We start from the raw sequence: 57,671 nt of genomic DNA, 5'->3' as shown, positions 1-57,671 counted from the left end.
CCGGCGGCGCCGCGCCCGCGCCGTCCATCAACCAGCTCTTCCCGGTGGCCCGGTAGGGCACCTCCCGGGCGCCCCGGTTGCCGCGCCGCACCGGCTCGGCGCTGAGGAAGCCGGTGTCGACCAGGGTGCGCACGTGGTGCAGCACGCTGGCCGGGTTGCGGTCCAGGCGGGCGGCGATCTCCTTGTTGGTCAGCGCCTCGTGCAGGCACAGCCGCAGGATCCGCAGCCGGACGGCGGAGGCCAGCGCCCGCGCCTCGGCATCGGTGGCCGGACGGCGCTCACCGGAGATCCGCGCCGACTGCTCCCGCTCGCTCATCCGGGCCAGCGTAGGACGTCGACCACAGTGATTGACATCTCCCGATCACTCACCCAGGCTCGCCCGGTGACCAGTGACCGCAGCCTGCTGAGGCACCCCGACTTCCGCAGGTTGTGGGCCGCGGAGACCGTCAGCCAGGTCGGCACCCAGGTCACCCTCCTCGCCCTGCCGGTGCTGGCGGTCTCGCTGCTGGACGCGACGCCGCTGCAGATGGGGTTCCTCACCGCGCTGGAGACCGCGGCCTTCCTGCTCATCGGCCTCCCTGCCGGCGCCTGGGTGGACCGCTGGCGGCGCAGGCGGGTGCTGGTGACCGCCGACCTGGTGCGGGCGGGAGTGCTGGGCACGCTGCCGCTGGCGTACCTGCTCGACGTGCTCTCCCTGGGCCAGCTGTTCGTCGTCGCCGCCCTCACCGGCACCGCCACGGTCTTCTTCGACGTCGCCTACCAGAGCTACCTGCCCGCGCTCGTCGACCGCGACCAGCTCGTCGACGGCAACGGCAAGCTGGAGGCCAGCCGCGCGGTGGCCCAGGTCGCCGGGCCGGGAGTGACCGGCGTGCTGCTGCGGGTGATGGGCGCCCCGCTGCTGATCGCCCTGGACGCGGCGTCGTTCCTGGTCTCGGCGCTCTTCCTGAGCCGCATCCGCCGGCCCGACCTGGTGCCCGATCGGGCCGGCCGCCGGTCGCTGCGCGCCGAGATCGGCGAGGGGCTGCGCTTCGTCGTCCGGCAGCCACTGCTGCGCCGGATCGTGGCCTGCACGGCGACGTCGAACCTCTTCTCCTCGATCACGACGACGCTGCTGGTGCTCTACGCGCTGCGCGAGCTCGACCTGTCGGAGAGCACCCTGGGCCTGGTCTTCTCCGCCGGTGCGGTGGGCGGCCTGGTCGGCGCGGCGACCGCGGCGCGCTTCGCCCGGTGGGTGGGCGAGGGCCGGGCCATCCCCGTGTCGGTCCTGGCGATGCTGCCGTTCACCGCGCTCACCCCGCTGGCCGCCCTCGGCGCACCCCTGGTGCTGCTGACGCTCGGCCAGCTGGGCTTCAGCTGGGCGGTCGTCGTCTACAACGTGACCCAGGTGAGCTTCCGGCAGCGACTCTGCCCGCCGGCGCTGCTCGGCCGGATGAACGCCTCCGTGCGGTTCATCGTGTTCGGCACCATGCCGCTGGGCGGCCTGCTCGGTGGCACGCTCGGGACCTGGCTGGGGGTGCTGCCGACGCTGTGGATCGCCGCGGCCGGGCAGGTGCTCGCCGCCGGCTGGGTGGTGGCCAGCCCGCTGCTGCACCTGCGGGACCTCCCCGACGGGCACGACCTCACCGCCACCGGGTCCGTCGACGCCACCGCTCTCCCCGAGGCCCGGACGCCGACCGCGGGCGCCGACCCCGGACGGGCCGGCTGAGCAGCCGGCTGGTTGGCCGGGCGGACGCCGGGTAGCCCGCCGGGGACCGCATCCGCATCTGGAGGGACGACGATGACCAGCCCGAACGAGGAACTCGACGACCCCGGCCGCGACCCCGTGGGCCTCAACCCGCCGCGCAACCCGTTGGGCGGCGCGGACCAGGACACCGGTCGCGGCGCGCCACGCGGCGTCGGCAACGTCGGGCCGGGCGACAAGCCCGAGGCGCCGACCGACGACCCGGAGACCCGGGCCGACGAGCCGGACCGGCCCTGACGCTCAGCCGGCCAGCCACTCCGGGGTGAGCACCCCGGTGGCGACCACGACGGCGGGGCCGGCGAGCACCGTCGTCGTCCCGTCGAACCGCACCGACAGCCGGCCGCCCGGGACGTCCACCGTGACCGTCCCGGCGGTCCGGCCACCGGCCTCCAGGGCCGCGTAGGCAGCGGCGCAGGCGCCGGTGCCGCACGAGCGGGTCTCCCCCACCCCGCGCTCGTGCACCCGCAGCCGGACGTGCGCACTCGCCCCGCCGGGGGCGTCCCCGGCGGCCAGCACGTTGACCAGCTCGACGTTGACCCCGTCGGGGAAGAAGCCGGCGTCCACGCCCGGCAGGGCCGTGAGGTCGAGGGTGCCGACCGGGACGTCGGTCAGCGCGGCCAGGTGCGGGTTGCCCATGGAGACCCCCAGCCCGGGGAACTCCTGCCCGGAGATCCGGGCGACGCTGCGGCCGAGCACCCGGGCCGGGCCCATGTCCACCCAGTAGCCCCCGCCGTCCGGCAACGCGCCCACCCGGCGCGGCCCGCCGCGGGTGCCGACCAGCACGCCGGCCTCGGCCACCGCCCGGTCCAGCAGGCCCTCGGTCAGCAGCACGTGCAGGAACAGCCGGATGCCGTTGCCGCACATCTCCGCGTGCGACCCGTCGGCGTTGCGGTGGTCCATGAACCACTCGCACTCATCCAGCGCGTCGCCCAGCACGGCGGCCGCGTCGGGCACGTGCCGGCTGGGCACGACCCGCAGCACGCCGTCGCCGCCCAGGCCCGCGCGCCGGTCGCAGAGCCGGCGGACCAGCCCGGCATCCAGCCGGCGCTCCGGCCACACCGAGCCGTCGGGGTCGGGCAGGACGACGAAGTCGTTCTCCGTGCCGTGGCCGAGGAGGACCCGGGGACCAGCGCTGTCGATCACCGGCCGATCGTACGGTCGGTGATCGCCGTGGCCACCGCGTCGGCCAGGTCCGGCCGGGCGGCGTCGAACCAGGCCGTGCCCGGGTCACGACGGAACCAGGAGCGCTGGCGGCGGACGAACCGCCGGGTGGTGGTGACCGTGCGCTCCCGCGCATCGGCGGGGGTGAGCGCCCCGTCGAGCTGCTGGAGCACCTGCGCGTAGCCCAGCGCCCGGGAGGCGGTGGGCCCCTCGCGCAGCCCGTCGGCCGCCAGGGCCTCGACCTCCGCGACGAAGCCGGCCGCCCACATGGCGTCCACCCGGCGGGCCACCCGGTCGTCGAGCTCCTCGGGGGCCCGGTCCAGGCCGATGGTCACCGACGGGTAGACGGGGCGGGGGTCGGGCAGCCGGGCGGTGAACGGCTGCCCGGTGAGCTCGATGACCTCCAGCGCGCGCACCACCCGGCGGGTGTTGCTGGGCAGGATGGCCGCGGCGGCCGCGGGGTCGAGCGCCGCAAGCCGGTCGTGCAGGGCCTGCGCCCCCTCGGCGGCCAGCTCGCCGTCCAGGCGCGACCGCACCCCGGCGTCGGTGCCCGGGAAGTCCAGCTCGTCCAGGACGGCGCGGACGTACAGGCCCGACCCGCCCACCAGCAGCGGGACGACGCCGGCGGCGCGCAGCCGGTCGATCTCGGCGCGCGCCCGCTGCCGGTACTCGGCCACCGACGCCGGCTCGCGCACGTGCCAGAGGTCCATCAGGTGGTGCGGCACCCCGCCCCGCTCGGCGGCGGTGGGCTTGGCGGTGCCGATGTCCATGCCACGGTAGAGCTGCATCGAGTCGGCGTTGACCACCTCCCCACCGAGCCGGTGGGCCAGCGCGACGGCGAGGGCGGTCTTGCCCGTCGCCGTCGGGCCGACGACGGCGACCACCGGCGGCGGGGCCGCGGACGGCCCGGTCACCGCGCCGTCCAGGAGGCGACGAGGTAGCCCACGCCGAAGGGCGCAGCGTCGTGACGGAGCTGCGCGGCGACCGGCCTGCCCCGGAGCGCGGCGCCCACGGCCCGCCAGACCGGCACCCCGGCGGCGAGCAACCGGGCGCCCTCGGCGGCGTCCAGGCCGGCCAGCGTCCCGGTGTCCCCGGCGGCCAGCGCCGCGGCGACGGCGGCGTCGAACGGCGCAGCCGCCGGGTCGAGGGCCCCGGGCGCCTTCTCGGTGCGCCGCGCCGACCCGTCGCCCATGGCCAGCACGCCGACCGGGCCGGGCAGGTCGGCCAGCGCGCACGCCAGGTCGTCGGGGCCCACCCCCAGACGGGAGCCGGTGTGGCCGGCGTGGTCGAGCAGCTGGGCGCCGACCAGGTGTGGCAGCGGCAGCTGCCGGCCCCCCGGCCGCACCCGGCCGGCGAAGGGCACCTCCCGGTCGACGCCGAGTCCGCGCAGGTCACCGCCGTCCCCGGGGCCGAACCGGACCCCGTCGGCGCCGTCGCCGACGACGACCACGACCTCGGGTTCTGCGTCCAGCACGGTCTGCACCGCGGCCGACACCGCGGCCCGCAGCACCGACAGGGCGTAGCTGGCCGCACCGGCGACGACGGGCAGCAGCACCGGCGCCTGAGGGCAGAACGCCACCGTGACCGGAGAGGGAGGACTCACGCCAGGCAGTGTCGCGGATGCATCGTGGGAGACTGCTGGCGTGTCGAGCACGGAGAACACCGGAGACCGGACGCAGCAGGCCACCCCCGGCGCCGAGGAGGCCCCCGAGACGGCGGCGACCGCGGTCGCGCCGGTCGACGAGGGGCCCCTGGCCGCGACGCCGGACGCCGCCGTCCCCACCGACGCCGCCGAGGAGGGCGGCCCCGGGCAGGGCAGTGCCGTCCCGGAGGCCCCGGCAGCAGCAGAGGGCGCCGCAGCCGCGCCGGCCGAGCCCTCGGCCGAGGTGGCACCGGTCGACGAGGGGCCGTTGGCGGCGACCCCCGACGCCGCCGTCCCCACCGGCACCGAGGCCCCCGCCCAGGCGGTGACCGACGCGGCCGGCACCCCCGCCGGCGAGTCCCCGGCCGCCACCGACACCTCCGCCGGGTCCGCCACCGACACGTCCGCCGGGCCCTCCGCCGAGCCGGCCGCCGAGTCGTCGCCGGAGCCCGCCGCCGACGCCCCGGCGCCGAAGCCGGGCCGGAACCGCGGCCGTGGCCGCGGTCGCGGGGCCGGCACCCCGGCCGCCGAGCCGCTGGTCGTCCCCGCCGTCACCCCCTCCGACCCGACCGAGTGGGGCCGGGTCGACGAGGAGGGCACCGTCTACGTGCGCACCACCACCGGTGAGCGCGCCGTCGGCTCCTGGCAGGCCGGTGCCCCCGACGAGGGGCTGGCCCACTTCGGCCGGCGCTACGACGACCTGGCCACCGAGGTCGCCCTGCTGGAGGCGCGGCTGGCCGCGCACACCGGCAACCCCAACGAGATCAAGACCAAGGCCGAGGAGCTCGCCGAGCAGATCCTCACCTCCGCCGCCGTCGGCGACCTCGACCACCTGGCCCTGCGCGCCCGGGCGATCAGCAGCATGGCCGAGACCGCCGTCGCCGCGAACCGCCGCGAGCGGGCCGCCCAGCGGGCCGTGCAGATCGAGCGCAAGGAGGCCCTGGCCGCCGAGGCCGAGCAGATCGCGGCGGAGTCCACGCAGTGGAAGGCCGCCGGCGACCGGCTCAAGGCGATCGTCGAGGAGTGGAAGACGATCAAGGGGATCGACCGCAAGACCGACGAGGCGCTGTGGCAGCGCTTCGCGGCGGCGCGGGACGCCTTCGGCCGCCGCCGGGGCGCGCACTTCGCCGAGCTGGACAAGCAGCGGGGCGAGTCCCGCGCGGCCAAGCAGGAGCTCATCGCCGAGGCCGAGCGGCTGTCCACCTCCACCGAGTGGGGGCCGACGAGTGCCGCGATGCGCACGCTGATGGACCGCTGGAAGGCCGTGCCCCGGGTCGGCCGGGACACCGACGACGACCTGTGGAAGAAGTTCCGCGCCGCGCAGGACGTCTTCTTCGCCGCCCGCACCGCCAACGACCAGGCGCGCAGCAGCGACGAGCTGGCCAACCAGAAGGCCAAGGAGGAGCTGCTCGCCGAGGCCGAGAAGCTCGACCCGGCCAACCGGGGCAACCAGAACGCGCTGCGCAGGATCCAGGAGCGCTACGACGCCATCGGGCACGTGCCCCGCGGCGTGATGCGTCAGCTCGAGGACCGCATGCGGGCCGTGGAGGAGAAGTTCCGCGGCGTCGCCGACGCCTCCCGCCCGCGGGTGCAGCCGGAGAACCCGCTGCTCACCTCGATGCGCGCGGCGGTCACCAAGGCCGAGGACCAGCTGGCCAAGGCACAGGCCGCCGGCAACGCCAAGCGGATCAGCGAGGCGGAGGCCAACCTGGCCAGCCGCCGCGAGTGGCTCGCCGAGGCTGAGAAGGCCGCCGGCCGCCGCTGAAGGAGGACCCCGTCCTCCTCACCCCTCGCAAGCTCGGGGTGAGCCTCGGGACGGGGCCTGACCGCTCCATCCAGTCACCAGGGCCCGTCCGTTCGCCGGACGGGCCCTCGGTGTTCTCCGGAACGGTCGTGTAGCCCCCGGGACGACGGGTAGGCCGTGGACAACGGAATGCGCCGCGCCGCATGCGTGCGCGGCCGACACCGATCCGGAAGGAGCCCTCGTGGCCCTGTCCTACCCCACCCAGCCCGGCGACATCGACCACCTGATAGCCGACGACCACGCGATCGTCGACCGGCAGTTCCAGCACCTCGAGGCCGGCCGCGGCAACCGCCGGGTGCTGGTCGACCAGGTCTCCTTCGAGCTCGCGGCGCACGCCTTCGCCGAAGAGGTGGTGCTCTACCCGATCTGGCCGGAGATCGGGATGACCGACGAGCACGACGACGCCGAGCACGAGCACCAGCAGATCAAGGAGCTGCTGGTGACCCTCGGCCGCACCGAGCCCGGCGAGCCGGAGTTCGAGGAGGCGGTCACCCAGCTCATCTCGACCACCCGGCACCACGTCGACGACGAGGAGAACGACGAACTGCCGCAGTTCCGGGCCAAGGCCGGTCCGGAGCGGATGGCCGACCTGGGTGAGAAGTTCCTGACCAACAAGCGGATGGCCCCGACCCGGCCGCACCCGCACGCCCCGGACGAGGGGATCGCGGAGAAGATCGCCGGGATGCTGGCCAAGCCGCTGGACCACGTCCGCGACATGCTGTCGGGCCGGCAGAAGGAGCTCGCCACCGACGCCAGCGGCCTGCTCAACCCGCAGGCCCAGGCGATCGTCGACGCCCACTCCTCGCTCGGACCGCTGCCCTTCGAGATCCTCACCCCGACCGAGGCCCGCACGCAGCCCGGCCCGGACGACGCGGTGAAGAAGGTCATGGCCGACCGCGGCATCGAAGGCCCCGAGCCGGTCGGCTCGGTGCAGGACCTGAAGATCCCCGACGGCGCCGGCGGCGAGCAGACCCTGCGCGTCTACACGCCGAGCAACCCCGGCGTCGGCCCCGTGCCGATCGTGATGTGGGTGCACGGCGGCGGCTGGGTGCTGTTCGACATCGACACCTACGACGCGTCCTGCCGCGGGTTGTGCAACAAGACCAACGCGATCGTCGTCTCCCCGGACTACCGGCGGGCGCCCGAGGCGGTCTTCCCCGCCTCGCACGACGACGTCCTGACGGCCTGGACCTGGGTTCGGGAGAACGCCCGGCAGCTCGGCGGGGACCCCAACCGGATGGCCATTGGCGGGGAGTCCGTCGGCGGGACCATGGCCGCGGCCACCTCACTGCAACTGGCCGCCAACGGCCAGCCGACCCCGGTGGCGCAGGTCTGCGTCTACCCGCTGACCACCGGCGAGCAGTTCGGCGAGTCGATGGAGGACGCCGCCGACGGCCGCCCGCTGAACCGGGCGCTGCTGTCCTGGATGGCGATGCACGCCTTCCAGGGCAAGCCCGAGGCGGCCACCGACCCGCGGGTCGCGCTGCTGGACTGGACGCCCGAGCAGCGGGCGAGCATGCCGCCCACGCTCGTCATCACCGACGAGCGCGACGTGCTGCGCAGCCAGGGCCAGCAGTTCGCCCGCGACCTCGAGACCGCCGGGGTGCCGACCACGCACCGCTACTTCGCCGGCGTCATGCACGAGTTCTTCGGCGCCGCCGCCGTCCTGGACGAGGCCGAGCAGGCCCAGCAGGACGCAGCCGCACACCTCACCCGCGCGTTCAGCAGCCGCTGAGCGTCTCCCCCACCGGAAGGAGCACGCGCACATGAAGGCCGTCATCTACCGAGGCCCCAAGAACGTCACCGTCGAGGAGGTGCCGGACGCCACGATCCAGGCGCCGACCGACGCGGTCATCCGGATCACCACCACCAACATCTGCGGGTCGGACCTGCACATGTACGAGGGCCGCACCTCCGTGGAGGAGGGCAAGGTCCTCGGTCACGAGAACATGGGCGTCGTCGAGGCCGTCGGCGACGGCGTCGACCGGATCAAGGTCGGCGACCGGGTGTCGGTCCCGTTCAACATCGCCTGCGGCACCTGCCGCAACTGCACCGAGGGCTGGACGTCGTTCTGCCTGCGCGCCAACCCCACCGAGGGGATGGACGGCGCGGCCTACGGCTACGCCAACATGGGCCCCTACGACGGTGGCCAGGCCGAGTACCTGCGGGTGCCGTGGGCGGACTTCAACCTGCTGCACCTGCCCGAGGGCACCGAGCACGAGAACGACTTCACGATGCTCTCGGACATCTTCCCCACCGGCTGGCATGGCGTGGAGCTGTCCGGCTTCCAGGTCGGTGACCGGGTGGCCGTGCTGGGCGGTGGCCCGGTCGGGCTGATGGCCGCGCACAGCGCGATGATCCGCGGCGCGTCCGAGGTCTTCGTCGTGGAGAAGGAGCCCGACCGGCTGGCGCTGGCGGAGAAGTACGGCGCCACCCCGATCGACTTCAGCGCCGGCGACCCGGTCGAGCAGGTCATGGAGCGCACCGGCGGACGCGGCGTGGACCGCGGCGTCGATGCGGTCGGCTACCAGGCGCACGACTCCGGCGGCGAGGAGCACCCGGAGCTGGTGCTGGACAACCTGGTCCAGATGGTCCGCTCGACCGGTGGCCTCGGCGTCGTCGGCGTCTACGTGCCGCAGGACCCGGGTGCCACCAGCGACCTGGCCAAGGAGGGGCGGATCCCCTGGCAGTTCGGCACCTTCTTCACCAAGGGCCAGTCGATGGGCACCGGGCAGGCGCCGGTCAAGCGCTACAACCGGCAGCTGCGTGACCTGATCATCGACGGCAAGGCCAACCCCGGCATGATCACCAGCCACGAGCTGGGCCTGGACCAGGCCGTCGAGGGTTACCAGCACTTCGACGACCGGGACAAGGGCTGGACCAAGGTCCTGCTCAAGCCCGGCCAGTAACAGCCACACCGCCGTTGTGCGCTGATCGTCGATCTCCGCGAGGACGATCCGACGGTCAGCGCACAACGGCGCGGCCCGGCGTCAGCCGCAGGCGGGCACTGCGGCCGGCAGCGGCGCGGGGACGCCGACGGCCGGCATGCCGAGCAGCACGCCGGGCGTCGTCGGCCGGGTGCCGGCCTCGGCCGCGTCACCGGCGCGGGTGCGCCGGTGCGAGAGCAGCCCGCCGTCGGCGACCAGGAAGTGCGGCTTGCCCGCGGTCACCACGGTCTCGACGACGTCGCCCGGGCGGACGCCGTCGGCGGCGGTGAAGTGCACCAGCCGGCCGTCCCGGGCCCGCCCGGACAGCCGGCCGCGGTCGGCGTCCTTGCTCCCCTCCCCCGCCGCGACGAGCAGCTCGACCCGGCGGCCGACCAGGGCGCGATTCTCCGCCCAGCTGATCTCGTCCTGCAGCGCGGTGAGTCGCAGGTAGCGCTCCTGCACGACCTCCTTGGGCAGCTGGTCGGCCATCTCGGCGGCCGGGGTGCCCGGGCGCTTGGAGTACTGGAAGGTGAAGGCGCTGGCGAACCGGGCCTGCCGGACGACGTCGAGGGTCTGCTGGAAGTCGGCCTCGGTCTCGCCCGGGAAGCCCACGATGATGTCGGTGGTGATCGCGGCGTCGGGCATCGCGGCCCGCACCCGGTCGATGATCCCCAGGTAGCGGTCCTGCCGGTAGCCACGGCGCATCCGGCGCAGCACCTCGTCGGAGCCGGACTGCAGCGGCATGTGCAGCTGGTGGCAGACCGCCGGCGTCTCGGCCATCGCCGCGATGACGTCGTCGGTGAACTCACGCGGGTGCGGGCTGGTGAAGCGCACCCGCTCCAGGCCCTCGATCGCGCCCGTGGCGCGCAGCAGGTCGGCGAAGGCGCCGCGGTCGCGGAACTCGACGCCGTAGGCGTTCACGTTCTGCCCGAGCAGGGTCACCTCGAGCACGCCCTGGTCGACCAGCGCCTGCACCTCGGCGAGGATGTCGCCGGGGCGGCGGTCCTTCTCCTTGCCGCGCAGCGCCGGGACGATGCAGAACGTGCAGGTGTTGTTGCACCCGACGCTGATCGACACCCACCCGGAGTGGGCGGAGTCCCGCTTGGCCGGCAGCGTGGAGGGGAAGACCTCGAGCGCCTCGGCGATCTCGACCTGGGCCTCCTCGTTGTGCCGGGCCCGCTCCAGCAGCGCCGGCAGCGACCCGACGTTGTGGGTGCCGAAGACGACGTCGACCCAGGGGGCCCGCCGGACGATCTCGCCGCGGTCCTTCTGCGCCAGGCAGCCGCCGACGGCGATCTGCATGCCCGGGTGGGCGTCCTTGACCGGGCGCAGGTGGCCGAGGTTGCCGTAGAGCCGGTTGTCCGCGTTCTCCCGGACGGCACAGGTGTTGAGCACGACGACGTCGGCGTCGGTGCCCTCCGGGGCAGCCGTGTAGCCGGCCGACTCCAGCAGCCCGGAGAGGCGCTCGGAGTCGTGCACGTTCATCTGGCAGCCGTACGTGCGCACGAGGTAGGTCTTGCCGTTCACCACCGCATCGTACGGACCTGCCGGGCCCGTACGGTCGCGCCTCAGCGGCGGGCGACCAGGAACCGGTCGTGGACGAGCGCGGTGGCCTGCAGCGCGACGTACTTGTCCACGACGTCGACCACCCAGTCCTGCCGGCTCCACCGGCTCGGGGAGTAGACGCCCAGCAGCTTCCCGGCCAGCACGTCGGCGGGATAGCCGAGCGCGAAGACGACGTGCACGGCTCGCTGCCCGCGGAGCCCGGCCCGGGTGGCGAGCGCGTGGCCGACGCCCCAGACGGTGCCGAAGCCGAAGTGCGCCACCCAGTTGAGCCGGGTCCGGCCCGCCGGGGTCGAGGGGCGAACCGGCAGCAGCGCCTCGGCGATCTCCGCCGGCGCGTAGCTGTCCGGGCGGCCGATGAGCGGCTGCTCGACCAGCCGCTGGAAGGCGGTCATCACCGCCGTGCCGGCGAGTGCGGCGCCCGTCCCACGGGCGAGCGAGCTGAGCAGACCGGGCTTCGACATGCCCCGCCGGTACCCGGGAGCGCCGTCGGCACGCACGGATCGTGACCGCCGCTACACCCATGACCGGGGGCGAGGCCCGGGGAACGCCTTCGTTACGGCATCGTGATGGCCCGGCGACCTCCAGGCGTCTGGGAGCCACCTAGGGTCACCGCCTGTGACCGAACGTCCGACCGGAGAGCCTCTCGTCCGCCTGTCCGGCGTCAACAAGTGGTTCGGCGAACTGCACGTCCTGCAGGACATCGACCTGACCGTCGACCGCGGCGAGGTCGTCGTCGTCATCGGCCCGTCCGGGTCGGGGAAGTCGACGCTCTGCCGCACGATCAACCGGCTGGAGTCGATCGAGCAGGGCGAGATCACCATCGACGGCCAGCGCCTGCCCGAGGAGGGCAAGGAGCTGGCCCGGTTGCGCGCCGACGTCGGCATGGTCTTCCAGAGCTTCAACCTCTTCGCGCACAAGACCGTGCTGGAGAACGTGACCCTCGGGCCGGTCAAGGTGCGCCGGCAGTCGAAGGCCGACGCCGAGAAGCGGGCCCGTGAGCTGCTCGACCGGGTGGGCGTGGGCGCCCAGGCCGACAAGGTGCCCGCCCAGCTGTCCGGCGGCCAGCAGCAGCGGGTGGCCATCGCCCGCGCGCTGGCGATGGACCCGAAGGTGATGCTCTTCGACGAGCCGACCTCCGCGCTGGACCCGGAGATGATCAACGAGGTCCTCGACGTGATGACCGGCCTGGCGCGCGACGGCATGACGATGGTCGTGGTGACCCACGAGATGGGCTTCGCCCGCCGGGCGGCCAACCGGGTGGTCTTCATGGACGGCGGCCGGATCGTCGAGTCCGCCACCCCGGAGGAGTTCTTCACCAACCCGTCCTCCGACCGGGCCAAGGACTTCCTCTCCAAGATCCTCAACCACTGATCCGCCGCACCACCGACGAGAGGACCTCTCATGCGCATCACCCGTTACGCCGCCGGCCTCGCGGCCCTGGGCATCGTGCTGACCGGCTGCTCCAGCGAGGCCGGCAACCAGAACGAGGAGGCGGCCGGCGGCAGCGCCGAGGTGGCCGACGACGTCTCGTTCGACGAGGGCACGACCATGGCCGAGCTCGCCGACGCCGGCACGATCACCGTCGGCACGAAGTTCGACCAGCCCGGCTTCGGCCTGGCCGGCCCGGACGGAGTGCCCGAGGGCTTCGACGTCGAGATCGCCGAGCTGATCGCCGCCGAACTCGGCATCCCCGCGTCGGGCATCGAGTGGGTGGAGACGGTGTCGGCCAACCGTGAGTCGTTCATCCAGAACGGCGACGTCGACATCGTCGTGGCCACCTACACGATCAATGACACGCGCAAGGAGCTGATCGACTTCGCCGGCCCGTACTACGAGGCCGGGCAGGACATCATGGTCGCCGAGGGCAACCCGCTGGACATCCAGGGCCCCGAGGACCTGGCCGGCCGGAACGTCTGCTCGGTCGAGGGCTCGACGCCGGCGGAGGAGATCCGCACCAACTACCCCGAGGCGCAGCTGACGCTGTTCGACGTGTACTCCAAGTGCGCCGACGCGCTGCGCAACGGCCAGGTCGACGCGGTCACCACTGACAACGTCATCCTCACCGGCCTGGTCGCCGGCGCGCCCGACGAGTTCGAGCTGGTGGGCAACCCGTTCACCGAGGAGCCCTACGGCATCGGGCTGACGAAGGGCGACGACGAGTTCCGCAGCTTCATCAACGACGTCCTGGAAGCCTCCTACGAGGACGGCGCCTGGGCCGAGGCCTGGGACCGCACCGCCGGCGCCATCACCGGCACGGACGCACCCGAGCCGCCGGCTGTCATCCGCTACTGATCCCCTGCTGATCCCGGCGAGGCGCCGGCGGCGGGCCCACCCCCGTCCGCCGGCGCCTCGCCGCCGCTCGCCCTCAGAGGAGGCGTGGTGCAGTTCCTGATCGACAACTTCGACCTCTTCTGGGACGCCTTCCTCACGACCCTGAGCCTGTCGGTGCTGGCCGGCCTGGTGGCCCTGGTCCTCGGCACGCTCCTGGCGGCGCTGCGGGTCAGCCCGATCGCACCGCTGCGCGGGCTGGCCACGTTCTACGTCGAGATGTTCCGCAACACCCCGCTCACGGTCGTGCTGTTCTTCATGATCTTCGGGCTGCCGCAGATCGACTTCGCCATCGACTTCTTCCCCGGCGCGGTGCTCTCGATCGGCCTGTACACCGCCGCCTTCGTCTGCGAGGCGCTGCGCTCGGGCATCAACTCGGTGAACCCCGGCCAGGCCGAGGCGGCGCGCGCCCTGGGGCTGACCTTCGGCCAGTCGCTGAGCCAGGTTGTGCTCCCCCAGGCGTTCCGGACGGTCGTCCCGCCGCTGGGCAACGTGCTGATCGCGATGGTGAAGAACACCTCGATCGCGGCCGGCTTCTCGGTCAGCGAGCTCAGCTCGCTGCTGCCCCGGCTGGTCAACGCCAGCGCTCCTGACCTCACCGCCATCCTGATCGGGGTCGTCGTGGGCTACATGGTCATCACGCTGCCGTCGGCCCTGGCGGTGCACCGCATCGAGCGACGGGTGGCGATCCTGCGATGACCACGCCGGTGCTCTTCGACGTCCAGGGCCCGCGGGCCCGGGCGCGCAGCCGGATCGGCACGGTCGTCGGCGCCGCCCTGATCCTGGCGATCATCGCCTTCGTGCTCGTCCGGCTGGCCGGCAACGGGCAGCTGGAGGCCGACCGCTGGGCGATCCTCTTCGACCCGAGCAGCGGAGTGCCCCAGGCGTTGGGCCGGGCGCTGCTGCGCACGTTGCAGGTCGCGGCCGTCGCCATGGTCTTCGCGACGGTGATGGGACTGCTCCTGGCGGTCGGGCGCCTCTCCGAGCACCGATGGATCCGGATCCCGGTCGCGGCGCTCATCGAGTTCTTCCGGGCGATCCCGCTGCTGGTCGTCATCTTCGCGCTCTACTTCGTGCTGCCGAAGTACGGAATCCGGTTGAGCGCCTTCACCGCCCTCACCGGCGGCCTGGTGCTCTACAACATGGCGGTGCTCGCGGAGATCTTCCGCGCCGGGATCCTGTCGATCGACCGCGGCCAGCGCGAGGCGGCCCTCGGGCTCGGCCTGCGCAAGACCCAGGTGATGACCCTCGTGCTGCTGCCCCAGGCGACCCGGCGGATGCTGCCGGTCCTGGTGGCGCAGCTGGTGGTCCTGCTCAAGGACACCTCACTGGGTTTCATCATCAGCTACCTCGAACTGCTGCGGCAGGCCCGTCAGCTCGTCGAGTTCTTCACTTTCGAGTTCGGCAACCGGTACAGCTTCCAGCTCTACGTGGCGGCCGGACTCATCTACATCGTGATCAACGTGCTGCTGTCCATGCTGGCCAAGTACCTGGAGCGGCGGACCAACAGCAACCGCAAGGGGCGCGGCAAGGCCGTGGAAGCCGAACCGGCGGATCAGATGGGCGCCGGCGCAGGCGCTCCCTGAGCCCACGATCCCCGAGCCCCCACCGCGGACCGGATAGTCCACCGAGGGCCCGCATGCCACCTGGCGTGCGGGCCCTCGGCGTCGTGGAGCCACCGGGACGACGGGCCGACCGGAACGGCTCGGTCCGGAAGGTCACACAGCGCCGTACTGGCGGGCGCGGCTTGGCAACTCCCGCCGGTGGGACCGGGGTCTCCCGCTGCCGAGAACTGGGGTGTGACCGCCTCCCCCCTCGCCGCGAGGTTCGACATGGACTACGACCTGGACCACACCTCGCAGCTGTTCGTGAACCGGCTCCGGACGTCCGCCGCGAACTTCGCCGCCGCCGCCGGCGCCGAGGAGGCGATCGTCCGCGAGGCGGTGCCTCCGGCCCGCCACCGCCGCTCCCGCTGCCGGGTGGTGCTGCGCTATCCCGGCGGCGTGGAGAACGACGTGACCTTCCTGGGACCGGTCGTCTCCCCGGACCTGGGCAAGTACCTGTCGATGTCGGAGTTCGACGCCTCCATCGAGCGGTGGCTGGGCGCGGGCCAGCAGCGCAGCCGTCGCTGGCTGGTGCCGGACGACGAGGCCGCCGACGGCGTCGCGGTCGACGTGACGGCCTGGCTGGACCGCGCCCCCGGCGCGTTCGTGCCGCGCCCGCGCTGACCCGTCGTGTCCGGCTCCGTGAGGGGGCGGATCCGGGCACCACGCACGCACGCGAGCGCCTGACGACACGGGGCCGGTGCGACGTCCTGGACGTCGCACCGGCCCCGCCGGCGTTCGCGGCACCGCTCACCCGCCGGAGCCGCCCCCGCCGAGCATCCAGCTGCTCTTGTTGACCGCCCCGCGGGTGTCGGGCGCCTGGTTCTCCGCGCCCGCGCCGCGACCCGGCGGGTCGTTGCTCGGATGTTCCGGCTCGGACATCCGCTCCCAGCGACGCCGTCGGCTCCCCACGTAGACGACCGATGCGACCACCACCGCGACGGCGAGCAGCACGAGGACCCACTCCACAGACGACCTCCGTTCGACAGCCCACCGGCGGGGCCCCCGTCGAACATGCCCCGAGACGTCGACGGGAACCGCCCGCGGTCGTCAGGGGAGGTACGCGATCGTCAGGGAAGGTGGTCCTCCCAGACGTCGCCCGGCCGGGCCGCACGACGCCCGAGCGCCCGTACCTGCCCCTCCCCCACCTCGGGGCCGGCGGACGGGCCCCCGTCGTCCGCATCGGCCGTGAGGTCGTCGAGCCGTTCGTCCTCGGCCAGCAGCTCGGCGGCGAGCGTGTCCAGCGCTTCCCGGACCACGTAGCCGGCCAGTCCACCGCCGTAGCCCTTCCGGGCCAGCATGCCGACCAGCCGGCGCTCGGCGGTCACCCGGTCCAACCGGCGCATCGACGGCAGCTTCCGCTCGACCAGCATGCGCGCGGCGTCCCACTCGTCCTGCGGGTCGACCTCGGCGACCGCCGCAGCGGCCACCTCGTCGTCCACGCCCTTGGCCCGCAGCTCCGCGGCGAGCGCTCGGCGGGCCAGCCCTCGGCCCGACTGCCGTGAGCTCACCCAGGCGGCGGCGAACGCCGCGTCGTCGATCAGCCCGACCTCGGTGAACCGGTCGAGCACCGCCGCGGCCGCCTCGTCGGGGATCTCGCGCTTGGCCAGCAGGTCGGCGAGCTGCTTGCGGGTCTTCGACGCCCCCGTGAGGGCACGCAGGCAGATCGCGCGGGCAGCCTGCTCCGGGTCGCCCGGATCGTCCTGCGCGCGCCCCGGAGCCTCGTCACCCCCCGAGCGACGACGCTCGGCTCGAGGGCGCCGCGCCCTCTGGTCATCTCCACCCGACCAGCCGCCGGTCGACCGTCCGGAACGACGACGGCCGGCGCGGCGGGTCTCCCCGCCGGCCGGCCGTGCGTGCTCCTCGGCCGGCCCGTCGCTGGTGAACAGCGATTCGGACACGGCGGGGATCAGAAGTCGGCCGGTACGGCGTTCTCGACCGGGGCGTCGAGCGGCGCACCGATGCCGAGCTTCTCCTTGATCTTCTTCTCGATCTCGTCGGCGAGGTCGGGGTTGTCACGCAGGAAGTTGCGGGCGTTCTCCTTACCCTGGCCCAGCTGGTCGCCCTCGTAGGTGTACCAAGCACCGGACTTGCGGACGAAGCCCTGCTCCACGCCCATGTCGATGAGGCCACCCTCACGGCTGAAGCCGTGACCCCAGAGCAGGTCGAGCTCGGCCTGCTTGAACGGGGCGGCGACCTTGTTCTTGACGATCTTCACCCGGACCCGGCTGCCGACCGCCTCGGTGCCCTGCTTGAGGGTCTCGATGCGGCGGACGTCGAGACGGACCGAGGCGTAGAACTTCAGCGCCCGGCCACCAGTGGTGACCTCCGGCGAGCCGTAGACCACGCCGACCTTCTCGCGCAGCTGGTTGATGAAGATCGCGGTGGTGCCGGAGTTGTTCAGCGCACCGGTGATCTTCCGCAGCGCCTGGCTCATCAGCCGGGCCTGCAGACCGACGTGGCTGTCACCCATCTCGCCCTCGATCTCGGCGCGGGGCACGAGCGCCGCGACCGAGTCGATGACGATGATGTCGAGCGCACCGGAGCGGATCAGCATGTCGGCGATCTCGAGCGCCTGCTCACCGGTGTCGGGCTGGCTGACCAGCAGCGCGTCGGTGTCGACACCGATCGCCCGGGCGTACTCGGGGTCGAGCGCGTGCTCGGCGTCGATGAAGGCCGCGATGCCACCGGCGGCCTGGGCGTTGGCCACCGCGTGCAGGGCGACCGTGGTCTTGCCGGAGGCCTCGGGGCCGTAGACCTCGACGACGCGGCCGCGGGGCAGGCCGCCGATGCCGAGGGCGATGTCGAGCGCGACGGAACCGGTCGGGATGACCTTCATGGCGATCTCGGGCGAGTCGCCGAGGCGCATGACCGAGCCCTTGCCGAACTGCTTGTCGATCTGGGCGAGGGCCATGTCGAGGGCCTTGTCGCGGTCCAGGGTTGCTGCCATGGTGGCCACCTTCGGGTGTCGCTGTGCGCTGTCTGCGGGTCGTCGCCGACGTTAGGTCGGGGGTCTGACAGTTTCGCCGGGCCGACGTCATCTGTGGACGAGCACCGGACCTGTGGACACCGTAGGCCGAACACTTGTTCGAAGCCAGCGACACGCCGCACGACCGTCCCACGCGCCCCACGGGCCGGGGGCCGGCACCCCTCAGCGGGCGGAGCGCGCCTCGTCCGCCGCGTCCCGGGCGGCGTGCACGGCCGGCATCCGGCCCTCGACGAACTCGATGAGCGCCAGCAGGTGCGGCACCAGCTCGATCCCCGCGGCGGTGAGCCGGTACTCCACGTGCGGGGGGATCGACGAGCGCACCTCGCGGTGCACCCAGCCGTCGCGCTCCAGCGTCTGCAGGCTCTGGGCCAGCATCTTCTCGCTGACCCCCTCGATCCGCCGGCGCAGCTCGCCGAACCGGTGCGGGGACTCGGCGAGCGCCGAGAGCGCCAGCAGCGACCACTTCCCGGTGACGTGCTCGAGGGCCTCGCGCGAGGTGCAGGCACGCCGGAAGACGTCCGCGACCAACTGCTCGACCGTCTGCTCCACGGAACCCTCCCCCTCCAGCGCCTCCTCCGAGTGTACGGTGCGATCGACCTGCACTAACGATTGGTTAGCGCCCGCAACGCAGCACCCACCCATCGGAGGGTCCCTTGATCACCGTCACCGGAGCCAGTGGCCACCTCGGCCGGCTCGTCGTCCTCGGCCTCCTCGACGCGGGCGTGCCCGCCACCGAGGTGGTCGCCGTCGTGCGCACGCCCGCCAAGGCCGCCGACCTCACCGACCGCGGCGTACAGGTCCGCCAGGCCGACTACGCCGACCCCGCCGCCCTGGAGGTGGCCCTGCAGGGCACCGACCGGCTGCTGCTGGTCTCCGGCAGCGAGGTGGGGCAGCGCGTCGCCCAGCACGGCAACGTGCTGCAGGCGGCGAAGGCGGCCGGCGCGCAGCTGGTCGTCTACACCAGCGCGACGCGGGCCGACGACACCCCGCTGCCGCTGGCCCCCGAGCACATCGCCACCGAGCGGCTCATCGCCGAGGCCGGCATCCCCGCCGTCGTGCTCCGGAACAACTGGTACCTGGAGAACTACGACCAGCAGATCCAGCAGGCGGCCAGCACCGGGGAGCTGACCGGCAGCTCCGGCAGCGGGCGCATCGCCGCCGCCACCCGGGCGGACTACGCGGCCGGCGCGGTCGCCGTCCTCACCGCCGACCAGCCGGAGACCGGCGCACTGGAGCTCGGCGGGGACGAGGCGTTCAGCCTCGCCGACCTCGCCGCGGTCGTCGCGGCGCAGACCGGCCGCGACGTCGTCTACCGGGACCTCAGCCCCGAGGAGCACCTGCGCACGCTGACCGAGGCGGGGCTGCCCGAGGCCACCGCCGGGTTCGTCGTGGCGCTGGACCAGGCGATCGCCCAGGGGGCGCTGGACACCGGCAGCACCGACCTGCACCGGCTGATCGGCCGGGCTCCGACGACCCTGGAGCAGTACGCCCGCACGGTCCTGGGCAGCTGACCCGACGGCGTCCCGCCGGTGGTCCTCAGCGGTCCTTCGGCGGGACGTCGTACGCCTTGCAGATCTCCAGCCAGACGGTGCGCACCGGCACCCCGGCCTCGATCGCCTCGATCGCCGTCCGGCCACCGAGTGGGCCGAACGAGTGGTCGCGGGCGACGCTCTGCGACCGCATCGAGCCGAACTGCTGCTCCATCCGGGACCAGAACTCCTGCAGGCGCACAGCGAGCACGGTACCCACCGCCACCGTCCGGCCTACCCTCGGCGCATGGTCCCGAGCACCGGTTCCCCGACCTGGGACACGATCCTGGAGGTCGCGATCGTGTGCGCACTCGTCGCCTGGCTGGTCCTGATGTGGCGGAGCTACCGCAACCGGCGCTGAGCCGCCCACACCACCACCAGCGGGACGACGAGCGCCGCGCTCACCGCCGCCACCAGCCCGAAGCCCCCGCCGGCCAGCAGCGGCCCGCCGACCGCCCCGGCCAGCGCAGCCCCGAGCCCCATCAGCAGGTCGGTGGCCCCCTGCGCGGTCGGGCGCAGCTCGTCGGAGACCGACTCCGTCACCAGCGTCGAGCCGGCCACCAGCCCGCACGACCAGCCCACCCCCAGCAGGAACAGCCCGACGCCCAGCTGCCAGGCCGCCCCCGGCGGGGCGGTGCCGGCGACCAGCGCCGCGAGCAGCAGCAGGGCGCCACCCAGCGCCACGGTCGCTGAACGGCCGAACCGGTCGGCCAGCCAGCCGACCACCGGGGAGAACAGGTACATCCCGGCCACGTGCACGCTGATCACCAGGCCGATCACCCGGAGCGTGGAGCCGTCGGCGTGCTCGCCGCCCGCGCCCATGTGCACCGGCGTCATGACCATCAGCCCGACCATCACCGAGTGCGCGACGACGACGGCGGTGACCCCGAGCCGGCCGTCCGGCGTGGCCCAGACGGTGCGCAGGGCACCGATCGCGCCGGCACGGGGCGCGGGCCCGACGGCGGGGGCGGTCGCGGCGAGGCGCCGGGCCAGCAGCAGCGGGTCGGGCCGCAGCAGGGCCAGGACCCCCAGGACGACGGCGACGAACACGACGACCGGCAGCACGAACGCACCGCCGAGCGCCGGCAGGCCCAGGGCCCGGCCGAGGTGGTCCCCGGGACCGGCCAGGTTCGGCCCGAGCACCGAGCCGATGGTGGTCGCCCAGACGACCAGCGACAGCGCGCGGCCGCGGTGCTCGGGCTCGGCCAGGTCCGCGGCGGCGTACCGCGCCTGCAGCCCGCTGGTCGTGGCGGCCCCGAAGAGGAACAGCCCGGTCAGGAGCAGGGCCAGCGACGAGAGCGCGGCCGCCGCGACGACGACCAGGCCGCCGAGCACGGCGACCCCGTAGCCGAGGGCGAGACCGGCCCGCCGGCCGGCGCGGTCGCTGACCCGGGCCAGTGGCACGGCGATCAGCGCCGCGCCCAGCACGCTCGCGGTCTGCCCCAGCCCGGCCGCGGCGTCGCTGCCGGCGACCTCCCGGGCGAGGAGGCCACCGACGGTGATGCCGACGGTCACCCCGAGTCCACCCAGCGCCACCGCACCGGAGAGGACGGCGACCGTGCGGCGCTGCGCGGCCGCCCGGTCCGGGATCGTCGTCGGCACGGTCACGGCGATGAGTCTGCCGCAGCCGTCGCGCGGTTCCGGTCAGGCCGCAGGTCGGACCACGCGGCAGCGGTAGCGCGGTTTGACCTCCCCGTTGACGTACCGCCCGATGCTGGCCGACTCCAGCATCGCGAGCGCCTCCTCCGGCGGGACGTCGAGGTAGTCGTAGACCCCGCCGCCAGCGAACTCGATCTCCAGCACCTGGTGGTCGAGGTCGTAGCCCACCGACCGGACGCTGGACGACTGCACGTGTGCCCGTCTCATCGGTCCCCCAGAACCACATCGGCGTAGTTCCACCAGTGTGATCTCGTGCGGACGCCGTCGACAAACCCACTTGTCGACTCGTCGACCGTCCGTGCAGCCTCGTTCGGTGCGCTCGTTCGAGGACCTGGTCGCCGAGGCCGAGGCCGCCCCGGTCGACGGATGGGACTTCACCGGGTTCGCCGGGCGGGCGACCGAGGAGCGCCCGGGCTGGGGCTACGCCCGGCTGCTGACCGCGCGCCTGGCCCGCGCGGCCACCGCGCTGGACCGGGAGGGCGGCTTCGTCTGCCACTCCCGCCGGCAGCTGATCGAGGCCCGGCGACCCGGCTGAACGCTGTTCGCGCAGGGAGGACGGCGAACTGTCGTACCCCCGGGGAGACTGGGGCCGTGTCCGCCCTCGAGCGCTTCTCCACGCCCACCCAGGCGTGGTTCACCGGCGCGTTCGCCGGCCCCACACCGGCCCAGGAGGGCGCCTGGTCGGCGATCAGCAGCGGCGAGCACGCGCTGGTCGTCGCCCCCACCGGTTCGGGCAAGACGCTCGCGGCGTTCCTCTGGTCGCTGGACCGGCTGGCCGCGACCCCGCCGCCCGAGGACCCGCTGGCCCGTTGCCGGGTGCTGTACGTGTCGCCGCTCAAGGCGCTCGCGGTCGACGTCGAGCGCAACCTGCGCGCACCGCTGACCGGCATCGGGCAGGCGGCCGCGCGGCTGGGACTGCCACGGCCGGAGATCAGCGTCGGCGTCCGCTCCGGCGACACCCCGGCCGACGAGCGGCGCACCTTCGCCCGCCGGCCGCCGGACATCCTGATCACCACCCCCGAGTCGCTGTTCCTGCTGCTGACCAGCCAGGCGCGCGAGGCGCTGCGCGGGGTGGAGACGGTCGTCCTCGACGAGGTGCACGCCGTCTGCGGCACCAAGCGCGGCGCGCACCTCGCGGTCTCCCTCGACCGGCTCGACGAGCTGCTCGAGCGCCCGGCACAGCGGATCGGGCTGTCGGCCACCGTGCGCCCGATCGAGGAGGTCTCCACCTTCCTGGCCGGCGGCCGCCCGGTGCAGGTGGTCGCGCCGCCGGCCAGCAAGCAGTGGGACCTGTCGGTCGTCGTCCCGGTCGAGGACATGTCGCAGCTGGGGCAGCCGACCGGTGAGCTGGAGGGCTCGGCGGCGGGCAACCAGCCGCGGACGTCGATCTGGCCGGCCGTCGAGGAACGGGTGCTCGACCTCATCGAGGCCCACCGCAGCACCATCGTCTTCGCCAACTCCCGTCGGCTGGCCGAGCGGCTCACCAGCCGGCTCAACGAGCTGCACCACGAGCGGACGACGGGCGAGCCGTTGCCGCACGGAGCGAACCCCGCCCAGCTGATGGCGCAAGCCGGTGCCGGTGGCGGGCTCCCGCCCGAGGTCCGCCCGATCGCCGCTGCGCACCACGGCTCGGTCTCCCGCGAGCAGCGGGCGGTCACCGAGGAGGCGCTGAAGTCCGGCCGGCTCCCGGCCGTCGTCGCCACCTCGTCCCTGGAGCTGGGCATCGACATGGGAGCCGTCGACCTGGTGGTGCAGGTCGAGTCCCCGCCCACGGTGGCGTCCGGGCTGCAGCGGGTGGGCCGCGCCGGGCACCAGGTGGGCGCGGTCAGCGAGGGCGTCATCTTCCCCAAGTTCCGCGGTGACCTGGTGCAGAGCGCCGTCGTCGCCGAGCGGATGCGGGCCGGGGCCATCGAGTCGACCCGCTACCTGCGCAACCCGCTGGACGTGCTGGCCCAGCAGGTCGTGGCGATGGTGTCCGAGCGGCCGCGCACGGTCGACGAGGTGGCCGGGGTGCTGCGCCGGTCGGCGGCGTTCGCCTCGCTGCCCGACTCCGCGCTGCACGCGGTGCTGGACATGCTCGCCGGCCGCTACCCCTCCGACGCCTTCGCCGAGCTCCGGCCGCGGCTGATCTGGGACCGGGTCACCGACACCCTCACCGCCCGGGCCGGCGCGCAGCGGCTGGCGGTCACCAGCGGCGGCACCATCCCCGACCGCGGGCTGTTCGGGGTCTTCCTCGTCTCCGGCGCCGGCGAGACCGGGGGCAAGCGGGTGGGCGAGCTCGACGAGGAGATGGTCTACGAGTCGCGGGTGGGCGACGTCTTCCTGCTGGGCTCCTCCTCCTGGCGGATCGAGGAGATCACCCACGACCGGGTGCTCGTCAGCCCCGCTCCGGGGCTGCCCGGGAAGATGCCGTTCTGGCACGGTGACACGCTCGGCCGACCGCTGGAGCTCGGCCGCGCGCTGGGTGCCTTCCTGCGCGAGGTCGGCTCCGCGGCCCCCGAGGCCGGCGCGGAGCGCGCCCGGGCCGCGGGCCTCGACGAGTGGGGCGCGGCCAACCTGCTCGCGTACCTGGCCGAGCAGAAGCAGGCGACCGGGCACCTGCCCGACGACCGCACGATGCTGGTCGAACGGTTCCGCGACGAGCTCGGCGACTGGCGGCTGGTCGTCCACTCCCCGTTCGGCGCGCAGGTCAACGCCCCCTGGGCGCTGGTGCTCGCCGCCCGGCTGCGCGAGCGCTACGGGGTCGACGTCGCCTCGATGCACTCCGACGACGGCATCGTGCTGCGGCTGCCCGACACCACCGGCGAGGCACCCGAGGCCGACCTGGCGATCCTCGACCCGGACGACGTGGAGCGGGAGGTCACCGCCGAGGTCGGCAACTCGGCGCTGTTCGCCAGCCGGTTCCGCGAGTGCGCCGCGCGGGCCCTGCTGCTCCCCCGCCGCGACCCGCGCCGCCGCACACCGCTGTGGCAGCAGCGTCAGCGGGCGGCCCAGCTGCTCTCGGTGGCCAGCGAGTTCTCCTCGTTCCCGATCACCCTCGAGGCGGTCCGCGAGGTGCTGCAGGACGTCTACGACGTGCCCGGCCTGGTCGAGCTGATGCGCGACGTCCGGTCCCGCCGGGTGCGGGTCGTCGACGTGCAGACGCAGACCGCCTCGCCCTTCGCCCAGTCCCTGCTGTTCGGCTACGTCGGGCAGTTCATCTACGAGGGCGACGCACCGCTGGCCGAGCGCCGCGCGCAGGCCCTCGCGCTGGACACCGGCCTGCTCGCCGAGCTGCTGGGCCGCTCCGAGCTGCGCGAGCTGCTGGACGCCGACGCGATGGCCGAGGTGGAGGCCGAGCTGCAGCGCCTGCCGGCAGAGCGGCACCCCCGCGACGTCGACGGCGCCAGCGACCTGCTCCGCGGCCTCGGTGACCTCACCGTCGCCGAGGCCGCACCCCGGGGAGTGCCGGCCGAGTGGCTGGCCGAGCTGGTCGCCTCCCGGCGGGCCATCGTCGTGCGCATCGCCGGCGAGGAGCGGCACGTCGCCATCGAGGACGCCGGCCGGCTGCGCGACTCACTGGGCACCGCGCTGCCGGTCGGGGTGCCCGAGGCGTTCACCGAGCCGGTGGCCGACCCGCTCGGCGACCTCGTCGGCCGCTACGCCCGCACGCACGGGCCGTTCGTGCCGGCCGACGTCGCCACCCGACTGGGGCTGGGCGTCGCCGTCGTGACCGCCACGCTGCAGCGCCTGGTCGGCACCGGGCGGCTGGTGACCGGCGAGTTCCGGCCCGGCGGCGTCGGCCAGGAGTGGTGCGACGCGGAGGTGCTGCGGTCGATCCGGCGGCGGTCGCTGGCCAAGCTGCGCCAGGAGGTCGAGCCGGTGCCGGTCGACACCCTGGCCCGGTTCACCCCGTCCTGGCAGTCGGTGGGCGGCCGGACGCGTGGGGTCGACGGCGTCCTCGCCGTCGTCGAGCAGCTGGCCGGGGCGCTCGTGCCGGCCTCGGCGCTGGAGTCGCTGGTGCTGCCCTCACGGGTGCGCGACTACTCCCCCGCGATGCTCGACGAGCTGACCAGCGCCGGCGAGGTGCTCTGGGCCGGCGCCGGCGGGCTCTCCGGCGGCGACGGGTGGGTCACCCTGGTGCCGGCCGACCTGGCACCACTGCTGCTGCCCGAGCCGCCAGGCGGCGCACAGCTCGAAGGCGGGGTCGCCCAGCAGGTGCTCGACGAGCTCGCCGGCGGGCAGGCGCTGTTCTTCCGGTCGCTGTCGGACCGAGTCGGCGCCACCGACGACCAGGCGCTGTCGGATGTGGTCTGGGACCTGGTGTGGAGCGGAGCGCTGACCAACGACACCCTCGCCCCGCTGCGCGCCCGGCTGGCCGGCGGCGGGGCCCACCGCAGAGCGCCGACCGCACCCCGCGCCCGGCTCGACCGCACCCGCTACGGGCGCACCCGGCTGGGCCGCCCGGCCATGCCCAGCCGCACCGGTCCGCCGGCGATGGCCGGGCGGTGGTCGGCGCTGCCGGAGCTGGAGACCAACACGACCAAGCGGACCACCGCGCGCGCCGAGGCGCTGCTCGAGCGGCACGGGGTGCTCACCCGCGGCGCGGTGCAGGCAGAGCAGGTGGTCGGGGGGTTCTCCGCGGTCTACCCGGTGCTGCGCGCCTTCGAGGAGAACGGCCGGGCCCGGCGGGGGTACTTCGTGGAGACCCTCGGCGCCGCGCAGTTCGGCACGTCGGGCTCGGTCGACCGGCTGCGCAGCTTCGCCAGCCCGGACCGCGCACCGGCCGGGCCGGTGGTGCTCGCCGCGACCGACCCGGCCAACGTCTACGGCGCGGCCCTTCCCTGGCCCGAGCGGCCCACCGGCGACCAGGACGCCGTCGACCTCGGCGAGGGCACGGGGTCCCGCCGCACCGGCCACCGGGCCGGCCGCAAGGCGGGCGCGCTGGTGGTGCTGGTCGACGGCGAGCTGGTGCTCTACGTCGAGCGCGGCGGCAAGACGCTGCTGTCCTGGACCGAGGACGAGACGGTGCTCAAGGAGGCGGCCACCGCACTGTCCGGCGCCGTCGCCTCCGGCGCACTCGGCCGGATGACGGTGCAGAAGGCCGACGGCGCCTCGGTGCACGAGGCGAGCGCGCTGTCCGCCGCCCTGCAGGCGGCCGGCTTCGCCGCCACCCCGCGCGGTCTGCGGCTGCGCGGCTGACCCCGGCGGGCGCCCGGCTCAGCTGCGGCGGGAACCCTGCAGCCAGGGGGCGAGCCAGCGGCTCAGCCGCGGCATGAGCAGGCGCAGCGCCGTCACGACGTAGACCGCCGACAGCAGCAGCCGCAGCGGCCACGGCCAGTCACCCACGAACGGCACGGCGAGCAGCTGGAAGGTGCTGGTGAACACCAGCACGACGGCGACGGTCAGCAGCCAGCTCCGCCACACCGGGCCGGGGCGCGGCGGCACCGCGAAGAACGTCTGCAACCCGACCGCGCGGGCCACCCGCTCGTCCTCCACCAGCCGGTGCACCCGGTCCAGCGCTTCCCGCCGCTGCGCGGAGCGCTCCCAGACCGCGAGCGACTCGTCGTCGGCGAACCGGTAGACCAGGTGGTACTCGTCGCTGGCCGGTCCGGGCCGCAGCAGCGAGGAGCCGAGGTGCCCGGGGAAGGTGGCGACGAGCTCCTGCACGTCGGCGGCCCAGCGCTCGAACGCGTCGTGCTGCTCGGGGCGCACCACGCGGGCCACCGTCACGGTGACCGGCTCGTGCGCCGGCTCCCGGACGACGCCGGTACCGGTCAGCTGCCGCAGTCGCGAGGTCACGTCCACGGCCTGTCCAGCGCCGACGGACCGCTGGCTCTTCCCGCCTGTCGGCCCACTCACAGCAGGCCACCCCGACGAGGGAGCCGCACGACCATCGGCACGACGCCCACCCGGGCCGGCGAACGCTGCGGTGAGACCCAGCACCCCGGCCTGCGGCAGGGGATCATGGACAGGTGCCCGAGGGAGACACCGTCTGGCTGGCCAGCCAGCGGATGAACACCGCGCTGGCCGGGGCGACGCTCCGCCGCGGCGAGCTGCGCGTGCCGCAGCTCGCCGCCGTCGACCTGACCGGGGCCACCGTCACCGAGGTGGTGCCGCGGGGGAAGCACATGCTGATCCGCTTCGCCGACGGGCGCACGCTGCGCACCCACTACCGGATGGACGGCAGCTGGCACGTCTACCGGCCCGGCGCGACGTGGCGCGGAGGTCCGGCGTTCGCCGTCCGGGCGGTGCTCGCCACCGACGAGTGGGAGTGCGTCGGCTACCGGCTGCACGACATGGCGTTGGTGCCCACCGCCGACGAGGCGCAGCTGGTGGGCCACCTGGGCCCCGACGTGCTCGGCCCCGACTGGGACCTCGACGAGGCGCTCCGCCGGCTGCGCCGCCACCCCGACGAGCAGATCGGCGTCGCCCTGCTCGACCAGCGCAACCTGGCCGGGATCGGCAACCTCTACAAGGTCGAGTCGCTGTTCCTCGCCGGTGTGCACCCGTGGACCCGGGTGGCCGACGTCCCGGACCTGGCCGGCCTGGTCACCCGGGCCCGCACGCTGATGCAGGCCAACAAGCACCACCACGAGCAGAGCACCACCGGCAGCACCCGCCGCGGCGAGGACCACTGGGTCGCCGGCCGCAAGGGCCGCCCGTGCCGGCGCTGCGGCACCACCATCCTGCTGGGCGACCAGGGCCCGGACACCCAGGAGCGGGTGACCTGGTGGTGCCCCCGCTGCCAGGCCGCGCACAGCCCCATCGCCCCGGCCGCCCGCACCGGCGAGCGCGACCACCCGCCGACGCTGGCCGGCCGCTGAACGACGACCGCCCGGTGCCGGACGACGTCCGGCACCGGGCGGTGCGTGTCCTGCGGGTGGGGACTCAGGCTTGCTCGGGCCGCTCCACCGGCTGAGCGGCCGGCTGCTGCTCGGTGCCGGGGGCGGCATCCGTGCCCTGGCCGATCGCCGCGGCCGACTGCCCGCCGGTGACCGCCTGCTGGCCGCCGCCCCCCACGGCCTGCTGCCCGCCCATCGCGGCGCGAATCTCGGCGAGCCGGGAGGAGCCGGCGACGTCCAGCGTCGCCTTCTGCACGTCGAGCATCCGGCCCTCGACGGAGTCCTGCGCGAGCTCCGCCTGACCGAGGGCGTTGGCGTAGCGGGCCTCGATCTTGTCCCGGACCTCGCCGAGGCTGGGGGTGTTGCCCGGCGCGGACAGCTCGTTGACCTGGCGCAGCGAGTCCGAGACCCGCTCCTGCATCTTCGCCTGCTCCAGCTGGGACAGCAGCTTGGTGCGCTCGGCGAGGGTGGTCTGCAGCCGCATGCGGCTGGTCTCCACGGCGCCCTTGGCCTGCTCGGCGGCCTGCAGCGCCTCGTCGTGGCTGCGCTTGAGGTCCTCCATCGCCTGCTCGGCGCTGACCAGCTGGGTGGCGAACGCCTGCGCCGCCTGCTCGTACTCGGCGGCCTTGGCGGCGTCACCGGCAGCGCGGGACTGGTCGGCCAGGACGAGCGCCTGCCGGGCGGAGGCCTGCATCTGCTCGACCTCGCTCAGCTGCCGGTTCAGCCGCATCTCCAGCTGACGCTGGTTGCCCAGGACGGCCGCGGCCTGGTTGGCCAGCGCCTGGTGCCGCTGCTGCTCGGACTCGATGGCCTGGGCGATCTGGACCTTGGGGTCCGCACGCTGGTCGATCTGCTGGTTGGCCGACGCCGTCAGGTACTTCCACAGCTTCACGAACGGGTTGGGCATGGCTCCTCCTGTCCGGCGCACCGGTCCGCCGGGAGGCGGATGGTGCGGCACGGGCGACGTCGTCGTCGATCATCGTCCCAGTCGATCGCGGAGGTCAGCCACCGCAGGCCCCCCGGGCGTCGTCCTGGCTCGGTACCCGTCGGCCCCGTGCCGAGGCTCGCCCCGAGCTTGCGAGGGGTGAGGAGGACGGGGTCCTTCATCAGACCGGGCGGTTGCGCAGCCTCCGGTAGTGCTCGACCAGCGCGACCGTGGAGTCGTCCTGGTCGATCTCCGGAGCGTCCTCGCTGGTCAGCGCCGGGGCGAGCTGGCGGGCCATCACCTTGCCCAGCTCGACGCCCCACTGGTCGAAGGAGTCGATCTGCCAGATGACGCCCTCGGTGAAGACGGTGTGCTCGTAGAAGGCCACCAGCTGGCCCAGCGTGGCCGGGGTGAGCTTCGGCGCCAGGATCGTCGTCGACGGCCGGTTGCCCGGCATCACCTTGTGCGGGACGACGTCGGCGGCGGTGCCGTCGGCGGCGACCTCCTCGGCGGTGCGCCCGAAGGCGAGCACGGCGCTCTGCGCGAACATGTTCGCCATCAGCAGGTCGTGCATGTCCGCGATGTCGTGGTTGGGCTCACCGAAGCCGATGAAGTCCGCCGGGATCAGCGAGGTGCCCTGGTGCAGCAGCTGGTGGAACGCGTGCTGGCCGTTGGTGCCCGGCTCGCCCCAGTAGACCTCGCCGGTGGTGGTGGTGACCGGCTCGCCGTCCCAGCGGACCGACTTGCCGTTGCTCTCCATGGTCAGCTGCTGCAGGTAGGCCGGCAGCCGGGACAGGTACTGGCTGTAGGGCAGCACCGCGTGGGTCTGGGCGCCGAAGAAGTTCGTGTACCAGACGTTGAGCAGGCCCTGCAGCACCGGCAGGTTCTCCGCCAGCGGCGTGCGGCGGAAGTGCTCGTCGACGGCGTGGAAGCCGGCCAGCATCTCGTCGTAGGCGTCCGGGCCGATCGCGACCATCAGCGACAGGCCGACGGCGGAGGTGAAGGAGTACCGGCCGCCCACCCAGTCCCAGAAGCCGAACATGTTGTCGGTGTCGATGCCGAACTCGGCGACGGCGTCGGCGTTGGTGGAGACGGCGACGAAGTGCTTGGCCACCGCGGACTCGTCGGCACCGGAGTCGAGCAGCCAGGCCCGTGCCACCTTCGCGTTGGTCAGCGTCTCCAGCGTGGTGAAGGTCTTGGAGCAGACCACGAACAGCGTGGTCGCCGGATCGAGGTCGCGGGTCTTCTCGGCGAAGTCGGTCGGGTCGATGTTCGACACGAAGCGGGCGGTGATGTCCCGGTCGCTGTGGTCGGCCAGCGCCGTGTAGGCCATCGCGGGGCCGAGGTCGGAGCCGCCGATGCCGATGTTGACCACCGCGCGGATCCGCTGCCCGGTGTGGCCGGTCCACTCCCCCGACCGCACCCGGTCGGCGAAGCCGCGCATCTTCGCCAGCACCTCGTGCACGTCGGCGGTCACGTCCTGCCCGTCGACCACCAGCTGCTGGTCGGCGGGGGCGCGCAGCGCGACGTGCAGGACGGCGCGGTCCTCGGTGGTGTTGATGTGCTCACCGCGGAACATCGCCTCGATGCGCTCGGGCAGACCGGCCCGCTCGGCCAGCGCGACGAGCAGCCGGACCGTCTCGTCGGTGACCCGGTGCTTGGACCAGTCGACGTGCAGGTCGCCGGCGGTGCCGGTGAGGCGGTGGCCCCGGCCCGGGTCGTCGGCGAACAGCTGCCGCAGGGTGGTGCCCTCGATCGCGGCGTGGTGGGCGGCGAGCGCGCCCCACTCGTCGGTCGCGGTGATGTCCAATGCTGCCTCCTGGGTCGACCGAGGTCTGTCAGGACACAGGTGTGCACCACCGGGTCCGGACAAACGCTGCGGGGGCAGCATGCCGCACCGGAGTGCCGGTCCCCCACCCGGGGAACCGGCGCCCCGGTGCGACGTCAGGCTGCGCTGCCGCTGCGCTCGCTGATCGACCCCTGGGCGTCGGCGACCTGCTCCTCGCGGTCCTGGGCGGCCAACCGGGTCAGCTCGGCGCCGGCCTCGGCGTCACGGGTGAGGTTCTCCCCCGACGCCGGGTCGAAGACGTGCACCTTGCGGCTGTCCAGCCAGAACTCGGCGTCGCGCCCCTCCCGGATCCGGCTGGTCGCGTCGATGGAGACGATCGCCTGGGTGCGCAGCTCCTCGGCGTCCAGTTCCCGGGACAGGTCGCGCAGCTGGCCGCGGATCTCCTCGGGCGCCTCGTAGGGGATGTAGGCGAACTGCGAGTCGCCCAGCCACTCGGTGACGTCGACCCGGGCGGTGAAGACCGAGCCGAGCGGCCGCTTGGCCTCGTCGACCAGCGACGCGTCCTCGAAGTACTCCGGCCGGATGCCCACCAGCAGGACGTCCCGCCCGGCGACCGCCGCGGCGCGACGCTCGTCGAGCTCGATCGTCCCGAACGGCGTCGTCAGCGTGCGGTTGTCCAGAGTGGCGGGCAGGAAGTTCATCGGCGGGGAGCCGATGAACCCGGCGACGAAGAGGTTCACCGGCTGCTCGTAGAGCTCCCGCGGCGAGGCGACCTGCTGGATCTTGCCCTTGCGCAGGACGCAGACCCGGTCGCCGAGGGTCATCGCCTCGGTCTGGTCGTGGGTGACGTACACCGTGGTGATGCCCAGCCGGCGCTGCAGCCGGGCGATCTCGGTGCGCATCTGGCCGCGCAGCTTCGCGTCCAGGTTCGACAGCGGCTCGTCGAAGAGGAACGCCTCGGCCTGGCGCACGATGGCCCGGCCCATCGCCACCCGCTGGCGCTGGCCACCGGAGAGGTTCGCCGGCTTGCGCTCCAGGTGCTCGTGCAGCTCCAGGACGTCGGCGGCCTCGTTGACCCGCCTCTGCACCTCGGCGTCGTCGACCTTGGACAGCCGCAGCGGGAAGGCGATGTTCTCGAAGACCGTGAGGTGCGGGTAGAGCGCGTAGTTCTGGAAGACCATCGACAGGTTGCGCTCCCGCGGTGCCAGGTCGTTGACCCGCTTGCCGCCGATGACCATGTCGCCGCTGGTGATGTCCTCCAGCCCGACGATCATCCGCAGCAGGGTCGACTTACCGCAGCCGGAGGGCCCGACCAGGATCATGAACTCGCCGTCGGCGATGTCCAGGCTGACGTCGTTCACCGCCGGGAACCCGTCGCCGTACTTCTTCACGATGTGGTTCATCTCGATGGAGGCCATCGGTGTCCGTCCCCTTCGTGGGTGGTCTGCAGTTCGGTGGGTGGGCGCGCTGGCCGTGGGGCTGGTCGGGGATCAGCCCTTGACGGCGCCGTTGGTGAGGCCGGCGACGATGCGCCGCTGGAAGAGCAGCACCAGGACGACGACCGGGATGGTGACGATCACCGCCGCCGCGGCGATGGCCCCGGTCGGGTCCTCGAACTGCGAGGCGCCGGAGAACAGCCCCAGGGCTGCGGGCACCGGCCGGGCCGCCTCGGTGGAGGTCAGCGAGATGCCGTAGACGAAGTCGTTCCAGGCGATGAAGAAGGCGATGATCGCCGTGGTGAAGACCCCGGGTGCGGCCAGCGGGACGATCACCTTGCGGAATGCCTGCCAGCTCGTCGCGCCGTCGACCTGCGCGGCCTGCTCCATCTCCCAGGGGATCTCCCGGAAGAACGCCGACATCGTCCAGATCGAGATGGGCAGGGTGAGCGACAGGTACGGGATGATCAGCCCCGGCCAGGTGTCGTAGAGGCCGATGTTCCGCCACAGGTTGAACAGTGGCGTCACGATGGAGATGACCGGGAAGATCGCCACCGCCAGCGCGGTGCCGAGGATGAACTTCTTGCCCGGGAAGTCCAGCCGGGCGATCGCGTAGGCGGCGAACATCGCCAGGATGCAGGAGATGAACGTCGCGATCAGGCAGATCCCGAACGAGTTCCGCAGCGCCGGCAGGAACAGGTCGCTGGCCCCGCCGGTGAGGATCAGCGCGTAGTTCTCCGTCGTCGCGTTGGTCGGGAAGAACGACTCGTTGGCCAGGTCGCTGGGCGCCTTGAACGACAGCGAGACGATCCAGGCGATCGGCGCCAGGCAGTACAGCACGATCGCCACCCCGGCGACGATCCACCAGGTGCGTTCCTTCGTGGACATCAACGACCCCCCGCCTGCGACAGATCGACCTTGAAGCCCTTGATGAAGCTGAACGCGATGAGCACCACCGCGAGGAACAGCAGCACCGACACCGCCGACCCCAGGCCGATCTCCAACCGCGAGATGGTCTGCCGGTAGGCCAGGAACGAGACCGACTCGGTGGCGTTCGCGCCGTTGGTCATGATGAAGATGCTGTCGAAGACCCGGAAGGCGTCCAGGGTGCGGAACAGCAGGGCCACCATGATCGCGGCCTTCATGTTGGGCAGCGTGACCCGGCGCATGCGCTGCCACCAGCTGGCGCCGTCGACCTTGGCCGCCTCCTGCAGCACCTCCGGCACCTGCGCGAGCCCGGCCAGCAGCAGCAGCGAGATGAACGGCGTGGTCTTCCAGATCTCCGCCAGGCAGATGACGAACAGCGAGCTCCAGGTGCCGCCGAACCAGTCCGTGTCGCCACCGATCCCCGGGATCCACCCGAACCAGCTGTTGATGAAGCCGGTCTGGATGTCGAAGGCGAACTGCCACGCGAACGCCGACACGACGGTGATCACCGCGTACGGGATGAGGATCGCCGCGCGCAGCACCGGGCGGATGGCGCTGAGCGCCTTCGCCATCACCAGGGCCAGCGCGAAGCCGAGCACCAGCTCGACGGCGACGGTGACCGCGGTGATGAACAGCGTCACCAGGATGGCCCGCCACCACAGCCAGTCGCTGAGGATGACGGCGTAGTTGGAGAACCCGGTGAAGGACCGGTTGTCCGGGTCGGTGAGCCGGTAGTCGAACAGCGACTCGTAGAACGCCTGCGCGATCGGGTAGGCGGTCACCAGCAGCATGACCACCAGTGCCGGGCCGGCCAGCAGCCAGCCCAGCCGGCGTTCACCGCGACTGCGGTCGCTGGTCGTGCCCTCCGGCGCGGAGACCGGCGCGGTCTTCTTGACCGGCGGGAGCGTCGTCTGGGTCACAGCAGTTGCTCCTTCCGCAGGACGGCGGTGATGAGCTCGGTCGCTTCCTCGGGTGTCCGCTGGGGGTCGACCGACGACGGCGGGTGGTACGAGCGCTGGATGCCGCCGGACACCTCGCTGTAGTAGGGCGTCTGCGGCCGCGGCGCCGCCTGCTCCAGCGAGTCACGGATGACCGGGGCCATCGGGAACTCCTCCAGCACCGCCGGGTCGTCGTAGACCGTGGTGTCCGAGGCCGGGTTGCCGTTGGTGACGAAGTAGTACGACTGGTTCTCCGTCGAGGTGATGCACTCGGTCGCCTCGTAGGCGAGGTCCGGGTGCTCGCTGAAGGCGCCGACCCCGAGGTTGATCCCGCCGTACGGGGGCGCGCTCGGGGTGCCCTCGTCGACCTGCGGGTACAGCGCCCAGCCGTAGTCCTCGGGCACCGAGGGGTCCATCGTCCCGGCCTCCACGGCGCCCAGCGCGCGCGGCCACAGGAACGGGTAGTTGACGTTGAACCCACCCTCGGGGCCCTCGAAGGCGGTCGCGGTCGAGTCCTCGTTCGCCGTCGACAGCGCCGGCCCGGCCGTCCCGCTGGTGGCGATCATCTGCATCACCTCGGTGGCCCGCACGCCCGCCTCGGAGTCCAGGCCCAGCACGATCTCCGACGGGTCGGTCGAGTTCTCCGCGATGATCGAGCCACCCGCGGACTCGATCAGGGCGTTGAACCACACGGTCAGCGCCTCGGCCCGGATGCCCTGCACGCCCACCTGGACGCCCTGCTCCTGCGCGGCCTGGACGATCTGGTCCCAGGTGACCGGCTGGCTCATGTCCAGCCCGGCGGCCTCGGCGACCGACTCGCGGTACCAGAGGATCTGGGTGTTCGCCCAGAACGGGACCGCGACCAGCTCGTCGTTCCAGGTGGAGCCCTCGATCGCGCTCTCCACCACGTCCTCGGTCACCCGCTCGGCGACGTCCTCGGGCACCTCGGCCAGGAAGCCGGCCTCGGCGAACTCGGGGATGAACGGCGGGTCCAGGCTCATGATGTCGATCGAGGAGTCGTTCGCCGCGAGCCGCCGGATCAGCTGCTCCCGTTGCTGGGATGCCTCGCGCGGCAACTGTGCGGTCTCGATCCGGTAGCGGCCCCCGGCCGCGTCGGTGCACCGGGCGGCGATCTCCGCCTGCCCTCCCGAGTCGGGGTTGGTGTACCAGGTCAGCGTGGGGGCGCCGCCCCCGTCGCCGCCGCAGGCAGCCAGGGCCGAGCTCAGCACCACCGCCGCGGCCGCCCCGCCCAGCCCCCGCCTCAGCGCCCCCCGGGGCGCCGACCGGGACGGACCGGCCCGTTCTCCGTCGGGACCGACTTCGTGAACATCGCCCACCGTCCACCGCCTCCGTTGGCGCCGGGGCGATCCGATGATCGCCGTGGATCTCGGAGAGTGGCCCAGCTCACAAAAGCTGTCAAACGGACGGAGACGCCTCGGTGACCATCGCGGTCCCGACGGCTGAACGGTGCGCCATGACCGACGGCGTGGTGAGCACCGCGGGCAGTCGGGGCAGCTCGTGCTGGACGTAGGAGCGCGCCGCCGTCCAGGTGCCGACGTCGAAACCGGCCTGCTCGGAGAGGAACCAGCGGTGCTCCAGCACCTCGTGGAAGACCTCCGCCGGGGCCAGCCGGCCGGCCAGCTCCTCGGGGATCGCCTCGATCACCGGGTGGTAGACCTCCGCCAGCCAGCGGTGGCCGGCGACCGTCTCCGGCACCGGGCCGCCGGCCCGCTGCTCGAGGTAGGCGCGGTAGGAGCGGACGTCGTTGAGCAACCGCCGGGCCTGGTTCTCCTGCACCTCCAGGCCGGTGAGCCGGAACAGCTCGCGGCGGTTCTCCCCCGGCTCCGCCACGCGGGTCTCCACTCGCAGCCGGGCGCCCTCCGCGGAGGTGATCAGCTCGATCTCCCCCACGTCGAAGCCCAGCTCGTTGATCCGGGCGAGCCGCTCGGCGACCCGGATGGCGGACTCGTCGATCCGGAAGACCTCCTCCCGGGTCACCTCGTCCCACAGCGCCTCGTAGCGCTCGGGCAGGCAGTTGGCCACCTCGAGCGGGTCGATCTCCTCGGGCAGCAGTTCCCCGGCCTGCAGGTCCATCAGCTCGGCACCGACCCGCTCCCGGGCCAGTTCGACGTCGTAGGAGCGCTGGCCGTCGGACAGCCGGGGGTGCCGCTCGGCGGTCTCGGCGTCGACCAGGTAGGCGGTGTACGCGCCGGCGTCCAGGCGGAACAGGGTGTTCGACAGCGAGCAGTCACCCCAGTAGACGCCGGCCAGGTGCAGCCGGACCAGCAGCTGCACCAGGGTGTCCAGCAGCCGGTCGGCCGAGTCCGCCGCCCGCGGGCCGGAGAACAGGTAGCGGTAGGACATCGAGTACTCGAGGTACCGGGTGACCAGGATCGCCTCCTGGTCGCCGGGCCGGTCGACGCAGATGCCCAGCACCGACACCGACGGGAGCCCTTCCTCCTCGAACTCGGTGAGCAGCGCGTACTCGTGGCGGGCCAGCGGCTCGGCGATCTCCTTGAGCGCGTAGACCCGCCCCTCGGCCACGGTGAACCGGACGACGTGCCGGGAGATGCCGCGCTGCGGGACGTCGAGCAGCAGGCTCTCGTCCCACTCCTCGAGCGGCTGGTCCCAGGGCAGGGACAACAGCCCGGCGGCCTCGGTGGCCGGTGGGCGGAAGAGGTACCGCATCAGGTCCTCCAGAGGGTGTGCGGACGGCGGATCGGCCGGGTCCGGGCGGGACGCCGTCGTCCTGGCGTCACGATGCCACGCCGATGGTGCGGCGCGCGGGCGCGGGCGCCGTCCTGGCTCACGCCACGTGCTCCTGGCTCACCTCGCACCGTGAGCCAGGAGCACGCACGATCAGCTGACCTGATCCCGGGCCGTCAGCCCAGGATCTGGCCGGTGATCACCGCCGCCTGCGCGGCCCGCTCCGCCGGCGTCCCCGGCTGCAGCACCAGGCCGAGCAGCCACCGGCAGACCAGCTCGGCCTCCGGCCGGGAGATCCGCAGCGCTGAGGCCAGGGTGAGCACCACGTCGGTCCAGCGCCCGGCGTCCAGCGCCATCATCTGCACCAGCGTCTCGGGCTCGGCCTCCGCCAGCCGGCGCAGCACCGGATGCGCACCGACCTCCTCGGCCAGCGCCGGGACGGCGACGGTGAGGGGCAGCTCCGCGGCCAGCGCGGCCAGCCGGTCCAGCTCGAAGGCGATCAGCGCCTGGGCGACGTCGTCCTTGGTGCGGAAGTGGTTGTACAGCGTCGCCTTGGCCACGCCGGCCGCCGCCGCGACGTGCTGCATGGTGGCCTTGCGGACCCCCCGCTCGGCGAACGCGATCCGGGCGCCGTTGAGCAGGCCACGCCGGGTGCGGCTCATCGCGGACCCGGTGCGGATCGGCGCCCGGCGCGGGTCCCGGGCAGCGGCGGGCGCCGTCGGGCGGGGCGCCGGGACGGCGACGGCGAGCGCGGGCACCGGCGCGGTCAGGTGGTGGCCGGGGACCGGCGGCTGGATCCGGCCCGCGCCCACCGGCACCGGCGTGGTCAGGTGCTGCCCGCCGGAGACGGCCGCCTCGGCGGCAGCGGCCTCGGCAGCGTCGGCCTCCAGCACGGTGGCCGCACCGCGACCCGCGTGGGGCGCCGGCGACGCGGCGGACGACGACTGCGGAGAACGGGATCCCGGGGAAGACATGGACACTTTGTGCCTTCCCGGTCGCACTGGGTCAAGGAGGTGGACGTCGAGCGCACTTCGTGTCGCACCGCCCCGGTGCCCGGTCCTGCCTCCTGGACGGTCGGGGGCGCCCAGGTCCAGGGCACGACGGCCCCGCTGCAGGGGCCCCCGCTGAGCTCGCGAAGCGTGGGGGCAGCGGGGTCCGTCGTCAGGCGGCGAGGGAGACGGCGCCCGAGGCACGGGCGCCACGGGCCGGCTGGCCGCCGCCGACCAGGGCCAGGGCGGGCTCGGCGACCGGGGCGTCGCCAGCAGCTCCCGCCTGCTCGGCCGGCTGCGCCGCCTCGTCGCCGGCGGTCTCCTCGGCTCCAGCGCCGGGCACCGGGAGGGCCACCGGACGGACCGCGCGCTGCCCGGGCTCGGCCAGCCTCATCTCCAGGCTCACCTCGGCGAGGAGGTCGGCCAGCTCGACGTCCAGGGCGTCGCAGATCGAGGCCAGCAGCTCCGAGGACGCCTCCTTCTGCCCGCGCTCGACCTCCGAGAGGTACCCCAGGCTCACCCGGGCAGCGCCGGACACGTCCCGCAGCGTGCGCCGCTGCCGCAGCCGGTGTCCCCGCAGGGTGGTGCCGAGCTGGGTGCGCAGCAGCGTCATGGCCGTCTCCTGTCCACTCATCTCGAGCAGTCGCAACGAGCAGCTGCGGCGTCGACCGGCCGGGCCGGGGGACGCCGTGCGCCCACGGTACGCGGACCGCCCCACCGTCACGCGCCGGGTCGGGCTCCGTCCGCTCCTGGCGTAACGCCCCGACCACCGTCCGGCTTCCCGGGGTCGAGGCGTGCCAGCAGCCGCTGCGCCGCTGCGGCGACCGCGCCCACCCGCACCGCCGTCCGGTCGCCGGGCAGGTCGAGCTGGTGCACCTCGGTCCGTGTGCCGTCGCTGATCCCCACGTAGACCCGGCCGGGGCCGTGGCCGTCGACCGGGTCGGGGCCGGCCACGCCGGTGAGCCCCACGCCCCAGGTGGCCGCGCAGCGTTCCCGGATGCCCTCGGCGAGCGCGGCGGCGGTGGCCTCGCTGACCGGGCCGGCGGTGGCCAGCAGGTCCGCGGGCACTCCGGCCAGCGTCGTCTTCAGGTCGGTGGCGTAGACGACGGCGCCGCCGCGCAGCGTGCCGCTGGCCCCCGGTACGGCCGCCAGCGTGGCGCAGAACAGCCCGGCGGTCAGCGACTCGGCGGCCGCCACGGTCTCCCCGCGGGCCAGCAGGGCGGCGTGCAATCGGGCAGCGACGCCCTCGGCGGGCGGGCCGCTCACGCCGCGGTGTCCCGACGACCGGGGTCGCTGGGGGGCGTGCCGCCGGCGCGCCGCTGGGACGCCTCGCGCATCGCCCGGGCACTGGTGCGGCGCAGGGTCAGCGCCCGGTAGACGTAGTCGATCCCGGTGATCACCGTGAGCACCAGCGCCGCAGCCATCACCCACCAGCGCGCCGACGCCAGCACCCCGCTCAGCGGGAGGATGTACAGACCGATGGCCAGCGCCTGGAGCACCGTCTTGGCCTTGCCGCCGCGGCTGGCCGCGATCACACCGTGCCGGATGACCCAGAAGCGCAGCACGGTGACCCCGAGCTCGCGGAACAGGATCACCAGCGTCACCCACCAGGGCAGCAGCCCGAGGATCGACAGCCCCAGCAGGGCCGTACCGGTCAGCGCCTTGTCCGCGATGGGGTCGGCGAGCTTGCCGAACTCGGTGACCTGGTTGGTGCGGCGGGCGATCATCCCGTCGTAGCGGTCGGTGATGATCGCCAGCGCGAAGAAGACGGTCGCCCACACCCGGCGGTCGTCGTCCATGCCGCCGTCGGTGAGCAGCAGCAGGGCCAACAGCGGCACCATGGCCAGCCGCAGCACCGTCAGCGCGTTGGGCAGGTTCACCAGCCGCGCGCTCTGCGGCGGCGTCGCGGCCGGGTCGGCCCCGCCCTCGGGCACCGCCGCGCTCACGAGTTCAGGCCCCGACCGCGGTGAGCGTCGAGGTAGCCGCGGTGAGCGCCGGCACCACCGCAACGGCGATCAGGTCGATGCCCTCGGTGTCGACCACCTCGGCGCGCACCAACTGCCCGGCGACGGCGCCGGCCGGCACCCCGGAGAGGGTCGTCGTGCCGTCGGCGTCCGGGTCCTGGTGGGCGGCGTGGCCGGACCAGACCCCGGCGCCCTCCTCGGCGGAGAGGTCCTCGGTGAGCAGCACCTCGACCGTCGACCCGATCCGGTCCTCCGCCCGCTGGGCGGTCAGCTCCTCGACCAGGTCGGTGATCCGCCGGACGCGGGCGTCGATCTCGGCCTGGTCCAGCTTCCCGTCCAGCCGCTCGCCCTCGGTGCCCTCCTCGTCGGAGTAGCCGAAGACCCCGACGGCGTCCAGCCGGCCCTCGACGAGGAAGCGCTCCAGCTCGGCGACGTCGTCCTCGGTCTCCCCGGGGAAGCCGAGGATGACGTTGGTGCGGAAGCCGGCCTCGGGGGCCAGGGACCGGGCCCGCGCCATCAGCGCGAGGAAGTCGTCGGTGCCGCCGAAACGGCGCATCCGGCGCAGCAGCGTCGGCGAGGAGTGCTGGAACGACAGGTCGAAGTAGGGCGCGACCCCGGGCGTGCCGGCAATGACCTCCAGCAGCCCCGGGCGCAGCTCGGCCGGCTGCAGGTAGGCGACCCGGACCCGGACGATGCCGGGCACCGCCGCCAGCTGCGGCAGCAGCTTCTCCAGCGAGCGCAGGTCGCCGGTGTCCTTGCCGTAGGAGGTGGAGTTCTCGCTGACCAGGACGATCTCGGTGACCCCCTCGGACGCCAGCCAGGAGGCCTCGCCCAGCACCTCGGCCATCGGGCGGGAGACGAACGCGCCGCGGAAGGTGGGGATCGCGCAGAAGGCGCAGCGCCGGTCGCAGCCGGAGGCGATCTTCAGCGCCGCGGACGGGCCGCTGGCCAGCCGACGCCGACGCAGCCAGTCGTGGCCGGGCAGCGCCGGGACCGCGCCGTCGCCCGACCGGCCCGACGCCACCACCGCGGTGCGCTCGACGGGGCTGATCGGCAGCAGCGTGCGGCGGTCGCGCGGCGAGTGCGGCACCAGCGGCCGGCCGGAGAGCACGTCGTCGAGCCGGTCGCCGATGGCGGCGTAGTCGTCGAACCCGAGCACGGTCGCCTCGGGCAGGGCGCCGGCGAGCTCGTTGCCGTACCGCTCGGCCATGCAGCCGACGGCGATCACCTCGGCCCCGGAGTCGGTGGCCTCCAGGATCGCGTCGAGGGAGTCCTTCTTCGCGCTCTCGATGAAGCCGCAGGTGTTGACCAGCACGGCATCGGCGTCGTCGGCGTCCTCGACCAGCTGGTAGCCCTCACCGGCCAGCCGTCCGGCGAGCTCCTCGGAGTCGACCTCGTTGCGCGCGCAGCCCAGGGTGACCACCGCCACCCGACGCGGCGCGGCGCCGTCGGCCGACGGCTCCCCCGGCTGGCCACCGGTCCGACGATCGGTCGCGGCGGGAGCGGGAACGGAGCGGGGCGGAGCTGGCACCCCACCATCGTAGGCGCCGCCCCGCCGATCCCCCTCCCCGCCGCCGGGTGGTTCGTCACGCCGCCGCAGGGTCAGCCCTCGCCGCCGCGGAGGGTGAGCCCGGCGACGACCTCGCCCCCTCCCGCGGCCACCAGCGTGATCAGCCTTCGCCGCCGCGGAGGGTGAGCCCGGCGACGACCTCGCCCCCTGCCGCGGCCACCAGCGTGATCAGCCTTCGCCGCCGCGGAGGGTGAACAGCACGCTCTCGAGCTCGTCGGGCTTGATCAGCACGTCGCGGGCCTTGGAGCCCTCCGAGGGGCCGACGATGCCGCGGCTCTCCATCAGGTCCATCAGCCGGCCCGCCTTGGCGAACCCGACCCGCAGCTTGCGCTGGAGCATCGAGGTGGAGCCGAACTGGCTGGTGACCACGAGCTCCACGCCCTGCACCAGCAGCTCGAGGTCGCCACCGATGTCCTCGTCGATCTCCTTCTTCTCACCGGCCGCTGCGGTGAAGACCTCTTCCCGGTACTCGGGCTCGGCCTGCCGCTTGGTGAACTCGACGACCGCCTCGATCTCGGTGTCGGAGACGTAGGCGCCCTGGACGCGCATCGGCTTGCCCGCGCCGATCGGCAGGAACAGCGCGTCACCCATGCCGATGAGCTTCTCCGCGCCGGGCTGGTCGAGGATGACCCGGCTGTCGGTGAGGCTGGAGGTGGAGAACGCCAGCCGCGAGGGCACGTTGGCCTTGATCAGGCCGGTGACGACGTCGACCGAGGGGCGCTGCGTCGCGAGCACCAGGTGGATGCCGGCGGCGCGGGCCTTCTGGGTGATCCGGACGATCGACTCCTCGACGTCGCGCGGGGCGACCATCATCAGGTCGGCGAGCTCGTCGACGATGGTGAGGATGTACGGGTAGGGCTGGTAGACGCGCTCGCTGCCCGGCGGGGCGGTGATCTCGCCGCGCTCGACCTTCCGGTTGAAGTCGTCGATGTGCCGCACGCCGGTGGCCCGCATGTCCTGGTAGCGCTGCTCCATCTCCTCGACCAGCCAGGCCAGCGCGGTGGCGGCCTTCTTGGGGTCGGTGATGATCGGCGTGATCAGGTGCGGGATGCCGTCGTAGGGCGTGAGCTCGACCATCTTCGGGTCGACCAGGATCATCCGCAGCTGGTCCGGGGTGGCCCGCAGCAGCAGCGAGGTCAGCAGCGAGTTGATGCAGCTGGACTTACCGGCACCGGTGGCGCCGGCGACCAGCAGGTGCGGCATCTTCGCCAGGTTGGCGCAGACGAACCCGCCCTCGATGTCCTTGCCCAGCCCGACCAGCATCGGGTGGGCGTCGGCCTTGGCCACCTGCGAGCGCATGACGTCGCCGAGGCTGACCGTCTCGCGGTCGGTGTTGGGCACCTCGACGCCGACCATGGACTTGCCCGGGATCGGCGCCAGGATGCGGATGTTGTCGTTGGCGACGGCGTAGGCGAGGTTCTTGGTCAGCGCGGTGATCTTCTCGACCTTCACCGCGTTGCCCAGCTCGATCTCGTACCGGGTGACCGTCGGACCGCGGGTGAAGCTGGTGACGGCGGCGTCGATGTTGAACTGCTCCAGCACCCCGGTGATCGCCTCGATGGCGACGTCGTTGGCCTTGGACTTGGCCCGCGGTGGGGTGCCCGGTCGCAGCACGCTGACCGACGGGAGGGTGTAGGTGCCCTCGACGGGCTGGATCCGGAGCTGCTCGGGCTCCTCGATCGGCGGGAGCTCCTCGGCCGGGGCGGTGCGGTCGACGACGGCCGGCCGGCGCACCGGGACGGCCTCCGGCGCCGGCTCGTGGACGACCACCTCGGGCGCGCCGTCCAGGGCAGCGGTGTCGATGACCCCGGTGTCCAGGGTGTCCTGCACGGCCGCGGCGGCGGTCTTGCGGCCGCGCCGGCTCCGCGGTGCGGGCTCCTCCTCCGGCTCGTCGTCGTAGAGCTCGTCGTAGTCCTCGTCGTACTCGTCGGTGTCCCGGCCGAGCTTCTCGTCGACCCAGCCACGCAGCCGCTCGGGCACCTGGTGCACCGGGGTGGCGGTGACCACGAGCAGGCCGAAGAACGCCAGCAGCACCAGCAGCAGCACGGTGACGACGGCGCCCACGCCGGCCACCAGCGGCGTGCCGACCGCCCAGCCGAGCAGGCCGCCCGCCCCGCTGCGGTCGCCGTCGTTGAGGTCCGGGCCGGTCACGTGGGTGACGCCGACGACGGCGGCGAGGACGCAGGTCCACCCGATGGTCAGCCGGCCGCGGGCCTCCGGCTGCGGTGGGTGGCGCAGCAGCCGCAGCGCCACCAGCAGCAGCACGACCGGCAGCACGGCGGTGAGCACGCCGATGGTCCAGCGGACCCCGTCGGCCATGCCCGCGCCCACCGGGCCGATGCCGTCGGTCCAGGTCGCCGCGCCCAGCACGATGGCCAGGCCGAGCACGAACAGGCCGACGCCGTCGCGACGGTGCTCCGGAGCCAGCGGCTCGGCCTCCGGGGGCCGGGCGACCGAGCGGGCCAGCCCCCCGGCGCCGCGGGCCAGCAGCGACCAGGCGCCGACGGCGCCGCGCATCAGCGAGCCGCTGAGCGTGCTCTTCTTCTTCGCCGCCGGCCGACGGGCGGCGGTGGAGCCGCCGCGCTTGGCCGGGGGACGCTTCTTGGCAGTGGACCCGCCGGACCGCGGGCGGGAGGAGGCCCCACCACGCGCCGGCGCCCGGTTCGACGTCGCGCGAGCAGGCATACGTCGACGGTAATGGCCTGCGGGGTGGAGGTGGATGATCCCGGCCCCGCGTGTCCACCTCCGGCTCGGTCGGCACCCAGCCCGCGCGCGGCGCTGGTTACGGTGCTGGGGGTGACCGAGACCCGCCCCTACGGCAGCTGGCCCACCCCGATCACCTCCGAGCTGGTGGTCCGCACCTCCGCGCGGCTGGGCGAGGTGGTCGTCGACGGAGCCGACGTCTGGTGGGCCGAGGGCCGCCCCGGCGAGGCTGGCCGGACGGTGCTCGTCCGCCGCTCCCCCGACGGGACGACGACCGACCTGCTCCCGCCGCCCTGGAACGCTCGCACCCGGGTGCACGAGTACGGCGGTGGGGCGTGGACCGTCGCCGACCGCACCGTGTGGTTCACCTCCTTCGCCGACCAGCGGCTGTACCGGGTGCCCCCGGACGGCGAGCCGGTGGCGGTCACCGCCGAGCCGGCGATCCCGGCCGGGGTCCGGTTCGCCGACCTGGCGGTGGTGGACGGCGGCGCGGCGGTCCTCGCCGTCCGGGAGACCCACTCCCCCGGCGGCGCGGCGGCCGACGTGGTGCACGAGGTGGTCCGGGTCGGCGCCGACGGCAGCACCGAGGTGCTGGTGTCCGGCAGCGACTTCGTCTCCGACCCGCGCGCCTCCCCCGACGGCCGGTCGCTGGCCTGGTTGCAGTGGCAGCACCCGGACATGCCCTGGGACGCCGCCGAGCTGGTGGTCCGCGGGCCGGACGGCGGCGAGACCGTGGTCGCCGGCGGGCGGTCGGGTGCGCAGCCGGAGTCGGTGGTGCAGCCGGTGTGGGCGGCCGACGGCTCGCTGTGGTTCCTCGCCGACCGCACCGACGTCTGGTCGCTGTACCGCTGGGCCCCCGGTGGCGAGCCGGAGCTGGTGGTGGATGCCGGCACCGACATCGCGGGGCCGCAGTGGGTGTTCGGGCAGAGCCGGTTCGCCCTGCTGCCCGGCGGGCGGGTCGCGCTGGCGTACGGCCGGGACGGCGCCGACCGGCTGGCGGTGCGCGAGCCGGACGGGACACTGCGCGAGCTGTCGCTGGAGTACACGGCGTTCGGCCAGCTGCGCGCCGCCGGCGACGGCGTGGTCTGCGTGGCCGGTGGTCCGACGTCGGAACCGGTGGTGCTGCGGGTGGCGGCCGATGGGCGGGCCGAGGTGCTGCGTCCGGCTCGTGACCTCGGGCTGGACCCGGCCTGGTTCTCCCGGCCGGAACACGTCACCTTCCCCACCGAGGACGGCGGGAGCGGGGTGGCCGAAGCCCACGCGTTGGTCTACCCGCCGACCAACCCGCAGGTCGACGGCCCGGACGGGGAGCTCCCGCCGTTGCTGGTGCTCGTGCACGGCGGACCGACCGCCGCGGCGTCGCCGGTGCTGTCGCCGGCCGTGCAGTACTGGACGTCCCGGGGCTTCGCCGTCGCCGACGTCGACTACCGCGGGTCGACCGGCTACGGCCGGCGGTACCGGGAGGCGCTGCGGGGACGCTGGGGTATCGCCGATCTGGACGACGTCGTCGCCTGCGCCCGCTCTCTGGCCGGGCAGGGTCGCGTCGACCCCGCCCGGATGGCGATCCGGGGCGGCTCGGCCGGCGGGTACACGACCCTGGCGGCACTGACCTTCCGCCCCGGCGTGTTCGCCGCCGGGGCCAGCCACTACGGCGTCGCCGACCTGGCCGCGCTGGCGGCCGACACGCACTCGTTCGAGTCCCGCTACCTCGACGGCCTGATCGCGCCGTGGCCGGCGGGCGCGGACGTCTACGCCGCCCGCTCGCCGATCCACGCCACCGACGCGCTGGACACCCCGCTGGCGGTGTTCCAGGGCGACGAGGACGCAGTGGTGCCACCGGCGCAGGCGGAGCTGCTGGTCGCCGCGCTGCGGGAGAAGGGCGTGCCGCACGCCTACGTGCTGTTCGCCGGGGAGCAGCACGGCTTCCGCAAGGCGGAGAACATCCGGGCCGCGCTCGACGGCGAGCTGTCCTTCTACGCCCAGGTGCTGGGCTTCGGCCTGCCCGCCGAGGAGGGCATCACCCCGATCGCCGTCGTCCGGCCCTGACCCCGGCCGGTCCCCCTGCTCAACGGAGCGTGGCCGACACCCGGGCGGCCAGCTCGTCGAGGTGCTCGGCGGCCAGCAGGTCCCAGTGGTCGCCGGGCACGTCGGTGGTCACCAGGTGGGGGGCCACCCGGAGCCAGGCGGCCATCGTGTTGCCGACGACGGGCAGCCGCTCACGGGCCTGGTAGTAGGTGACCATCCCGTCGTAGCGGGACAGCTCGTGGTCCTCCACAGCGGAGAAGAGCCCTCGCACCATGGCCTGCACCGGGTCGGCGAACCGCCGCCGGAGGCCGGCCGGCAGGTGCCGGGCCAGGGCCTTGCGCGCCTTCGTCGCCGAACGGGCGGTCTGCACCCGGCCCGCCCAGGAGTGCGCACGGCGCTCGGCCGGCGTCAGGTTCGCCGCCGGGGGCAGGACGTCGAGCAGACCGACGTAGGGGACGTCCGCGCCGGCCGCCCGCAGCCGGACCGCCGCCTCGTAGGCGACCAGCCCGCCGAACGAGTAGCCCAGCATGCTGTACGGGCCCTGCGGCTGGACCTGGCGGATGCCGGCCAGGGCGTCGTCGACGACGTCGGCGAGGCGCCGGCGCCCACCCCGGGCGTCGGTGACCGACAGCCGCAGTCCGTGCACCGGCCGGGTGGTGTCCAGCCGGTGGACCAGCCCGGCGTAGGAGTTCAGCTGCCCCCATGCGTCGGCGACGACGAACACCGGCCGGCCGGTGCCCGGGCGCATCGGCTCCACGACCTCGGGGGTGGCGGCGCGGGCCGCGGCGGCGAGCCGGACCAGCCCGGCCAGCGTGGGGTTGCGGGCGAACTCGTCGATCGGCACCTCGGCGCCCAGCTCGGTCCGCAGCCGCCGCAGCAGGTCCACGGCCTGCCGGGAGGTGCCGCCGAGGTCGGTGAAGTCGTCGTCCGGCTCGGCTGCGCGGAGCCCCAGCACGCCGCACCACTCCCGGGCGACCCCGCGGCGCAGCTCCTCGTCCCCGTCACCCGGGGCCGCCCCGCTGACCGGGCGCTCAACCGGGGGCGCGGCCGATGCCACGGACGGCCGTCCCGCCACCGGGACCGCGGCGCGGATGGCGGCCACGCAGCCCGGGTCCCGCAGCGCGTCGAGGTTGGGCACCGGGTCGCCGTTGACCGCGTCGCGCGCCGCCCGGTACGACTGCTTGCCGTTGTGGGTCACCGGCAGGCCCGGGACGGCGACCACGAGCGCGGGCACGTGCGCAGCCGACGCCTCCCGGCGGAGCGTCCGCCGGATCGTGCGGTCCAGCGCGGCGTCCAGCTCGGCGCCGGGGGCGAGGACGACGAGCAGCACCATCCGGGTCCGCCCCGGGTGGTCGGGGTCGCGCTGCTCGACCGGCATGGCGTCGGCCACCTCGGGCACCGCACGCAGCGCGGCCAGCACCTCGGCCGGGCCGATCCGGACGCCGTCGACGTTCAGCACGCCGTCGGAGCGGCCGTGCACGCGCGCCGACCCGTCGGCGGCGACGTCCACCAGGTCGCCGTGGGTCCAGATGCCCGGGTGATCGGCGAAGTACGCGGCGTGGAACCGGCAGCCGTCGGGGTCGGCGAGGAAGCCGACCGGCCGGGACGGGAACGGGTTGCGGCACACCAGCTCCCCGGTCCGGCCGACGACGGCGTCCCCCCGCTCGTCGACGGCGGCCACGTCCAGCCCCAGGCTCAGCGACTGGGACCGCCCCCGTCGCACGGGCAGCTCGGGGTGGCCGAGCACGAAGCAGCCGATGACGTCGGTCCCGCCGGAGATGGACTGGAGGGGCTGGGGCCCCACCGCCGCGGCCACCCAGTCGAACTGCCACTCGTGCAGCACCGACCCGGTCGACAGGACCGCGCGCAACGCGGAGAGGTCGACCCGGTCGCGCGGGCGGTAGCCGGCGTCCTCGCACAGCTGCAGGTAGGCCGGGCTGGTGCCGAAGACGGTCACCCCGTGCTCGGCCACCAGCTCCCAGAGGGTCTGCGGGCCGCGGACCGGGCCGTCGTACAGCACCACGGACGCACCGACGGCGAGCGCGGACAGCTGCCAGTTCCACATCATCCAGGCGGTCGTGGTGTGGAAGTACATCCGGTCCGACGGGCGCAGGTCACCGTGCAGCCGGTGCTCCTTGACGTGTTCCAGGAGCGTGCCGCCGGCGCCGTGGACGATCGCCTTCGGGGGCCCGGTGGTGCCCGAGGAGAACATCACGAACAGCGGGTGGTCGAACGGCAGCCTCGGCCAGTCGTGGTGCTGCCCGCCGGCGGCCCGCCCGACCAGGTCGGCCAGGCGGTCGACCGGGACGGCCGGGTGCTCGGGCAGCGGGGCGTCGTCGAGGACCAGCACCCGGCGCACCGTCGGCAGCCCGCCCAGCAGCTCCGCGAGCGCCGCGGTCCCGGTCTCCGGCCCGGCGGACCGGTCCAGCAGCAGGGTGGTCGGCTCGACCTGCGCGAAGCGACCCAGCAGGGTGGCGGTGCCCATGTCCGGGGTGGACGTCGACACCGTGGCCCCCACGGCGGCCAGGGCCAGCACCGCGACGGTGACCGCACCGTCGTTCGGCCCGATCACCGCGACGCGGTCACCGGGGCCGATGCGCAGGGCGGCGAGGGCATCGGCCGCGCCGGCGACCGCCTCGCGGAGCTCCCGCCGGGACCAGCGCTGGGCCGGGGCCGCAGCGTGCAGCGAGGTGAGCGCCGGGGCGTCGTCGTCGACCCAGGGCAGCGGCGCCAGGAGCGCCTCGGCGTAGTTGAGGGTGACCTCGGGGAAGAACCGGGCGGTCTCGACGTCGTCCCCCGTCAGCACGGGGTCGGCCGACCCCGCCCAGGGCAGGCCCGACCACTCCAGCAGGAGACGCCAGAACGCCTCGGGCCGCGCCACCGAGAAGGCGTGCAGGTCCGTGGGGTCGTCCAGGGGCTGACCCGCCAGCTGCTCGCAGGCCGCCCGGAAGGCGGCCAGCTGGGTGGCGGTGGACCGCCTGTCGGCGATGGACGTCATGAGGTGCTCCCTGCTGCGGGGACGAGTTCGAGCGGACGGGGCACCAGCGGCCCGCGGCGCAGCGGGCGGCGGCGTGAGCAGGCGAGCCGACCCACCGTCCCCGGCGGCGTGACCAGACCCGTCACCGTCCACCCGCCCACCCGCACGGGTGTGCCGGCGAACCCGGGTTCGACCAGCGCCGGGGCGACCGTCAAGCCCCACCCGCCCGCCTTGAGGACGGCCTCCTTGCCGGCCCAGGCACGGGCGGCCGCGGTCGCCCGCTCGCCGGCGGGCAGGGCGAGCAGCGCGACGGCCTCGCGCTCGGACAGCCAGCCGTCCTCGAGGAGCTCCGGAGCCCAGGGGGTCACGCGCTCCAGGTCGATCCCGACCCGGACGCCGCGGCCCACCGCGACCAGCCCCGTCGTGCCCGAGGCGGTGCAGGTGACGTCGAGCCCCGCCGCCGGGCCGGGCACCTCGGGCCGCCCGGACGGTCCGGTGGTGAGCGGCACCTCCGCCGGCGAACAGCCGAGCTCGCGGGCGGCCGCCGTGCGCAGGGCAGCGCGCAGCGCGATCCGCCGCCGACGGACCGGTTCGGTCCCCCGGTCCGCCCGGGCCCGCTCGGGAGGCGAGAGCAGTGCTGACGCGGCCTCCAGGGCGACATCCGGCAGGTCGAGGGCCGCTTGCCAGACGACGACCGCACCGCTCCGGTTCCCGCGCGGGACGGTGCCGCACGTCCCGGGGTTCCCCGACCCGCCGGGCCGGGGAACCCCGGGCTGCCGTGACCACCGCCTCATCCTGATCATGGTGGCACTGCCCGCGGCCTCCCGCAGCCCCATCCGCGCGCCGTCCGCCGCCCCCGGGACACCGGCGGGCTGTCCGGACCACGACGGAGGCCAGGCCCCCGTGGCCCCCGGGGATGCAGCCGGGGTCAGACCTCGAGGACGGTGGGGATGATCATCGGGCGACGGCGGTGCCGGTCGCTCACCCACTTGCCGACCGTGCGGCGGATGACCTGCGAGAGGCGGTGCGGATCCACCTCGCCGTCGGCCAGGGTGCGGCGCAGGTTGTCCTCGACCAGGGCGAGCACCTCGTCGAAGGCCGACGGGTCGTCGGAGAACCCGCGGGTCGACAGGTGCACCGGCCGGACGATCGTGCGGGTCGAGGGCTCGATCACCACGGTGAGCGCCACGAAGCCCTCGTCGCCGAGGATCCGCCGGGCCTGCAGCGACTCCTCGCCGACGTCCCCGACGTTGACCCCGTCGACGTAGACGTTGCCGATCGGCACGCTGCCGACGATCGATGCCTTGCCGTCGACCAGGTCGACGACCACACCGTCCTCCGCGAGCAGGATCCGGTCGCGGGCCATGCCGGTCTGCTCGGCCAGCGCGGCGTGCGCCCGCAGGTGCCGCCACTCACCGTGCACCGGCATCAGGTAGCGGGGCTTGGCCACGTTGAGCAGGGTGCGCAGCTCGCCGGCCGGGGCGTGCCCGGAGACGTGCACCCGCGCCGTCTCCTTGTGCACCACGGTGGCGCCCAGGCGGGCCAGCTGGTTGATCACCTTGTAGACGGCGGTCTCGTTCCCCGGCACCAGCGAGGAGGCCAGGATGATCGTGTCGCCGGCCTCGATGGAGATCTGGTGGTGCTCCCCGCGGGCCATCCGGCCCAGCGCCGACAGCGGTTCGCCCTGCGAGCCGGTGCTGACCAGCACCACCTGCTCCGGCGGCATGGCGGCGGCCTCGTCGAGCTTCACCATCAACCCGGGGGCCACCCGGAGCAGGCCGAGGTCCTGGGCGACGCCCATGTTCCGCACCATCGACCGGCCGACGAACGCGACCTTGCGGCCGTGCTTGACGGCGGAGTCGAGCACCTGCTGGATGCGGTGCACGTGGCTGGCGAAGCTGGAGACGATCAGCCGCTGGGTGGCGCGCTCGAACACCGAGTCCAGCACCGGGCCGATCTCCCGCTCCGAGGTGACGAACCCGGGCACCTCGGCGTTGGTGGAGTCGCTCAGCAGCAGGTCGATGCCCTCGACGCCGAGCCGGGCGAAGGCGCCCAGGTCGGTGAGCCGGCCGTCCAGCGGCAGCTGGTCCATCTTGAAGTCACCGGTGTGCACCAGCGTGCCCGCGGGCGTGTGCACCGCGACCGCCAGCGCATCGGGGATCGAGTGGTTGACGCTGATGTACTCGGTGTGGAACGGACCGGCCACGTGGTCGTCACCCGCGGCGACCTCGACCAGCACCGGGTCGATGCGGTGCTCGCGCAGCTTGGCCTTGACCAGGGCGAGGGTGAACCGGGAGCCGATGAGCGGGATGTCGGCCCGCAGCCGCAGCAGGTAGGGGATCGCGCCGATGTGGTCCTCGTGCCCGTGGGTCAGCACGACGCCGGCGACGTCGGCCAGCCGGTGCTCGATGACGCCGAAGTCGGGGAGGATCAGGTCGACCCCGGGCTGCTCGGCCTCCGGGAAGAGGACGCCGCAGTCGATCACGAGCAACTGCCCGTCGAACTCCAGGACCGCCATGTTCCGGCCGATCTCGCCCAGCCCGCCCAGGGCCATCACCCGCAGCCCGCCGGACGGCAGCGGCGGCGGGGCCTTGAGGTCCAGGTGCGGCTGCAGCGCCTGCTGACCGGGCGGGGGCATCGAGGTCACAGTTGAACTCCTCCGTGGGCGAGGTCCTCGCGCAGCTGCGCGAGCTCCTCGGGTGTCGCGTCGACCAACGGGGGGCGCACCGGGCCGGCCGGCAGGCCGAGCTCACGCAGCGCCGCCTTCACGGTGATCACGCCCTGGGTGCGGAACACACCGGTGTAGACCGGCAGCAGGCTCTCGGTGACGGCGCGCGCGGTGACCAGGTCACCGGACTCGACCGCGGCGACCAGCTCCGCGAGGCGCGAGCCGACCAGGTGGCTGACCACGCTGACCACCCCGACGGCCCCGACGGCCAGCAGCGGCAGGTTGAGCATGTCGTCACCGGAGTAGTAGACGAGGTCGGTGCGGGCCAGGGTCCACTGCACCGCGCCGAGGTCGCCCTTGGCGTCCTTGACCGCGACGATGTTCGGGTGCTCGGCGGCCCGCACCAGGGTGTCCACGGCGATCGGCACCCCCGAGCGGTGCGGGATGTCGTAGAGCATCACCGGCAGGTCGGTGGCGTCGGCGACTGCGGTGAAGTGCCGGAGCAGCCCGGCCTGCGGTGGCTTGTTGTAGTACGGGGTGACGACGAGCAGCCCGTCGACGCCGAGCCGGGCAGCGGACTGCGCCTTCTCGATGGAGTGCGCGGTGTCGTTGGTGCCGACGCCGGCGATCACGGTGGCCCGGTCGCCCACGGCGTCGAGCACCGCCTCGAGCACCGCGTGCTGCTCGCTGTCGCTGACGGTGGGCGACTCCCCCGTCGTCCCGAAGACGACCAGGCCGTCGTTGGACTCGCGGTCGACGAGGTGGGCGGCGAGCTCCTGGGCGCCGGCGAGGTCGATCGTGCCGTCCTCGGCGAGCGGGGTGACCATCGCCGTGATCACGCGCCCGAAGGGCCGGGCGGGGTCGGTGGTCATGCCCGCGAATCTACCGGCCCGCGCCGACGCCGCCGTCGGACCGTCCGGCCGCCGCCCACTGCTGCGCGTGCTCGGCCAGCACGGCCGGCACCGGCCCGGTCGGCGGGGTGCCCCGCCGCCACGACGAGACGCGGAACCGGAGGCCGCCGGCCGACGTCGCCCACCCGGTCGCCGGCACCCACGGGCCCCGCACCCAGCCCGGCCCCAGCGGCGGGGCCCAGGTGTCACCGGGCAGCTGCACGTCCACCTCGGTGACGACCACCTCCGCGGCGTGCGGCAGGAACGCCGTGTAGACCGTGCCGCCGCCGATCACCCACAGGTCGTCGTCGCGGGCGAGGACCTCATCGACCGACCGGGCCACCGGGACCCCGGCGTCGGCCGGGTCGAGCGTGCTGCTCAGCAGGAGGTTGGTGCGCCCGGGCAGGGGACGGGCGCGCGGGGGCAGCGACTCCCACGTCCGTCGCCCCATCACCACGGTGCCGCCCAAAGTCAGCGCCTTGAACAGCCGGAGGTCCTCCGGCAGGCGCCAGGGCAGGTCGCCGTCGGCACCGATGACCCCGTCGGTGGTCTGCGCCCACACCATCCGGACGGTGCGGCCCGTGCTCGGGGACGCCACGGTCAGACGGCCACCGCGCCGCGGATCGCCGGGTGGTGCCGGTAGTCCAGCAGGTGCAGGTCCTCGTAGGTGTGGTCGAACAGCGACGGGGCCGGGTCGATGGTCAGCCGCGGGAAGGGCAGCACCTCACGGGAGAGCTGCTCGCGCACCTGGTCGACGTGGTTGGTGTAGACGTGGCAGTCGCCACCGACCCAGATGAGGTCGCCGGGCTCCAGGCCGACCTGCTGGGCGACCAGCTGGGTGAGCAGGGCGTAGCTGGCGATGTTGAACGGCACCCCGAGGAACATGTCGGCGCTGCGCTGGTAGACCTGGCAGGACAGCCGTCCGTCGGCGACGGCGAACTGGAACAGCGTGTGGCACGGCGCCAGCGCCATCTCCGGCAGGGCCGCCACGTTCCAGGCGGAGACCACCATCCGTCGCGAGTCCGGGTCGCTGCGCAGGGTGTCCAGCACTCCGGCGAGCTGGTCGACCGTGCCGCCGTCGGGGGTGGGCCAGGAGCGCCACTGGACGCCGTAGACCGGCCCCAGGCTGCCGTCCTCAGCGGCCCACTCGTCCCAGATGGAGACGCCGTGCTCCTGCAGCCAGCGGACGTTGCCCTCCCCGCGCAGGAACCACAGCAGCTCGTAGGCGACCGACCGGAAGTGCACCTTCTTGGTGGTCACCAGGGGGAAGCCCGCGGAGAGGTCGTAGCGCAGCCGCTCGCCGAACAGGCTCAGCGTGCCGGTGCCGGTGCGGTCGGACTTCGGCGTGCCGGTCTCCAGCACCCGGCGCAGCAGGTCCTCGTACTGGCTGTCGACGGCAGGGCCGGAGCCGGGAGCGTCGGAGCGGGAGGTGTCGAGCTGGGCGGCCTCGGCCATGGTCTGTTCCTTCTCTCGATCGTCGGTGCGCACTCAGCCCTCGGTGACGTAGGGGCTGGCCGCCACCTCGGTGCCGTCGGCCAGCGCGCTGACCCGGAAGTCACCGAACACGGAGGGGGCGACCCGCTGCAGTTCGCGCAGGCAGGCGACGGCGAGCTCGCGGATCGCCACGTCGGCGTGCTCGCTGGCGCGCATGGCGACGAAGTGCCGCCAGGCACGGTAGTTGCCGGTGACGACGATGCGCGTCTCGGTGGCGTTCGGGAGGACCGAACGGGCCGCCTGGCGGGCCTGCTTGCGGCGCAGGGTGGCGTTGGGCACGTCGGCGAACCGCTGCTCCAGCCCGTGCAGCAGCTCGGCGTAGGCGGCCAGCGCGGCGTCGGTGGCGGCCAGGAACCGCGCGTGCAGCTCCGGGTCCTCGGCGATCACGGCCGGCTCGACGACGGCGGCGTCCCGCTCGGGCACGTGACGCTGGGAGAGCTGGCTGTAGGAGAAGTGCCGGTGCCGGACGAGCTCGTGGGTGAGCGACCGCGACAGCCCGGTCAGGTACATCGTCACGCTGGCGTGCTCGAGCACCGAGAGGTGGCCGACCTCGAGGACGTGGCGCAGGAAACCGGCGTTGGTCGCCGTCGCGGGGTTCGGCTTGTCCCAGGACTGGTAGCAGGCGCGGCCGGCGAACTCGGCGAGGGCCTGACCGCCGTCGGCGTCGGTCTCCCAGGGGACGTCGTCCGGCGGGGTGAACCGGGTCTGGGCGATGACCTGCACCTGGAGCGGAGCGATCGCGGGCACCTGTCGAGGGTACGGGGGCGGCACCGCTCAGCCTGCCGACGCCCGGACGGCGAGCGCAGCCGTCAACCCCGGCGCGAGGTCCCCGGCGCCGGCCACCGTGACGTCGGCCAGCGCCAGCCAGCCGGCCATCAGCCGCAGCTCGGCGGCGAGCTCGGCCGCCACCGCACCGTGGTCGACCCCCGGCTCGGCGTGGGCGGCCTGCACCCGGAGCACACCGGCCTGGCGGTCGGCCTTGAGGTCGACCCGGGCGACGAGCCGGTCGCCGAGGAGGAACGGCAGCACGTAGTAGCCGTGCACCCGCTTGTGCGCGGGGGTGTAGATCTCCAGCCGGTAGCGGAAGCCGAAGACCCGCTCGACCCGGGGGCGTTCCCACACCAGCGAGTCGAACGGACTGAGCAGCGCCCGCGCCCGGGTCCAGCGCGGCCGGCGGGCCAGCGGGTCGACCCACGCCGGCCGCCCCCAGCCGGCGACCTCGACCGGCGTCAGCTCCCCGGCGTCGGCGAGCTCGGCGATCGCCGTCCGGGCGTCGGCCGGGGCCAGTCGGAAGTAGTCGCGCAGGTCGGTCTCGGTGGCGACACCGAGCGCGCGTGCGGCGGTGCGCACCAGCTCGCGGATGGCGTCGGCCCGGTCGGGGGTGGGTGCGTCGACGACGGCGGCGGGCAGGACCCGCTCGGTGAGGTCGTAGACGCGCTCGAAGGAGGCGGTGCGGGCGCGGGCGGTGAGCGCACCGGTGAAGAACAGGTACTCCAGGGCGGCCTTGCCGGCGTGCCAGTTCCACATGCTCCCGGGGCGGTTCGGGCGCGCCTCCTGCAGCTGGCTCGCCCGCAGCGGCCCCTCCGCGCGCACCCGGTCCAGCAGCGCTGCCACGTACTCCGGCCGTTCGCGCTGCACCCGGGTCATCGAGCCCCAGGCCTCGCGGTCGGCGGCGTCCATGCGCCACCTCAAGCAGGGCTGCAGGCGGACCGGCAGGAACGATGCCTCGTGCGCCCAGTACTCGAACAGGTCGTGCCGGCGGTTGGAGAAGGCGTCGAGGGCCGCCCGGTCGTAGGGACCCAGCCGACTGAAGTAGGGCAGGTAGTGCGACCGGGACAGCACGTTGACCGAGTCGATCTGCACCACGGCCAGCCGCTCGGCGGTACGCCGGAGCTGACGGGTGCCGACCGCGCCGCTGGGACGTGGTCCGGCGAACCCCTGGGCGGCCAGCGCCATCCGCCGGGCGAGGGCGGCGGGGAGCCGCTCGACAGCCGTGGTCACGCGCTCGATCCTGCCCTGGGGGTACGACGGGCGCGGGTCGGGCCGGAGCGGCCGACGACCTAGGCTGCCGGAGTGGACCTGCCCCCGCTCCCCGGCCCGCGCGGTCGCGCGGAGGTGTCGGTGCGCCCGGCCGTGGCGGACGACGCCGCGGCGATCGCCCGGGTGCAGGTCGTCACCTGGCGCACCGCCTACCGCGAGGTGCTGCCCGACGAGGTGCTCGACGGGTGGGACGACGACGCGGCGGCGAGCACCTGGCGCCGGTCCGTGGACACCCCTCCGTCGCCGGCCCACCGGGTGTTCGTGGCCCAGGAAGGGGAGTCCGTCGTCGGGCTGGCCGCCTGCGCCCCCGCGGAGGAGGATCCCGGCTCCGGTCTGCTCGAGATCGTTGCGCTGGCCGTGGAGCCCCGCTGGGGACGGCGCGGGCACGGCAGCCGCCTCCTGGCCGCGGTCGCCGACGCGGCCCGGTCGCTGGGCGCGCCGGGCCTGGTGATGTGGCTGCCGGCGGCAGACGCCGTCACCGCCCGCTTCCTGGCCGGCGCCGGGTGGGCACCCGACGGGTGGACCCGCACCCTGGACGCGGGCAGCGCGACGGTGCCCCAGGAGCGGTGGCACAGCTGGTTCGACGACGACGCGGCACGGTGAGGAGCGGGGTGGGGTTCAGCGGCTTCCCCGACGAGGGGCTGGTCTTCTACGAGGGCCTGGAGGCGGACAACAGCCGGGCCTACTGGACGGCGCACCGCGCCGACTGGGAGGCCCACGTCCGCGGCCCCATGCAGGCGCTGGTCGACGAACTCACCGGTGAGTTCGGCACGCCCAAGCTGTTCCGCCCCTACCGCGACGTGCGCTTCAGCCACGACAAGACGCCGTACAAGACGCACCAGGGCGCCGTGCTGCACCCGGACGGAGCGGGCCTGGGCTCGGTGTACGTGCAGCTGTCCGCGGACGGCCTGCGGGTGGCCGGGGGCTGCTGGCGGCTGCAGCCCGATCAGCTGGAGCGCTTCCGGCGGGCCGTGGCCGACGACCTGCAGGGCCCCCGGCTGGTGGCCGAGGTGGAGCGCTTGCGTGCGGCAGGGTTCGACATCGACGGCGACCGGTTGGTGCGGTCTCCCCGCGGGTGGCCGGCCGACCACCCACGCATCGAGCTGCTCCGGCACAAGGCGCTGCACGGGTCCCGGCAGTGGGAACCCGCTGAGTGGCTGCACACTGCCGCGGCGCTGGAGCGGGTGCGCGAGGCCTGGCGTGCGTTCGCCCCGTTGAACCGGTGGTTGGACGACAACGTCGGTGCGACGACGGCACCACCGGATCGCCGCCGCTGATCGACGCAGCGGGACCGTGCATCCGGCGGTACTCGCGTCACGTGACGCCGATCAGCGGGTGCCTGCGCACCCGCGAACGTCGCACTCCCTCGACGCCGGACGCGGGTGTGCGCTGTCCGCGCGGACGCCAATGCCGAAGCCGGGGTGCGCGCCGCCGCGCGGAAGGTGCGTGAGCCCCACCGCCCGCTGTGCTCCCGGCGCGGACCACAGGCTCCCTGCGGCCGGTGACCGACCCCGGAAACGCCGGAACGGGGCCGCAGCCTGTGGCTGCGACCCCGTTCCGGGAAAGATTGTCCGGCGGCGTCCTACTCTCCCACCCGGTCCCCCGGGCAGTACCATCGGCGCTGAAAGGCTTAGCTTCCGGGTTCGGAATGAGACCGGGCGTTTCCCTTTCGCCATGACCGCCGTAACACTGTGAAACCATCGACACCCCCCGACAAGACAGGGGGTGTTCGTCGTTTCAGAGCTGCACAGTGGACGCGACACAACATTGCAAGAAAAGGCTGGATGGTGTGTGTGATCAAGCCCTCGGCCTATTAGTACCGGTCAGCTCCACGACTCACGCCGCTTCCACCTCCG

52 protein-coding genes and 1 rRNA gene (1 of these 53 running past the window's edge) are annotated in these 57,671 nt (G+C 73.9%); 17 read left to right on the top strand and 36 right to left on the bottom strand.

Annotation, left to right across the window (positions count from 1 at the left end):
* On the bottom strand, positions 1-316 hold the 5' portion of the coding sequence (locus tag ACI79Y_RS00265; protein ID WP_457156561.1) for an ArsR/SmtB family transcription factor. 215 nt of this gene lie to the left of the window's left edge; only the first 316 of its 531 coding nucleotides appear in the window; the start codon lies at positions 314-316; its stop codon lies beyond the left edge, outside the window.
* Positions 317-382: 66 nt separating this feature from the next.
* Between ACI79Y_RS00265 and ACI79Y_RS00260 the strand changes: the two genes are divergently transcribed.
* On the top strand, positions 383-1,705 hold the full coding sequence (locus ACI79Y_RS00260) for an MFS transporter (RefSeq protein WP_457156560.1): 1,323 nt from the start codon (positions 383-385) through the stop codon (positions 1,703-1,705).
* A 72-nt stretch (positions 1,706-1,777) separates the two neighbouring features.
* A complete protein-coding gene (locus ACI79Y_RS00255; RefSeq protein ID WP_457156559.1) occupies positions 1,778-1,978 on the top strand; it encodes a hypothetical protein in 201 nt (66 codons plus the stop codon).
* Positions 1,979-1,981: 3 nt separating this feature from the next.
* Here ACI79Y_RS00255 and dapF read toward each other — a convergent pair whose 3' ends face one another.
* Genes dapF through ACI79Y_RS00240 form a run of 3 tightly spaced genes read right to left on the bottom strand, consistent with a single transcriptional unit; the run spans position 1,982 to position 4,505 of the window.
* The gene (dapF, locus tag ACI79Y_RS00250) at positions 1,982-2,884 is read right to left on the bottom strand and encodes a diaminopimelate epimerase (protein ID WP_457156558.1); all 903 of its coding nucleotides are present in this window, start codon (positions 2,882-2,884) and stop codon (positions 1,982-1,984) included.
* Complete coding sequence (gene miaA, locus ACI79Y_RS00245) at positions 2,881-3,816, bottom strand: tRNA (adenosine(37)-N6)-dimethylallyltransferase MiaA (RefSeq protein ID WP_457156557.1); 936 nt, start codon at positions 3,814-3,816, stop codon at positions 2,881-2,883. The genes dapF and miaA overlap by 4 nt, the downstream gene beginning before the upstream one ends.
* Positions 3,813-4,505 (bottom strand): hypothetical protein, encoded by a 693-nt coding sequence (locus ACI79Y_RS00240; protein ID WP_457156556.1) that lies wholly within the window; start codon positions 4,503-4,505, stop codon positions 3,813-3,815. Before ACI79Y_RS00240 ends, miaA begins: the two co-directional genes overlap by 4 nt.
* A 40-nt stretch (positions 4,506-4,545) precedes the next feature.
* Here ACI79Y_RS00240 and ACI79Y_RS00235 point away from each other — a divergent pair, with 40 nt between their 5' ends.
* The 3 genes from ACI79Y_RS00235 (at position 4,546) to ACI79Y_RS00225 (ending at position 9,257) form a co-directional block, all read left to right on the top strand.
* Positions 4,546-6,309, top strand: a complete 1,764-nt coding sequence (locus ACI79Y_RS00235; protein ID WP_457156555.1) for a DUF349 domain-containing protein — start codon at positions 4,546-4,548, stop codon at positions 6,307-6,309.
* A gap of 220 nt (positions 6,310-6,529) precedes the next feature.
* Positions 6,530-8,083 (top strand): alpha/beta hydrolase fold domain-containing protein, encoded by a 1,554-nt coding sequence (locus ACI79Y_RS00230; RefSeq protein WP_457156554.1) that lies wholly within the window; start codon positions 6,530-6,532, stop codon positions 8,081-8,083.
* Positions 8,084-8,114: 31 nt separating this feature from the next.
* The gene (locus ACI79Y_RS00225) at positions 8,115-9,257 is read left to right on the top strand and encodes a glutathione-independent formaldehyde dehydrogenase (RefSeq protein WP_457156553.1); all 1,143 of its coding nucleotides are present in this window, start codon (positions 8,115-8,117) and stop codon (positions 9,255-9,257) included.
* 81 nt (positions 9,258-9,338) lie between these two features.
* Here the strand turns inward: ACI79Y_RS00225 and miaB are convergent, their stop codons facing one another.
* Together miaB and ACI79Y_RS00215 are read right to left on the bottom strand one after the other, a co-directional pair.
* Entirely contained in the window at positions 9,339-10,802 is a 1,464-nt protein-coding gene (miaB, locus tag ACI79Y_RS00220) for a tRNA (N6-isopentenyl adenosine(37)-C2)-methylthiotransferase MiaB (RefSeq protein WP_457156552.1), read from the bottom strand.
* A 41-nt stretch (positions 10,803-10,843) separates the two neighbouring features.
* Positions 10,844-11,302, bottom strand: coding sequence for a hypothetical protein (locus tag ACI79Y_RS00215; RefSeq protein ID WP_457156551.1), 459 nt, complete (start codon positions 11,300-11,302; stop codon positions 10,844-10,846).
* 154 nt (positions 11,303-11,456) lie between these two features.
* Between ACI79Y_RS00215 and ACI79Y_RS00210 the strand changes: the two genes are divergently transcribed.
* The 5 genes from ACI79Y_RS00210 (at position 11,457) to ACI79Y_RS00190 (ending at position 15,397) form a co-directional block, all read left to right on the top strand.
* Positions 11,457-12,212 carry an amino acid ABC transporter ATP-binding protein gene (locus ACI79Y_RS00210; protein ID WP_457156550.1) on the top strand — a complete coding sequence of 252 codons (756 nt, stop codon included), beginning with the start codon at positions 11,457-11,459 and terminating at the stop codon, positions 12,210-12,212.
* Positions 12,213-12,242: 30 nt separating this feature from the next.
* Entirely contained in the window at positions 12,243-13,133 is an 891-nt protein-coding gene (locus tag ACI79Y_RS00205; RefSeq protein WP_457156549.1) for a glutamate ABC transporter substrate-binding protein, read from the top strand.
* 87 nt (positions 13,134-13,220) lie between these two features.
* A complete protein-coding gene (locus ACI79Y_RS00200) occupies positions 13,221-13,868 on the top strand; it encodes an amino acid ABC transporter permease (protein ID WP_457156548.1) in 648 nt (215 codons plus the stop codon).
* Complete coding sequence (locus tag ACI79Y_RS00195) at positions 13,865-14,755, top strand: amino acid ABC transporter permease (RefSeq protein ID WP_457156547.1); 891 nt, start codon at positions 13,865-13,867, stop codon at positions 14,753-14,755. Before ACI79Y_RS00200 ends, ACI79Y_RS00195 begins: the two co-directional genes overlap by 4 nt.
* A 213-nt stretch (positions 14,756-14,968) precedes the next feature.
* Entirely contained in the window at positions 14,969-15,397 is a 429-nt protein-coding gene (locus tag ACI79Y_RS00190) for a hypothetical protein (protein WP_457156546.1), read from the top strand.
* Positions 15,398-15,523: 126 nt separating this feature from the next.
* On the opposite strand, the gene ACI79Y_RS00185 is transcribed toward ACI79Y_RS00190, so the two are convergent.
* The 4 genes from ACI79Y_RS00185 to ACI79Y_RS00170 form a co-directional block, all read right to left on the bottom strand.
* Positions 15,524-15,742 (bottom strand): hypothetical protein, encoded by a 219-nt coding sequence (locus ACI79Y_RS00185; protein WP_457156545.1) that lies wholly within the window; start codon positions 15,740-15,742, stop codon positions 15,524-15,526.
* Positions 15,743-15,843: 101 nt separating this feature from the next.
* Positions 15,844-16,674: a regulatory protein RecX gene (locus ACI79Y_RS00180; protein WP_457156544.1), complete on the bottom strand. Its 831-nt coding sequence runs from the start codon at positions 16,672-16,674 to the stop codon at positions 15,844-15,846.
* 8 nt (positions 16,675-16,682) lie between these two features.
* The gene (recA, locus tag ACI79Y_RS00175) at positions 16,683-17,723 is read right to left on the bottom strand and encodes a recombinase RecA (RefSeq protein ID WP_457156543.1); all 1,041 of its coding nucleotides are present in this window, start codon (positions 17,721-17,723) and stop codon (positions 16,683-16,685) included.
* 201 nt (positions 17,724-17,924) lie between these two features.
* Positions 17,925-18,311 carry a winged helix-turn-helix transcriptional regulator gene (locus ACI79Y_RS00170; protein ID WP_457156542.1) on the bottom strand — a complete coding sequence of 129 codons (387 nt, stop codon included), beginning with the start codon at positions 18,309-18,311 and terminating at the stop codon, positions 17,925-17,927.
* 104 nt (positions 18,312-18,415) lie between these two features.
* Between ACI79Y_RS00170 and ACI79Y_RS00165 the strand changes: the two genes are divergently transcribed.
* Entirely contained in the window at positions 18,416-19,273 is an 858-nt protein-coding gene (locus tag ACI79Y_RS00165) for an NmrA family NAD(P)-binding protein (protein ID WP_457156541.1), read from the top strand.
* A 25-nt stretch (positions 19,274-19,298) separates the two neighbouring features.
* On the opposite strand, the gene ACI79Y_RS00160 is transcribed toward ACI79Y_RS00165, so the two are convergent.
* The 3 genes from ACI79Y_RS00160 to ACI79Y_RS00150 form a co-directional block, all read right to left on the bottom strand.
* Complete coding sequence (locus ACI79Y_RS00160; RefSeq protein ID WP_457141211.1) at positions 19,299-19,493, bottom strand: DUF3046 domain-containing protein; 195 nt, start codon at positions 19,491-19,493, stop codon at positions 19,299-19,301.
* A gap of 140 nt (positions 19,494-19,633) precedes the next feature.
* Positions 19,634-20,899 carry an MFS transporter gene (locus ACI79Y_RS00155; protein WP_457156540.1) on the bottom strand — a complete coding sequence of 422 codons (1,266 nt, stop codon included), beginning with the start codon at positions 20,897-20,899 and terminating at the stop codon, positions 19,634-19,636.
* A gap of 36 nt (positions 20,900-20,935) precedes the next feature.
* The gene (locus ACI79Y_RS00150) at positions 20,936-21,142 is read right to left on the bottom strand and encodes a KTSC domain-containing protein (RefSeq protein WP_457156539.1); all 207 of its coding nucleotides are present in this window, start codon (positions 21,140-21,142) and stop codon (positions 20,936-20,938) included.
* A 121-nt stretch (positions 21,143-21,263) separates the two neighbouring features.
* Here ACI79Y_RS00150 and ACI79Y_RS00145 point away from each other — a divergent pair, with 121 nt between their 5' ends.
* Positions 21,264-21,485: a hypothetical protein gene (locus ACI79Y_RS00145; protein ID WP_457156538.1), complete on the top strand. Its 222-nt coding sequence runs from the start codon at positions 21,264-21,266 to the stop codon at positions 21,483-21,485.
* A 56-nt stretch (positions 21,486-21,541) separates the two neighbouring features.
* Positions 21,542-26,131, top strand: a complete 4,590-nt coding sequence (locus ACI79Y_RS00140; RefSeq protein WP_457156537.1) for an ATP-dependent helicase — start codon at positions 21,542-21,544, stop codon at positions 26,129-26,131.
* Between the two features lie 18 nt (positions 26,132-26,149).
* Here ACI79Y_RS00140 and ACI79Y_RS00135 read toward each other — a convergent pair whose 3' ends face one another.
* Positions 26,150-26,731, bottom strand: a complete 582-nt coding sequence (locus tag ACI79Y_RS00135; protein WP_457156536.1) for an antibiotic biosynthesis monooxygenase — start codon at positions 26,729-26,731, stop codon at positions 26,150-26,152.
* Positions 26,732-26,904: 173 nt separating this feature from the next.
* Between ACI79Y_RS00135 and ACI79Y_RS00130 the strand changes: the two genes are divergently transcribed.
* Positions 26,905-27,756 carry an Fpg/Nei family DNA glycosylase gene (locus ACI79Y_RS00130; protein ID WP_457156535.1) on the top strand — a complete coding sequence of 284 codons (852 nt, stop codon included), beginning with the start codon at positions 26,905-26,907 and terminating at the stop codon, positions 27,754-27,756.
* A gap of 64 nt (positions 27,757-27,820) precedes the next feature.
* Here ACI79Y_RS00130 and ACI79Y_RS00125 read toward each other — a convergent pair whose 3' ends face one another.
* From ACI79Y_RS00125 to ACI79Y_RS00065, 13 genes are all read right to left on the bottom strand, one after another.
* A complete protein-coding gene (locus ACI79Y_RS00125) occupies positions 27,821-28,681 on the bottom strand; it encodes a PspA/IM30 family protein (RefSeq protein WP_457156534.1) in 861 nt (286 codons plus the stop codon).
* A 199-nt stretch (positions 28,682-28,880) separates the two neighbouring features.
* The gene (gene pgi / locus ACI79Y_RS00120) at positions 28,881-30,509 is read right to left on the bottom strand and encodes a glucose-6-phosphate isomerase (RefSeq protein ID WP_457156533.1); all 1,629 of its coding nucleotides are present in this window, start codon (positions 30,507-30,509) and stop codon (positions 28,881-28,883) included.
* Positions 30,510-30,643: 134 nt separating this feature from the next.
* Positions 30,644-31,906 carry an ABC transporter ATP-binding protein gene (locus ACI79Y_RS00115; protein WP_457156532.1) on the bottom strand — a complete coding sequence of 421 codons (1,263 nt, stop codon included), beginning with the start codon at positions 31,904-31,906 and terminating at the stop codon, positions 30,644-30,646.
* Between the two features lie 72 nt (positions 31,907-31,978).
* Positions 31,979-32,812, bottom strand: coding sequence for a carbohydrate ABC transporter permease (locus ACI79Y_RS00110; protein WP_457156531.1), 834 nt, complete (start codon positions 32,810-32,812; stop codon positions 31,979-31,981).
* Positions 32,812-33,771, bottom strand: a complete 960-nt coding sequence (locus tag ACI79Y_RS00105) for a carbohydrate ABC transporter permease (RefSeq protein WP_457084957.1) — start codon at positions 33,769-33,771, stop codon at positions 32,812-32,814. The genes ACI79Y_RS00110 and ACI79Y_RS00105 overlap by 1 nt, the downstream gene beginning before the upstream one ends.
* A complete protein-coding gene (locus ACI79Y_RS00100) occupies positions 33,768-35,021 on the bottom strand; it encodes an extracellular solute-binding protein (RefSeq protein WP_457156530.1) in 1,254 nt (417 codons plus the stop codon). Before ACI79Y_RS00100 ends, ACI79Y_RS00105 begins: the two co-directional genes overlap by 4 nt.
* Positions 35,022-35,205: 184 nt before the next feature.
* Positions 35,206-36,477, bottom strand: coding sequence for a DUF4032 domain-containing protein (locus ACI79Y_RS00095; RefSeq protein WP_457156529.1), 1,272 nt, complete (start codon positions 36,475-36,477; stop codon positions 35,206-35,208).
* 194 nt (positions 36,478-36,671) lie between these two features.
* Positions 36,672-37,388 carry a TetR/AcrR family transcriptional regulator gene (locus ACI79Y_RS00090; protein WP_457156528.1) on the bottom strand — a complete coding sequence of 239 codons (717 nt, stop codon included), beginning with the start codon at positions 37,386-37,388 and terminating at the stop codon, positions 36,672-36,674.
* Positions 37,389-37,656: 268 nt separating this feature from the next.
* Positions 37,657-38,097, bottom strand: coding sequence for a helix-turn-helix domain-containing protein (locus ACI79Y_RS00085; RefSeq protein WP_457156527.1), 441 nt, complete (start codon positions 38,095-38,097; stop codon positions 37,657-37,659).
* A gap of 107 nt (positions 38,098-38,204) precedes the next feature.
* Positions 38,205-38,750, bottom strand: a complete 546-nt coding sequence (locus tag ACI79Y_RS00080; RefSeq protein ID WP_457156526.1) for a CinA family protein — start codon at positions 38,748-38,750, stop codon at positions 38,205-38,207.
* A complete protein-coding gene (gene pgsA / locus ACI79Y_RS00075) occupies positions 38,747-39,430 on the bottom strand; it encodes a CDP-diacylglycerol--glycerol-3-phosphate 3-phosphatidyltransferase (RefSeq protein ID WP_457156525.1) in 684 nt (227 codons plus the stop codon). The genes ACI79Y_RS00080 and pgsA overlap by 4 nt, the downstream gene beginning before the upstream one ends.
* Before the next feature lie 4 nt (positions 39,431-39,434).
* Positions 39,435-40,979: a 30S ribosomal protein S12 methylthiotransferase RimO gene (gene rimO / locus ACI79Y_RS00070; protein ID WP_457156524.1), complete on the bottom strand. Its 1,545-nt coding sequence runs from the start codon at positions 40,977-40,979 to the stop codon at positions 39,435-39,437.
* 207 nt (positions 40,980-41,186) lie between these two features.
* Positions 41,187-43,703 (bottom strand): DNA translocase FtsK, encoded by a 2,517-nt coding sequence (locus ACI79Y_RS00065; RefSeq protein WP_457156523.1) that lies wholly within the window; start codon positions 43,701-43,703, stop codon positions 41,187-41,189.
* Positions 43,704-43,814: 111 nt separating this feature from the next.
* On the opposite strand from ACI79Y_RS00065, the gene ACI79Y_RS00060 reads away from it, so the two are divergent.
* Positions 43,815-45,767 carry a S9 family peptidase gene (locus tag ACI79Y_RS00060; RefSeq protein ID WP_457156522.1) on the top strand — a complete coding sequence of 651 codons (1,953 nt, stop codon included), beginning with the start codon at positions 43,815-43,817 and terminating at the stop codon, positions 45,765-45,767.
* A gap of 19 nt (positions 45,768-45,786) precedes the next feature.
* Here ACI79Y_RS00060 and ACI79Y_RS00055 read toward each other — a convergent pair whose 3' ends face one another.
* The 8 genes from ACI79Y_RS00055 to ACI79Y_RS00020 all read right to left on the bottom strand — a co-directional run bounded on the left by ACI79Y_RS00055 (position 45,787) and on the right by ACI79Y_RS00020 (position 55,776).
* A complete protein-coding gene (locus ACI79Y_RS00055; protein ID WP_457156521.1) occupies positions 45,787-48,744 on the bottom strand; it encodes an acetoacetate--CoA ligase in 2,958 nt (985 codons plus the stop codon).
* Positions 48,741-49,517, bottom strand: a complete 777-nt coding sequence (locus tag ACI79Y_RS00050) for a 4'-phosphopantetheinyl transferase family protein (RefSeq protein ID WP_457156520.1) — start codon at positions 49,515-49,517, stop codon at positions 48,741-48,743. Before ACI79Y_RS00050 ends, ACI79Y_RS00055 begins: the two co-directional genes overlap by 4 nt.
* 134 nt (positions 49,518-49,651) lie before the next feature.
* Entirely contained in the window at positions 49,652-51,361 is a 1,710-nt protein-coding gene (locus ACI79Y_RS00045) for a ribonuclease J (protein ID WP_457156709.1), read from the bottom strand.
* Positions 51,362-51,366: 5 nt separating this feature from the next.
* Positions 51,367-52,263, bottom strand: a complete 897-nt coding sequence (gene dapA / locus ACI79Y_RS00040; protein ID WP_457156519.1) for a 4-hydroxy-tetrahydrodipicolinate synthase — start codon at positions 52,261-52,263, stop codon at positions 51,367-51,369.
* Positions 52,264-52,273: 10 nt separating this feature from the next.
* Entirely contained in the window at positions 52,274-52,879 is a 606-nt protein-coding gene (locus ACI79Y_RS00035) for a dihydrofolate reductase (protein ID WP_457156518.1), read from the bottom strand.
* A gap of 2 nt (positions 52,880-52,881) precedes the next feature.
* Positions 52,882-53,736 (bottom strand): thymidylate synthase, encoded by an 855-nt coding sequence (locus ACI79Y_RS00030; protein WP_457156517.1) that lies wholly within the window; start codon positions 53,734-53,736, stop codon positions 52,882-52,884.
* A gap of 33 nt (positions 53,737-53,769) precedes the next feature.
* Positions 53,770-54,522, bottom strand: coding sequence for an FAD-dependent thymidylate synthase (gene thyX, locus ACI79Y_RS00025; RefSeq protein WP_457156516.1), 753 nt, complete (start codon positions 54,520-54,522; stop codon positions 53,770-53,772).
* A 27-nt stretch (positions 54,523-54,549) separates the two neighbouring features.
* The gene (locus ACI79Y_RS00020) at positions 54,550-55,776 is read right to left on the bottom strand and encodes a winged helix-turn-helix domain-containing protein (RefSeq protein WP_457156515.1); all 1,227 of its coding nucleotides are present in this window, start codon (positions 55,774-55,776) and stop codon (positions 54,550-54,552) included.
* Between the two features lie 72 nt (positions 55,777-55,848).
* Here ACI79Y_RS00020 and ACI79Y_RS00015 point away from each other — a divergent pair, with 72 nt between their 5' ends.
* Positions 55,849-56,418, top strand: a complete 570-nt coding sequence (locus tag ACI79Y_RS00015; protein WP_457156514.1) for an N-acetyltransferase family protein — start codon at positions 55,849-55,851, stop codon at positions 56,416-56,418.
* 8 nt (positions 56,419-56,426) lie between these two features.
* Positions 56,427-57,092, top strand: a complete 666-nt coding sequence (locus tag ACI79Y_RS00010) for a DUF2461 domain-containing protein (protein WP_457156513.1) — start codon at positions 56,427-56,429, stop codon at positions 57,090-57,092.
* A 292-nt stretch (positions 57,093-57,384) separates the two neighbouring features.
* Here ACI79Y_RS00010 and rrf read toward each other — a convergent pair.
* Positions 57,385-57,501, bottom strand: a 5S ribosomal RNA gene (rrf, locus tag ACI79Y_RS00005).
* Positions 57,502-57,671: the final 170 nt, after the last annotated feature.

This window comes from Modestobacter sp. SYSU DS0875 (assembly GCF_054050915.1).
This window is presented reverse-complemented; position numbering and strand designations above follow the sequence as displayed.

What these genes read in the sequence shown, in the direction of transcription:
- ACI79Y_RS00255 (WP_457156559.1), top strand. Translation starts at nt 1,778, where the DNA reads ATGACCAGCCCGAACGAGGAACTCGACGACCCCGGCCGCGACCCCGTG.
- ACI79Y_RS00225 (WP_457156553.1), top strand. Translation starts at nt 8,115, where the DNA reads ATGAAGGCCGTCATCTACCGAGGCCCCAAGAACGTCACCGTCGAGGAG.
- ACI79Y_RS00215 (WP_457156551.1), bottom strand. Translation starts at nt 11,302, where the DNA reads ATGTCGAAGCCCGGTCTGCTCAGCTCGCTCGCCCGTGGGACGGGCGCC.
- ACI79Y_RS00205 (WP_457156549.1), top strand. Translation starts at nt 12,243, where the DNA reads ATGCGCATCACCCGTTACGCCGCCGGCCTCGCGGCCCTGGGCATCGTG.
- ACI79Y_RS00195 (WP_457156547.1), top strand. Translation starts at nt 13,865, where the DNA reads ATGACCACGCCGGTGCTCTTCGACGTCCAGGGCCCGCGGGCCCGGGCG.
- recA (WP_457156543.1), bottom strand. Translation starts at nt 17,723, where the DNA reads ATGGCAGCAACCCTGGACCGCGACAAGGCCCTCGACATGGCCCTCGCC.
- ACI79Y_RS00125 (WP_457156534.1), bottom strand. Translation starts at nt 28,681, where the DNA reads ATGCCCAACCCGTTCGTGAAGCTGTGGAAGTACCTGACGGCGTCGGCC.
- ACI79Y_RS00115 (WP_457156532.1), bottom strand. Translation starts at nt 31,906, where the DNA reads ATGGCCTCCATCGAGATGAACCACATCGTGAAGAAGTACGGCGACGGG.
- ACI79Y_RS00110 (WP_457156531.1), bottom strand. Translation starts at nt 32,812, where the DNA reads ATGTCCACGAAGGAACGCACCTGGTGGATCGTCGCCGGGGTGGCGATC.
- ACI79Y_RS00095 (WP_457156529.1), bottom strand. Translation starts at nt 36,477, where the DNA reads ATGCGGTACCTCTTCCGCCCACCGGCCACCGAGGCCGCCGGGCTGTTG.
- ACI79Y_RS00085 (WP_457156527.1), bottom strand. Translation starts at nt 38,097, where the DNA reads ATGACGCTGCTGCGCACCCAGCTCGGCACCACCCTGCGGGGACACCGG.
- ACI79Y_RS00065 (WP_457156523.1), bottom strand. Translation starts at nt 43,703, where the DNA reads ATGCCTGCTCGCGCGACGTCGAACCGGGCGCCGGCGCGTGGTGGGGCC.
- ACI79Y_RS00055 (WP_457156521.1), bottom strand. Translation starts at nt 48,744, where the DNA reads ATGACGTCCATCGCCGACAGGCGGTCCACCGCCACCCAGCTGGCCGCC.
- ACI79Y_RS00050 (WP_457156520.1), bottom strand. Translation starts at nt 49,517, where the DNA reads ATGAGGCGGTGGTCACGGCAGCCCGGGGTTCCCCGGCCCGGCGGGTCG.
- ACI79Y_RS00045 (WP_457156709.1), bottom strand. Translation starts at nt 51,361, where the DNA reads ATGCCCCCGCCCGGTCAGCAGGCGCTGCAGCCGCACCTGGACCTCAAG.
- dapA (WP_457156519.1), bottom strand. Translation starts at nt 52,263, where the DNA reads ATGACCACCGACCCCGCCCGGCCCTTCGGGCGCGTGATCACGGCGATG.
- ACI79Y_RS00030 (WP_457156517.1), bottom strand. Translation starts at nt 53,736, where the DNA reads ATGGCCGAGGCCGCCCAGCTCGACACCTCCCGCTCCGACGCTCCCGGC.